Below are 41,014 nucleotides of genomic sequence, written 5' to 3'. Positions count from 1 at the left end.
GGTCTTCTCCTATCAGGCGAAAGTGCCTGCAAAGGGAGAATGCCAATGTCTAGCGTCGATGCGGGAAAGCCACGCGGGACAGGGGTTCTCAGTGAGCACCGGACATAGTTCCGCGCGGGAGATAGTCAAGCTTCGTATGACCAGGCAAAAGCTGTAAGGCTCAGAGATTCTTCGTACGGCGATAGATCAGCGAGACCTTCGTCCGACGCATCGTGTGCGTGCCATAGGCGGAGTCGTCGAGCCCGATCGATTTTATCCAGCGATGGACGATCCGTGCGTACTGACGGGTCGAAAGATGGGGCGACGCGTGTATTCGCCCAAGGAACAGGAAATCTGAAGGACACAGAGCTGCTGCCTTGATCCGGCTTCCCACGCTATCCCGCGTTTGCTCGGTGATCTCGAATTGCACCGGCCGCTGCGTTTTGCGCCAACCTCGATGGGCGATACCCGACCCGCAAGGGTCGTTCAATTTTCTCCATAACGGCCGTTCGTTCAGGAACGCAGTCGTGGCATTAGCGTTCACTAATCGAATGCTTTTTTATTGTTCCATGTAGAATTTCTTGCGGTTTTTGACTTGCTCCAGTCTTCACTGCTTCACATCGAAAAGCCATACCGTTCAAGACAGGGTGAGTGCCTCCAAAGAGGCTTCCTGAGTATCCTTTGGCAAATGAGCGCGACGGATTTTGCTCTGTATTCAGCGATCGGGCAAGAGCATGAAAGCAACCTCTCTCTCGACAATTGACCTTCGAATCAAAGGACGGTAGATGCTAAGCGATCTGGGCGATTTCGACGATTACATAAAAGCACAGGTGCATGAATGGAATGCGCCCGGCATAGGCGTCAGTATTGTAAAAGACGAAAAAGTCATCTTCACGAGAGGCTACGGTTATCGTGACTATGCAAACAGACTGCCGTTTTTATCGTCAACTTTGTTTCCTATCGCGTCGAACACCAAGTTATTTACGGCCATTGCCGCCGGCATTTTGGTCGAAAAGGGCGCGCTGACCTTCGATCAGCCGATCCGCGATGTTGTCCCGAGTTTGCGCTTTTACGACAAGTCGCTCGATGCCGCGGTGACACTACGCGATATGCTCGGCCATCGTACCGGCGTGCCCCGGTACGACATGATCCTGCATAGAGCCGAGTTCTCAAAGAAGGAACTATTCGACCGGATCCGATTCATGAAGCCTATCGCTCCATTTCGATCGAAGCTTATCTACAACAATATGATGTACGAGGCTGTGGGCCACATCATCGAGTTGCTAAGCGGCAAGTCGTGGGATCAATTCGTCCGCGACGAGGTTCTGAGTCCTGTGGGTATGCCCCAGACTGCTTTCACCATTGCCGACATGCTGGCTCATCCGAATCACGCGGTACCGTTCACGGAGAGGCGCGATAGTGAGGCGCTCTGGCAGACACCGTATCCGGAGTTGAACTGGTCGAGTCCAGCGGGGAGCATCGTCTCTAGCCTCGATGATATGAGTCGCTGGCTGGCCGTGTTGATGAACAATGGGGTGATGGCTGGAAAGAAGGTGATTCCGGAGCAGATACTGCAGGCTACTTTGGCGCCTGGGCTCGCATTTCCGGACCCGCTGGGCGACGTCCTTGGTTTTGAGCCGGAGATTAATTCAATCTATGGGATGGGCCGGCAAACCTCTTCGTATCGGGGACATCTGCTTGCGAGTCATGGCGGCGATCTCCGCGCCTTCCATTCGCAGGTCTCGTATTTGCCGCGCGAGAAATTGGGCGTAGTCGTGTTCGTGATCGGGGACCACTGCTCGATGCTGCGAAACGCCGTCGGCTACAACGTCTACGACCGCCTGCTGGGACTGGGTGAGTCGGGTTCGATGGACGCATTGCGCGAGTTCCATTTGAAAGCAAAGCAGAACATGCGCGAGTCGCGCGAACGGGTAAGGCCAAGCGCAATTCCAGACACGCGGCCCTCACACGATTTCGCAGACTACGTCGGTCGCTACGAGCATCCTGCCTACGGACAACTACATATCTCACTCAACGATTTCCAGCTTCAGTTTCGTTTCCGTCAAACGAAGCTGCCATTGCATCATTACCACTACGACCGGTTCGATACCGACGATGACGAGGCCGAAGGCGCGTGGTCCATGTCGTTTCTGACCAGTCCACTCGGCGATATCGACCGCGTCAGTTTGTGGCTCGACGCGACGGATGCCGTGTTCGTCCGGATTCCGGACGCGCCTGCGCCAGGTGTGCTCAAGCAGCTTACCGGCACGTACCAGGCTGCTTTCGGCGCCAAGTGCGCGATCAAGCTGCGGCGCGACAACCAGCTCATGCTGCACTTTCCAGAGGCTCCTGCGGAAGTTTTAACTCCGCTCAAGGGTCTTCAGTTTCGCAACCCGAAATGGCCACAAAGGACATTCGAGTTCGTGATGGAAAACGGGCGCGTGGCCGCATTGAGGCACTGGAACTCGGTCGCCGAGTTCGTTTTGACTCGGGTCGAGAATGCTGATTCCGCCGATACGATGGAGCATGAAGAGCCGATCGCCGATTAAACCGGGCGGCCCATCATCATTGACAGGAGCTGTATTGGGGAACGCACTGGCGGGTGAGATCGGGAGGGCGCGCTCGAGCTGACTTCCGCTTAAGGCATCCGGCTCGTGTCGACCCACAAGGGAAGGTCGCGTTGACTGGACCCAGACACCCAACCAAATGCATCACGCAGAACCCTGCCGCCTGTCCGACCAGTCATAAATGCCTGGTCAACGATTCGTAACGTTCGCCGCCAGAGTGATGGAGCCCACACGATGACAATAGCTGCAAGTCCGATTGATCCGATCGCCGCTATTCTTGACGCTTTCAAATCCCACAATGTCGTCGCGCTTTGCGACGGCGGCCACGGCTGTGAGCAAGCATATGCTTTTCGGGTTTCGCTGATCCGGGACCCCCGATTTGCTTACATCGTGAACGACATCGTAGTTGAAAGTGGCAATTCTCTTTATCAGGAGATGATGGACCGGTTCGTTGCGGGGGATGACGTACCCGAAAATCAACTCCGGCAAGCTTGGCAAAACACTACGCAGCCCCACGATGTGTGGGATCGTCCTGTCTTTGAAGGGCTTTTTCGTGAAGTCCGCGATGTGAATGCTTCGCTCCCTAAAGACCGTCAGATTCGCATCTTGTTAGGCGATCCGCCGATAGATTGGTCGAAAATCAATAGCGCCGACGATCTCGATAAGGCTTGGAAAGCCATGGGCGACCGCAACACCTGTGCGGTTGAAATTATTCAACGTGAAGTGCTGGCCAGGCAGCGCCGCGCCTTGGTCGTCTATGGCGGCATGCACCTTTTGCGCAAGAACCTGTACTGGCAATTGAAATTCCGAGAGAAGGCAGAGCAACGATTCGACCCGTTGCCGAATACAATCGTTTCGTTGCTGGAAAGCCAAGGCGTCAAAGTCTATTCTGTTTGGACCCCGGTGTTTGGTGATCCGGCGACTTTACAGTCCGACGTCAGCTCCTGGCTGACGCCAAGTCTTGCGCTCATTCTCGGCACTCCGCTCGGAGAGGCGAGCTTTCGATCGTATTATCCGCACGCCATGTTCACTAGGCACGACGACGTCATGGTGGAGATATATGTCGATCCTGTCCGCTCTCCTGTGATGCAGGAGCAGTTCGACGCCATCCTTTATCTTGGGCCGCCTTCCGAGTTAACCTGGAGTGAACTCTCCCCCGCGCTGTCCTCTGATCCGGCATACATCAAAATGCGGTCAGACAGGCTCGCATGGGCCCGCATTGGCGACGGTCGCTAACGCGCCGATGGCTGTTTAATTAGATTCGGGACGAATCATGGACGGATTTGCGGTGGCGCGGCAACCGAACGCGACGCTCGGTCCAGCGACGGAAACTGGCCGAACTCGACTATTCTGACGGTGCGCAACCGGTTCCCGGTGCAACATTCGTCGAAGACCTTGTTTCGGGGCACCTTTCGGGGTACATCGAGCACGGGTTATCAGTTCGCGCTCAGTTCCTGCTGTCGCCGCACTCGCGCGTCTTCGTCAAGACGTGTCTCTTCGAGTTCCTGCAGCACGCTATCGAGGTCGACTGGTCGCGTGTCGAGCTCGATGCGGCCGGTCAATTTGACATCGACTTTCAGCTCGCCTGCTTCGAACAGCGCCCAGATCTCCGTTCCGTAATCCGCGCCGAGAATTTGCGGTGCAAACCGTCCGAAGTACGCAGCGAGGTTGTCGACGTCACGCTTGAGCATCGAGGCGGCTTCGTTGTTGGCGGCGGCGTCGATGGCCTGAGGCAGATCGATGATCACTGGTCCATCAGCCGCCAGCAGGATGTTGTATTCGGACAGGTCGCCGTGAATCACACCCGCGCAGAGCATGCGGACAACCTGGTTGAGCAGCAGGGCGTGCAGTTCAAGGGCGCGCGCTTCAGTCAGATGGACGTCGTTGAGGCGTGGCGCGACGTCACCCGTTGCGTCGACCACCAGTTCCATCAGTAACACCCCATCGGTACAGATATAGGGTTGCGGCACTCGCACGCCCCCGTCGGCAAGTCGGAACAGTGCGTCGACTTCGGCGTTTTGCCACAACTCCTCCTGCATCTGGCGCCCATAGCGAGTACCTTTTTCCATCGCACGCGCCTGCCGGCTGTTCTTGACCTTGCGGCCGTCCCGATACGATGCGGCTTGCCGGAAACTGCGCTGCTTCGCGTCCTTGTAGACCTTTGCACACCGCATCGAGTCACCGCTGCGCACGACGTAGACGGTTGCTTCCTTGCCGCTCATCAACTGGCCGATCACTTCGTCGATGAGTCCTTCGTCCAGAAGCGGTGCAAGCCGTTTGGGTATTTTCATACGACCGACCAGTGCGGCTCGTGGCGCGTGCGTTCGAAATGCGTGGAAGGCGAATGGGTCGCTGAGGTGTGCGGAATCGGCGAACCGATGAATCGCGTGGGCGGTTCCGCTCGTCGGGTTGCTGCATGGGGAGTGGAGGAAGTCATGCCGGATTATAAAGGGATCGAGGGGGAGGCGACTCAAATCAAATCTCCTGGCGACTGCGCAGATGCATTGTCGCCGCTCCTGGCCGCTGGCTACTTGCCACGACGGGCAGCGCCCGACCCACAACAAGCATTCGACTTTCTCCAAAGCGGCAACGGTTGCGCAGGTGTCGATTTTTGGTCTCTTCGAGGATGCGCTCGCGGACGTACGCGCCGTATTGGCGCGAACAGCGGCTTCGGGCGAATGATCTGCTGCGCGAGTGCCGCCAACGGCTGGAAAGGTCATAGACCAGCGGTACGGTCGCTGCCCGCGAGCGTCCGCGCTACGGGCGCGAAAAACCGCAATGTTCCTGCTGGCGCTTTTTTCCGTTTCATCGAGAGCCGTGGAGATTTTGGGCTGTCGCCCATGTACGGACTGCCTGTCGCACGGTAATTATCTGACTGCTGTCAACCCCGGCAGCGACTTCAGATAGACCATCGACACACCTATGTCCCTGTCCGTATTTGAAATGCACTCCGTGGAGCTGTTCTGCCAGCGGCCACCGGGTGCCTGTTATGTCATCTGCGACGAATCGCACTATAAAGCGTGTCTCGGCAAGGCCGCAGACCTTCAGAGGGCCAGTGCGGAGACCCGGGAATTTCTTGACATTGCCCAACTGAATCACAGGAAGTGGGAGGAGGACCGGAAACTGGTCAGGAATCTCATTGGCGGTCACTGGCTGTTTTTTCATGATGTACGGGACCGGAACCCTGACACCGATGGCTGGTGGGTCATCCTTGCGCTTCTCGAAGAGGTGCGCCGCGGTGCCCTGCTTGCCATTAAAGGCCCTCGCGATAGCCTGTTTCCGTCACCCTACAGCAGCACGCCGTTGAGGGATATCGCAGCGAGGGCCGGTAATCGCCCGGACGGCGAACCTGCGCTGTCTGTCCAGTATGATCCGGCCACCTTGCCAACCCGGCTGAACGCTGCGCGCGCAGCCAGGGCTGGCGATAGAGGCGCATCAACGCTGCTCGGCGACGCCCAGCCATTTGAGTATGTGCCTGATGCGTTGAGCGGCGATGTCGTTGAACTCGCCGCGAGCACGAACAATCCAAACTACGCGGCGAAGATGCTGGGGTATGGCCGCGACACGTTTGGCGACATGGTCCATGCGATGAAATATGACCTCAAGCTGCGAGGCGATGACAATGTCATTTGGCACGATAGTGGGGACGTTGAATTTAGAAAAAACATCATCGGCAATATGCACGACTATGCAAACTGATCTTCATACGATGAACGCACATCAACTCGCACATGCATCATTTTCAATAGCCGGGGATGATTTAGATCCCGAGGTTTGGACCAGATATTTCGGCGTTCCGCCCGACACGGCGATAGTCAAGGGGAAGCGGTTTATGACTCCGTCGGGGCGATTGAGCAGCATGCCGGGGCGTACCGGCGTGTGGGGGGTGAGAAGCAAAGCCGCTGTTCATAGCGACTCGCTGGAACCGCATCTCCGCTATCTTATTGATCGCCTGAATTTGCCGCGAGACGACTTGCGCCAGCTACTCGCAGACAAGGGCGCACAGATGCGCTTCTTCTGTTATTGGGACAACGAGAGCGGCGACCGCGTGCCTGATGTGCCCGACGATATTCGCACCATGATGGAAGCCATGGGCGGCACGGTTGAGATTGATGAATATCGATAGAGCCTCGCTCGAATGCTCTTCGAGGATGCGCTCGCGGACGTACGCGCCGTATTGGCGCGAACAGCGGCTTCGGGCGAATAGATCTGCCGCGCGAGTGCCGCCAGCGGCTGGAAAGGTCATAGACCAGCGGTACGGTCGCTGCCCGCGAGCGTCCGCGCTACGGGCGCGAAAAACCGCAATGTTCCTGCTGGCGCTTTTTTCCGTTTCATCGAGAGCCGTGGAGATTTTGGGCTGTCGCCCATGTACGGACTGCCTGTCGCACGGTAATTATCTGACTGCTGTCAACCCCGGCAGCGACTTCAGATAGACCATCGACACACCTATGTCCCTGTCCGTATTTGAAATGCACTCCGTGGAGCTGTTCTGCCAGCGGCCACCGGGTGCCTGTTATGTCATCTGCGACGAATGGCACTATAAAGCGTGCCTCGGCAAGGCCGCAGACCTTCAGAGGGCCAGTGCGGAGACGCGGGAATTTCTTGCTATCGCCGCACTGAATCGCAGGAAGTGGGAGGAGGACCGGAAGCTGGTCAGGAATCTCATTGGCCGCAGCTGGCTGTTTTTTCATAGGGTCCGGGACCGCGATCCTGACGCCGATGGCTGGTGGGTCATCGTTGCGCTTCTCGAAGAGGTTCGCCGGGGCAAACTGCTTGCCGTTAAAGGTCCGCGTCACGGCCTGTTTCCGTCACCGTACAGCAGCACGCCGTTAATGAATCCCGTAGCGAGAACCGGCAGTCACCCGAACGGCGAACCCTTTCTGTCTGTGCAGTACGATCCGGCCACCTGGCAAACCCAACTGAACGCTGCCCGCGCAGCCAGAGCTAGCGATAGAGGCGCATCAACGCTGCTCGGCGACGCGCAGCCGTTTGAGTATGTGCCTGATGCGTTGAGCGGCGATGTCGTTGAACTCGCCGCGAGCACGAACAACCCAAACTACGCAGCGAAGATGCTGGGGTATGACCGCAAGACGTTTGGGGCTATCTTGCACAGGTTCAAGCCAGGCAATGGCTTGGGGCCAGCCGATAACGTCATCTGGCATGACAACGGCGACGTGTACTTTAATGGTAACCACATCGGAAATTTTCATGACTGGGCAAACTGAGGCCGCTCCAATGGCAGATCACCAACTTGCGCACGCGACCTTTTACATATCCGGCGACTCATTGGAGCCAGCCTTTTGGACGGCGTATTTCGACATCAAGCCGGATACAGCGATTACCAAGGGACAGCCGTTCACCACACCGTCTGGGCGACCGAGCAGCGCGCCGGGCCGCGTTGGCCTTTGGGGCGTGCGCAGTGAGGGCGCAGTTCGTAGCGATTCACTTGAGCCGCATTTGCGTTACCTGATTGGGCGCCTGAATCTGCCGAGAGCGGAACTTGGCCAACTGCTCGCAGACAAGGGACTTCGGATGCGCTTCTTCTGTTACTGGTACAACGAGAGCGGCGACCGCGTGCCTGATGTGCCCGACGATATTCGCACCATGATGGAAGCCATGGGCGGCACGGTTGAGATTGATGAATATCGATAGAGCCTCGCTCGAATGCACAAGCCGATCCTCGCGAGTCGGCTTTTTTGTGCGAGCTTTTAAGGCACAGCGCGAGTGTTATGGGCCGCACTTCTGAATTAATCCTCTATGCCGCAAACATACACGGCCCACGCTTCCATCATCGGGCGGCGCTGTTCCAAATGGTTGTCCCGCTGAGGTAGTAAGGCGACCGTCCCGCCTTTGATCGGAATGACTTCGGCCCCGGCCTTGATCCGGTCAAGGTAATCGGCCCAGCGATATCGACCCGCTTTCAACGGACTGGCCGCGCTCTTCCATCCAGGCGAGCGCAACGGCTTCGAATGAATTGGCAGCAGCAAGGCGGGCGGCGCGTTTCCCGGCCTTTTTGGCTTCCCCCAGATCAATGTTTGCTGCCAGTTTTTCGCGGGCGTCGTCCCGACGCTTGCGGGCATCGGCAAGCGGCACGTCTGGATAGACGCCAAGTGCGAGGCTCTTTTCCTTTCCGGCAAAACGGTACTTGAAAATCCATCGCTTGCTGCCCGTTGGCGTGACCAGCAGCAGGCCGCCACCGTCGTACAGCTCTGCTGTTTTTCACCCGGCTTCGTGTTACGGATCGTGGCATCGGTCAGCGCGATGTTTGCGTCTCCGGTTGTCGCGCCGCTGCTGGGGGCGTTTTCCATCCGACGGGCGCTTGAATCGTGGCAACCCCCGAAATGACCCCGTGGTGGGGGTTGTAATCGCTGGTGAACCCCTGGAGACGATAGCAAACAAAAGCCCCGCTCAGCGCTAGCTGTCGGGGCTTCGTGGTGAACCGTTGAAACCGGTTGAAGAGTGTTTGGTGCCCAGGGCCGGAATCGAACCGGCACGCCTTGCGGCGGGGGATTTTGAGTCCCCTGCGTCTACCAATTTCACCACCTGGGCAGATACTGCAGCGCGCGCATCGGGAGTTCAGCGCGCAAGGAAGACGTAGATTATGGCCGAAAATCGGTAGACGGGCAAGTCGATTGCCTTCACCCGCCACAGCGCGTTCGCGGCGAGCGGTGCTCAGACCGTCCGCGAGAATCGTGTGAGCGTCTGCTCGCCCAGATAGCGGTCAAATACCATCGCGAGATTGCGCACGAGCATGCGGCCGGCCATTCGCACTTCGAGCTTGCATGCGCCGAGCGAGATCAGCCCGTCGTCCTCGAATGAACGCAGACGCGCGAGTTCCGGCGCGAACGTGTCGGCGAAGTGGATGCCGTACGCCGCTTCGAATTCGTCGAAGCGCAGTTCGAGGTTGCACATCAGCTGCGTGATCACGTCGCGCCGCAGACGGTCGTCGGCGGACAGGCGGATGCCGCGCGCGATCGCGAGCCGGCCCGCATCGATCGAGTCGGTGTAAGCGGGCAGCTCTCGCGCGTTCTGCGCGTACACGTCGCCGACCTTGCCGATCGACGAGGCGCCAAAACCGATCAGATCGCACTCGGCCCGCGTGCTATAGCCCTGGAAATTGCGATGCAGCGTGCGCTGCGCCTGCGCCCGAGCGAGCTCGTCGGTGGGCAGCGCGAAGTGATCCATGCCGATGTACACATAACCCGCCTCAGTCAGCCGTTCGACGACCCGTTGCAGCAGAGCCAGCCGCTCCTCGCTCGACGGCAGCGTCGCGGGATCCATCTGGCGCTGCATCTTGAAGAGCTGCGGCATGTGCGCATACGCGAACACCGACAGCCGGTCCGGCGCCAGTTCGAGCATCGTGTCGAGCGTGCGGCTGAAGCTCACGACGGTTTGATGCGGCAGCCCGTAAATCAGATCGACGCCGATCGAATGAAATCCGTACGCGCGCGCCGCCTGCATCACCGATGCGGTCATCTCGAACGGCTGGATGCGATTGATCGCCTGCTGCACGCGCGGATCGAAGTCCTGCACGCCGAGGCTCAGCCGGTTGAAGCCGAGGCGGCGCAGAAGCGCGACCGTGTCGGGCGACGCCTCGCGCGGATCGACCTCGATCGAATATTCGGCTCGATCGTCGGGCAGAAGTTTGAAGTGTTCGCGCGTCGCGGCCATCAGCTCGGCCATCTCGTCATGCGACAAAAACGTCGGCGTGCCGCCGCCCCAATGCAATTGCGACACGGGCCGCTGTGTATCGAAACACGCCGCCTGCAAGCCGATTTCGCGTTTGAGCCGCTCAAGGTACGGCCGCGCATGCGCGCGATTTCTCGTCACGACCTTGTTGCAGCCGCAGTAGAAGCACACGGTGTCGCAAAACGGAATGTGGAAGTACAGAGACAGATCGGTCGACACGGCACCCGGGTCGGCGGCGGCGCGGTGATAGTCGGCGGTGTCGAACGATTCGCGGAACTGCGGCGCGGTCGGATAGGACGTATACCGGGGACCGTTCGCGCTGTAGCGCGCGAGCAGGTCGGGGCGGAACAGGGTGTCGGTTTGGGACATGAGCGGTGTCGGACGGTGGGCGGCTCTCGCAGCGTGCCGCGTGTCATGGTCAGTCAGCAGCTTCGAGTTTACGTGCGTGCCCACGGGACCCGATTGTGTAAAGAGGTCGCACGGACAGGCAGTGGCACAATGCGGGTCTGGCAACACGTTGCCAAGGTTTGAGTTCAGGAAAGATGACGTGGATCAAAGGTTGAACAGTGCACGGGTGGACGCTCACGCGTGCCGTCCCGATTGCGGCGCGTGCTGTATCGCGCCATCGATTTCGAGCCCGATTCCAGGCATGCCGAACGGCAAGCCGGCGGGCGTGCGCTGCGTGCAACTCGGCGACGATCTGCGCTGCGCGATCTTCGGCCGGCCGGAGCGGCCCGCATGCTGCTCGGGTCTGCAGCCGCAACTCGAGATGTGCGGCGCGAATCGCGGCGAAGCGCTCGCGTGGCTCACGCAACTCGAGGCGCAAACACAACCGGCATCCCATCCATGACGCGCGGCATGCGGTAAACGCCGTCGCTGACCACACCCGTCAACGCAAGCCGATGTCCGCAAGGGCTTCCACAGGAGATTTCGCATGACTCGACCCGCAGCGCCGGCCCGGCGCCGCTTTCTGCGCGCTGCGCTGACCGGCTGCAGCGTGCTTGGCATCACTGTGTCGCTCGCGGCTTGCGCGAGCCCGACGTTTCCGTTCATGCCGTCGCACTACACGTTCTCGGAGAAGCAGGTGCAGGAGGCCGTGCAGCGCAAGTTCCCGTATCAGCGCACGGTGTCGCAGGTGTTCGATGTCGCGCTGAGCAATCCGGTGGTGGGCATGCTGCCCGATGCGAACCGCGTGCAGGTGAAGCTCGACGCGCGTTTCGCGAGTCCGTTCCTGCAGCAGCCGGTCGATGGCGTGTTCACGCTGTCGAGTGAACTTGCATACGACGCGGCGAGCCGTTCGGTGATCCTCAAGTCGCCGAGTGTCGACAACGTCAGCGTGAGCGGTGAGGCGCAGATGTACACGCAGCAGATCAACGCGGCCGCGGCGCTGCTCGCGACCCAATTGCTGACCAACTATCCGATCTACACGTTCAAGCCCGAGCAACTGCAATTTGCCGGCGTCAACTACGAACCCGGTACAATCACGATCCTTACAAACGGCATACGCGTGCAGATCGTCGAAAGATGACTGGCATGCGCGGCCACGTGGGCCGCGCATGCCAGTCATGACCGTGCGGGCCCATTTCGTTGCGACAACCTACCGCGATAAGGGGCACGGATGGACTGGTTACTGGCTTGCAAGGCGCTGATTCTCGGCGTGGTCGAGGGTTTGACGGAGTTCTTGCCGGTGTCGAGCACCGGGCATCTGATCGTCGTCGGCAGTCTGCTGGATTTCTCCGACGAGCACGCGAAGACCTTCGATGTCGTGATCCAGCTCGGCGCGATTCTCGCCGTGTGCTGGGAGTTTCGCCGCCGCATCGGCAACGTGATCGTGGGGCTGCCGAGCCGGCCCGAGGCGCGCCGCTTCGCGCTGAACGTGATCATTGCGACGATTCCGGCAGTCGTGCTCGGCCTGCTGTTCGAGAAGTCGATCAAGGAGGCGCTGTTTTCACCGGTGCCGGTCGCGTTTGCGCTGGTCGCGGGCGGCGTCGTGATCCTGTGGGCGGAGGCGCGTCAGCGCGCGCGCGGCGACGCGGCGGTGCGGGTGCGCAGCATCGACGATCTGAGCCCGCTCGATGCGTTGAAAGTCGGCCTCGCACAGTGCTTCGCGCTGATTCCGGGGACCTCGCGCTCGGGCTCGACGATCATCGGCGGCATGCTGTTCGGCATCGAGCGCCGCGCCGCGACCGAGTTTTCATTCTTTCTCGCGATTCCGATCATCTTCGGCGCGACGGCCTATGAGCTGTACAAGGACTGGCACCTGGTCACCACCGACGCGCTCGGCAGCTTCGCGCTCGGCTTCGCGGCCGCGTTCGTCAGTGCGTTCGTCTGCATCCGCTGGCTGCTGCGCTATGTCGCGTCGCACGACTTCACGGTGTTCGCGTGGTATCGGATCGGCTTTGGCCTGCTGATCCTGCTGATCGGTTATAGCGGCGGGTTGAGCTGGGCCGATTGAGATTTGCCGTGCGATGAAAAAAGGTCCGCGTATGTGCGGACCTTTTTTCGTTGGCTTGCCGTCCCGTCGCGTTACGCGGCGCCGCGCTTGCGGAACACGAGGTCCCACACGCCGTGGCCGAGCCGCAGGCCACGCCGTTCGAACTTCGTCACCGGACGATAGTCGGGCCGCGGCGCGTAGGTGTCGGCGGTGTTTTCGAGCAGCGGATCGGCGCCGAGCACTTCGAGCATCTGTTCGGCGTAGTTCTGCCAGTCGGTCGCGCAATGCAGATACGCATCCGGCTTCAGACGCGACACGAGCAGTGCGACGAACTTCGGCTGGATCAGCCGGCGCTTGTGATGGCGCGCCTTGTGCCACGGGTCGGGGAAAAAGATGTGCACGCCGTCGAGGCTGTCGGGCGCGATCATGTGCTCGAGCACTTCGACCGCGTCGTGCTGGATGATGCGGATGTTCGTCAGCGACTGCTCGCCGATCAGCTTCAGCAACGCGCCGACGCCGGGCTCGTGGACTTCGACGCCCAGGAAGTCGTCGTCGGGACGCTGCGCGGCGATCTCCGCGGTGGTGGCGCCCATGCCGAAGCCGATCTCCAGCACGCGCGGCGCTTCGCGGCCGAACACGCCGGTCCAGTCGGGTTGTTGTGGTGCATAGGGCACGACGAAGCGCGGGCCGAACTCATCGAACGCGCGGCGCTGGCCGGTCGACACGCGACCCGCGCGCGTGACGAAGCTGCGAATGCGGCGGTGATGAAGCGTGTCTGCCGGCGTTGCACCCGGCGTGCCGTCGACGTCGTTCGTCTCGTTGCCGGCGGGCTGGTCGGTTGCGCTCGTGGGGGGCGGGGCGTCGTCCGGGAGACCGGAGTCGTTTGGATCGTGGATCATCGTCGATGCTGCTGCAAGGGTGAGGGCTGCGCGGCTTGCGCGCTGTGCCGGGCCGTTGCCACTACAAAAAAGCCGCCTTCAGGGAGGCGGCTCTTGCTGGATTCCGCTGAACACTCAGCGGGAAAGTGGAGCGGGCGATGGGAATCGAACCCACGGCTCTAGCTTGGGAAGCTAGGGTATTACCATTATACGACGCCCGCAGAACTCGCGATTTTACAGGCTTTTGGGCCGTTTGGGCAGGGGTATGGCTCGTGCGCACGCGCAGCCGACCCGTCTTTTCGCTTCTGCGGTTCGAACGGCGCGAGCCTTCAGACTTTGTCTGCGCCTGCCGTTAATCCGGATACTGCCCAACACCGTGCGCTTGCGCACCCCGCAAGCCGGCACGAACCCGGCGCTTCCCATCCCGATCAAGAGATTTTCCCAAGATGCAGTGGCTTTCCAATCTGAAACTGAGCCAGAAGCTTGTCGGCTCGTTGATGCTGTGCGCGTTCGTAACGGCCATCGTCGGCACGGTCGGTGTGCTGAAGGTGCGCGAAGTCGCGACGATGCAAACCGAAATGTACGACCGCGAATTCGTGCCTGTGCGCGACGACGGCACCGCCGCGTGGCAGGCGGCTTCGCACTTCCGGCGCCTCTATTCGTACATCCTGAATCCGGAGCCGGCAGGCCGCGCCGATACGGTGCGCCTGAATCACGGCGGTGAAGCGGCGATCCTGTCCGCATTCGACTACGAGCGCAAGCATGCGACCACCGACGCGCAGAAGCAATTGCTGAGCGACTTCGACGCCGCCTATCCGGCCTATATGAGTTCGGTCGCGAAGGTGATGGCGCTGGCCGATCAGGGCGATCAGACCGGCGCGCTCGCCGAGCTCAAATCGACCACCGACCCGCTGCACGTCAAGCTGCGCACGCTGATGATCAAGCTGTCCGACGTGCGGGATGAGTTGGCCAGGCAGCGTGTCGCGAACGGCGTCGAGATGGTTCGCTCGGTGACGTGGTGGATCGCGAGCTGCGCGGTCGTCGGCGTCGCGGTTGCGATCGGCCTGGGGCTGCTGGTGACGCGCGCGGTCGTGCGGCAGATCGGCGGCGAACCGGCCGAAGTCGCGAAGGTCGTCGAGCAGATCGCGGGCGGCGACTTGAGCCAGCGACTGCACACCGACGCCGCCGACGACGGCAGCATCTTGCGCGCGGTCGCGCACATGCAGGAGCGTCTCGCGGCGACGATCGGTTCGATTCGCGAAAGCGCCGAGTCGGTCAGCATCGCTTCGCAGCAGATCGCGAGCGGCAACATCGATCTGTCCGCTCGCACCGAAGAGCAGGCCGCTTCGCTCGAACAGACCGCGGCGAGCATGTCGGAATTGACGCAGACCGTCACCCGCAACAGCGACAACGCGCGCAACGCGAGCGCGCTCGCGACTGAGGCTGCACAGGTCGCCAACACCGGCAACACTGCCGTCGAGGGCATGGTGCGCACCATCGGTGATATCAGCGGCAGTTCGACGAAAATCTCGGAGATCACCGGCGTGATCGAGGGCATCGCGTTCCAAACCAATATTCTCGCGTTGAACGCGGCGGTCGAGGCCGCGCGCGCGGGCGAGCAGGGGCGCGGTTTCGCGGTGGTCGCGAGCGAGGTGCGCAACCTCGCGCAGCGCTCGGCGAGCGCGGCCAAGGAGATCAAGGAGATGATCACGACGTCGGTCGCGATCATCGAAGGCGGCACGCAGCAGGCGGCCGAAGTCAGCACGACGATGGCGGATATCAAGGCCGCGATTCATCGCGTGTCGGATATCGTCAGCGAGATCGCCACGGCCTCCGAAGAGCAGAACCGCAGCATTCACCAGGTCGGTCAGGCCGTCACGCAGATGGACGAGACCACGCAGCGGAACGCGGCGCTCGTCGAACAGGCCGCGGCGGCCGCGCAATCGCTCGAGACGCAGGCGCGCAAGATGAAGCAGACGGTGTCGGTGTTCCGGACGGGGGAGAGCCGCGGTTTCGCGGCAGCCGTGTAGAAGCCGCGCCGACTCAAGCGGCCGCCGCGCGTCAGCCCAACTTTCCCGCGCAATCAGCTCAGATCACAAAATAAGTCAGCTGAACCGCCGCGCGCGTGACGACCATCTGCAGCACCTGCACGATCACGAACAGCAGGATCGGCGACAGATCGATACCGCCGAATTTTGGCAGCACGCGACGCAACGGATTCAGAAACGGCGCGGTCAGCTGATACAGAATCGGCATCGCGGGCGAACGCGGATTGAGCCACGACAGCAGCGCCATCAGGATCGTCATCCAGATGATCAGATTGAGCGCCCACTTGATCGCGGTGAGCACCGCGACGATCAGCATCGTCGGCACGAGCGTCAGCGGATCCGCGCCCGTCAGCACGATCATCAGGACGACGTAGATGATCGCGGCGATCAGCGTTGCGGCCACGCTCGCCCAGTCGATGTTGCGCGTGCTCGGCAGGATGCGCCGCAGCGGCAGCACGATCCAGTTGGTCGCCTGCAGCACGGCGTTCGAGACCGGGTTGTACGGCGGCAGGCGCACAACCTGCAGCCACGCGCGCAACAGCAGCGCGGCGCCAAACAGCGTGAAAACGGTATTGAGCAGAAAACGGGCGATATCGCCAAACATCTCGTGTCCTTATGCTTCTGATGACGGCCGCCGACCGGCCGCGGGCTGCCGGCGTCGCCCGATCGGTGCGTGCCGGCGGTTTTCTGGATTTACCCGGTTAGCCAACCGGAGGTTCGACGTCATTGCGCGCCGCCTCCCGATGGCTGTCTGTCCGGCATCACACGGAAATCCGGACCTCGCTGATCAGGATTGTGCCGTTGCCGCCGTCGGTGTAGTTCGGGATATCCGCTAATAGTTGCTCGGACGCGGGCTTGAACACTTTATAGAAGTCGTCCGCGCTATCGAACAGGAAGTGTCCCGCGGCCACGTAAGGCGGTGGCGTGCCGGGCGGCCCGGCGTTCAGGCCCGCGTCGACCGACCAGCCTTTCAGCGCCGGCCCGAACAGCTTCGCCGCGAGCGGCATATGGGTCGCGCAGTAGTAGTCCATGTCGAAACGGCCGTTTTCCCGGTACGGGTAGAGGATGCTGACCTTGATCATTGTGCGTTCTCGTCTGTTGGTCCTAAGCGCGGCGCGGGTCGTCGCGTGGTTCGCCCGGCGTGCCGGACGTCACATTATCACGGCTTACTTGACGCTTGCACCTGCCGCGGCCTGATTCAGCGAGCGGCCCAGCGATTCTTCCACAGCTTCGGAGATCGCTTCAATCGTCGCGGCCGGCGTTGCGCGACGTCGGGCGAGGTTGACCGCGCGGCGCGTCAGCAGACCATACAGCGCGGCATGGTCGCCGCCGAAGCCTTCGAGCAGCGCGAGCTGCTTCTCGACGACGCCCGTGTCGCCGCGCGATACCGGCCCCGCGAGCGCGTTCGGCAGGCCTTTGTCGCGCGCGGTTTCGATCGTGCCGGCGAGCATCGGCAGCAGCGCGCGCAGCGCGTCGTCTTCGGCGAAGCCGAGCGTGCGCCACAACGCCACGCATTCGGCTAGGCTGCAGAGCGCGAAGCTCGCCGCGTAGTGCGCGGCGGCGTGATACAGCATGCGGCCGCCCGGCGGAATCGACAGCGGATGGCAGCGCAGCGCGAGCGCGAGCGCGGTCAGCGTCTCCTTCAGTTCGCCGTCGGCTTCGATCGTCACCGAGCAGCCGACGATACGCTCGAGATCGGCGAGCTCGCCGCTAAATAGATACAACGGATGAAAGCCGCCGATCGCCGCGCCCTGATCGCGCGCTGGCGCGAGCAGTTCGACCGGCGAGGCGCCGCTGCAGTGCACGAGCGCTTTGCCGGGGTGGCTTGCCGCATCGCCTCCTAAGCGGAGTGTGTGCGCTGTCGTACCGATGCTGTCGTCAGGAACGGCTAAAAAAACGATATCGGCGGCGTCGACGGCCTGTTGCGGGTCGTCAGTGGCCGCGCAGTGTGCGATCTGGTCGGCGAGCCGGCGCGCGGAATCGGCCGAGCGGCTCGCCACCGCGGTGACCGGATAGCCGGCGCGCGCAAACGCGAGCGCGAGACAACGCGCGAGCCGCCCCGCGCCGATGAAGCCGACGCGCGGCAAGGAAGACTGGGACATGGTCACCTGCTCCAGACGGATCGTGTGAACGGGAAAGCAGCAGTATCTCGCATCCGGCGAAGCGCGGCCGCGATCCGGCCCCTTGTGCACGGTTCGACAGCGGTCGTCGGATGAGTTTGCGGGCGATATGGCGCCAACGGTCGGTCATCGGGTGGCGTGACGCCCACGGTTGTGAAAACTGCTCACAATCGTACGTGACAGGAACAGTGGTCGATGAGCCGGTTTGGCAGTCGTATTTTACGTACTTCGTTCGCAGTCGGAAATTCGGGAGGGTCGAGATGAGTATTTTTTCTTACCGAAAGCACTTGCGGTTCCTGACGCGCGCCCAGCGCCGTCGCTGGTGGGATCAGAAGAAGCGCCTTACGCCGCGCGTGCGGATCAGCGGCGCATACGTGCCGCCCAACGTGTCCCGCGAATTCGTGTACGTGAAGGTCGGCTAGTCGCGCGGTCTTCGCAGGTGACAAAATGCCCGGCCTCGAGCAATTGAGCCGGGCATTTTTTGTGGGGAATTTTCTTCCGGCTGTCAGGATTGAAGCGAATTTGTAATTAAAGATTACCGATGCGCGAACTCAAACCTCCGCGCTCGATCAGACCTGTGACGCGCGGCTCGTCGCCCGCGTGCAACCCCTTGATTCCCGGCTGATTTCGCTCAGGTCGCGGCGGCGCGTAGGCGCGCTCGCGCCGCGCTCGGCAAAACGCTTCGGCTCGCCCTTGCAATTTGCAACAAATGCGAACATTTCGGCTGGGGCTTTTTAGATACATTGATTTCACAGCATGCAAGGCATGCGCAGTCGGCGACCTTGGCAGGCCGCGCTAGGAGAATAGAAGTGAAAAAGATCGTTCCGTTTGTCGTTGCAGCCGCACTCGGCTTGGGACTTGCCGGGGCCGCTGAGGCAGGTGTTTCCGTCGGTATCGGCCTTGGGGTGCCGATCGCGCCGGCCTATCCGGTCTATGCGGCGCCGCCGCCTGTTTATTACGCCCCACCGCCTCCGCCGGTGTACGCGCCGCCGGTTGTGTTCGCACCGGCTCCGGTGGTGGTCGGAGGCTATTACGGCTATGGCCGCCCTTACTATCGTGGCTACTACCACGGCTACCATGGCTACTATCGAGGCTACGGGCACTCGTACCATCGTCATTAAGAAGCGCGGGCGCGCTTGACGCGCGTGGGAACGTCGACGGCGTAACGCCGGCTTGTGCCGGGTTACGTCGTTTCTTTTTGTGTCGCTGGTTTTTGCTGTCCGCAGCGTTCCTGGCTGGTGTCGCGCGCTCGCGCGAGCGCCGTTCCAAAGCATCGAGGAAGCTGGGAGAATGGCTGCTTCGCCACCGCTCCAGGAGAGTTTCGCCGATGCAAGCGCTTCCCGCTCCCACCTTCGATGATGTCCTCGACGCCGCCGCGCGTCTCGAAGGCGTCGCGCACCGCACCCCCGTTCTGACATCGAGCACGTTCGACGAGCGCACTGGCGCGTCGGTGTTCTTCAAGTGCGAAAACTTCCAGCGCATGGGCGCGTTCAAGTTCCGCGGCGCATACAACGCGATTTCGCATTTCGACGCGGAGCAGCGCAAGGCGGGCGTGCTGACCTATTCGTCGGGCAATCACGCGCAGGCGATCGCGCTGTCGGCGCGCCTCGCCGGCATTCACGCGACGATCGTGATGCCGCACGACGCACCGGAGGCCAAAGTCGCCGCGACCAAAGGCTACGGCGGCGAAGTGATCACCTACGACCGCTACAAGGAAAATCGCGAGGAAATCGGCCGCCGGCTCGCCGAAGAGCGCGGCATGACGCTGATCCCGCCGTACGATCATCCGCACGTGATCGCCGGCCAGGGCACCGCGGTCAAAGAACTGATCGACGAAACCGGCCCGCTCGACATGTTGTTCGTGTGCCTTGGCGGCGGCGGGTTGATCAGCGGCAGCGCATTGTCGGCGGCCGCGCTGAGCCCTGCCTGCACAGTGATCGGCATCGAGCCCGAGGCGGGCAACGACGGCCAGCAGTCGCTCGCACGCGGCGAGATCGTTCATATCGACGCGCCGCGCACGATTGCCGATGGCGCCGCCTCGACGCATCTGGGCCACTACACGTTCGCGGTCATCCGCCAGCTGGTCGCGCGAATCGAAACGGTCAGCGATGCGCAACTGATCGAGACGATGCGCTTTTTCGCGCAGCGCATGAAGATCGTCGTCGAACCGACTGGTTGTCTAGCGGCGGCGGCGGTGCTGAACGGCGTCGTGCCGGTGAAGGGCAAGCGCGTCGGCGTGGTGGTGAGCGGTGGCAATGTCGATCTGCCGAAGCTCGCGCAGTACCTCGCATGAGCGGCTCACGTCGAGTCGCATGAAGAAAAACGGCTCGCCGATGCGAGCCGTTTTTTTGTTCGCGAGCCGCTTCAGCTTGCCACTTGCGCGGTGCTCTGCACGATCAGATCGCGATACCCGTTGACGATCACGCTGTATGAGAAATAGGCGAACAGCAGCGCCGACAGAACGTGACACGCGCGCAGCAGACCGGCGCCCGCGCGCTTGCGTCCCTGGCTGCCGAGCCCGCAGATGAAAAGCGTCCAGCACAGGCCGCCCAGAAAGAATCCGCCGAGGAAGATCAGCGCGGTTGTCGGGCTCGTTGCGCCGGCCTTCGCGATCAGCGCGCCGCCGACCGCCGCGAACCACAGGATCGCCGACGGCGACGACACCGCGAGCAGCACGCCGCGCAGAAACCCGCGCCATGCCGACTGATGCGGCGCAGCCGCGTCGCCTTCGCCGGCAACAGCTTGCGCCGTGGCCGGGAACATCGCTTCACGCGCCATCTTCCAGGTGAGAAACAGGAGTGTCGCCGCGCCGCCGATCCATACGACCCAGCGCACCGATTCGAACTGCAGCAGCGCGGCCATGCCCGCGAGCGCGAGCGTCGCGTAAATGAGATCGCCGACGCACGAGCCGAGGCCGAGCCAGAAGCCCGGCCGGAAGCCGTGTGACAGCGTCAGCGAAATGATCGCGACGTTGACGAGACCGATATCGAGGCACAGCGACAAGGACAGAAAAAAGCCGTCCGACATCATTGAAAAAACGTGCATCCGCGCGAGCGCTCCATCCGTTATTGATTGTGTTGTCCCGCGCGCGTTACAGGCCGAGGCCCAACTCGTTCCACAAGCTATCGATACGCTGTTTGACTGCGTCGTCCATCACGATCGGGCGGCCCCATTCGCGGTCGGTTTCGCCCGGCCACTTGTTGGTTGCGTCGAGCCCCATCTTCGAGCCGAGCCCGGCTATCGGCGACGCGAAATCGAGATAGTCGATCGGCGTGCGGTCGACGAGCACCGTGTCGCGCGTCGGGTCCACTCGCGTGGTAATCGCCCAGATCACTTCCTTCCAGTCCCGGATATTGACGTCCTCATCGACGACGACGATGAACTTCGTATACATGAACTGCCGCAGGAAGCTCCACACGCCGAACATCACGCGTTTCGCGTGGCCGGGGTAGCTCTTCTTCATTTGCACGATCGCCATGCGGTAACTGCAGCCTTCGGGCGGCAGATAGAAGTCCGTGATCTCGGTGAACTGCTTCTGCAGCAGCGGTACGAACACTTCGTTCAGCGCGACGCCGAGCACCGCCGGCTCGTCGGGCGGTCTGCCGGTGTAGGTGGAGTGATAGATCGCGTCGCGGCGCATCGTGATGCGCTCGACCGTGAAGACCGGGAACCACTCCTGTTCGTTGTAGTAGCCGGTGTGATCGCCATACGGGCCTTCGAGCGCGTGTTCGTACGTGGCCGACGCACCCTTCGACGGACGCGGCGGTGCGCCGGCCGGGGCGGGCGAGGGTGCGCCTTCCTGCGGATAGATGAAGCCCTCGAGCACGATCTCGGCGCGCGCGGGGACCTGCAGACCGTCGACGCCCGGTGTGACGCATTTCGCGAGCTCGGTGCGCCCGCCGCGCAGAAGGCCGGCGAACTGGTATTCGGACAGCGTGTCGGGTACCGGCGTGACCGCGCCGAGAATCGTCGCCGGGTCCGCACCGAGCACGACGGCCACCGGATACGGCTTGCCGGGATTTTTAAGCGCGAACTCACGAAAATCGAGCGCGCCGCCGCGATGCGCCAGCCAGCGCATGATCAGCTTGTTACGCCCGATCAGTTGCTGGCGATAGATACCCAGGTTTTGTCGACTCTTGTTCGGCCCTTTCGTGACGGTCAGTCCCCAGGTGATCAACGGCCCGGCATCGCCGGGCCAGCAGGTCTGAATGGGCAATCTGGCAAGGTCGACGTCATTGCCTTCCCAGACGATTTCCTGGCAGGGCGGTGCGTTGACCGTCTTCGGCGCCATGTCCCACACGGCCTTCGCTAGCGACAGCAGCTTGCCGGCGTCCTTGAGCCCTTTCGGCGGCTCGGGTTCCTTCAACGCGGAGAGTAGCCGACCGACATCGCGCAGCGATTCGAGCGCCGCCTGGTCGCCCGCGCCCGCTTCGGCATCGATGCCCATGCCAAGCGCGACGCGGCGCGGCGTGCCGAACAGATTGCCGAGCACCGGGAACGCGTGCCGCTCGGTGTTCTCGAACAACAGAGCCGGGCCGCCCGCGCGGAGCACACGGTCGCAAAGTTCGGTCATTTCGAGATTCGGCGACACTTTTTGCGAAATTCGGCGCAATTCACCGATCGCCTCGAGGCGGCCGATGAAATCGCGTAAGTCTTTGTATTTCATCTGTGACGGTTCAGGGCCGCATGCACGGCGCATAGGACGGGGAGGCAGGACGAACGGCGTTGGTACCTATCTGACGCAAAAAACGATTGTCGATTTTACCTGCGTTAGCCACCGCACGTAGATCAACCAAATGGTCTAGTCCAAACAGCCAGGGTCGGATCGCCCGAAACGCGCATTGAGCGCGGTTCTCGGGTGACTGAACACTGTTCATAATTACAAATAGTTATAATTCTTAGATTCTATAGTGTTGACGATCTATAAAACCGTGCATAGAATCCGTCCACATTGGTTGCAGGGCGTTAACCTTTTTACCGTCGCCCCCGGTCCTCAGACGCAACGCGTCACCGTTTTGCTTCCCTGCAGGGTAGAACGGCATTATTGAAGTCCCTCACCAGCGTCCACCAACGCTGGTTTTTCGCGTGGGAGCCAAGCCCGATACACATCGAGTATGTGTGGGCTGTTTTTGAGATGGCTCCCAAAACGGTATATGTTGCCGTTTTCCCGACGTCGCTGCTGCCCAACCAGAGAGCACGCGATGTCTTGACTCTGCGAGCGCGCCGTACCGCCTGATTTGTCCCGGCGGAGTTCGCGGATCATGCAAGATGGGAGATCTGAATGAACGCCTGGTTATCGTGGCGTCCCGATGAGCGTATTGCGCAGGTTGTGCGCGGTGCGCTGCGCAGCGGGACGCGACTGAGTCATCACCTGTTCAGCATTGTCGGCGGGATCGCCGTGGTGCTGGCTCTCGCACTGTGGCTGATGCCGACCTGGCGCGGCGCGCTCGCCGCGCGTCTGATGCCGGTCATTTCCGCCGCCGTGCAAGCGGGCCCCGCCCGCCTGCTGCAAGGCAATCCGCTGCCCGCCATCGGACCGACCAGAAACGCCGACGCATCCTCCGACGAATCGCTGTCGGCCAATTCGCCGAACACGCTGACCACGCCGAGTCCCACCGATGGCTCGAACGACGGCAGCATGACCCTCACCGCGGCCACCACCGGCTTCGACGGCGCGTTCGACGGCGCCGGCACGTCGGGCACGAGCGCCACCGCGCTCAACGGCCTCGATCCGCGCACGATGCAGAGCGTCAGCGCGCTCGCACGTCTGATTCCGCAGCAGCGCGTGTCCGCCGATGCACGCGATGACCGCGTGCTCGTGTCGAGCCACGAGCAGGACCTGGTCGCGTCGTACCTCGCGCGGCGTTATCGCGTCGCTCAGGAGCCCGTCGGCGAGCTCGTCAAAGCCGCGTTCGACACCGGCCGCGAAGTCGGCCTCGATCCGCTGCTGCTGCTGTCAGTGATGGCGATCGAATCGGGCTTCAATCCGTACGCCGAGAGCGGCGTCGGCGCGCAGGGCCTGATGCAGGTGATGTCCAAGGTGCATTCGGACAAATTCCAGTATTTCGGCGGCCAACGCGCGGCGCTCGAACCGCTCGCGAACATCAAGGTCGGCGCGCTCGTGCTGAAGGATTGCATCGCGCGTGGCGGCTCGCTGCCGGGCGGCCTGCGTCTGTACGTCGGCTCGACCACGCCGGATGACGGCGGGTACGGCGCGAAGGTGATGGCCGAGCGCGGTCGTCTGCGCGACGTCGCGCGCGGCCGTAAGGTGCCGATCAATGCGCCGCAAGCTCCGGTGCTGACCGCGTCGGCCACGCCGGCGCCAGCCGCGGCGACGAGTGGTGGCAACGGCAAGCGCGTTCAGGTGACGCTGCAAGGCGGTCACGCGCTGAGCCCGGCGACGTCGGCGGTGCACACGCAGCCGGCCGATCAGGACGACGCGAACGTCAATTCGACGACGCGCCACGTGGCGTCGGCGTCGGAGCTGGGGGCTTGAGTTAGACGTTGCCGTGCCGCATGAAAACAAGGACACCCTCGGGTGTCCTTTTTTGCGTCTGGCAGGCCGGTTGCTGCCGAATCAATCCCGATGCGTCAATGCCGCCCGAACAGCTTTGCCAGCCGCTCGACCGCCTCTTCGAGCTTTGGATACGCGGTCGCATACGACAGCCGGATGTAGTCCTTCGGCGCGTGCGTGCCGAAGTCCATGCCCGGCACCAGCACGACCCCGGCATCGTGCAGCATCGCCTTCGTGAGCGCCGCGCTGTCGCCGGCCGCCGGATGCGCGACGCCACGGCAGTCCGCGTACACGTAGAACGCGCCGTCCGGCATCACCGGCACGGAGAAGCCGAGCGATTCGAGCGCCGGCGCGATGAAGTCGCGGCGTCGCTTGAATTCGAGGCGCCGCGCTTCGTAGATCGCGATCGTCTCCGGCTCGAAACAGGCGAGCGCCGCGTGCTGCGCGAGCGCCGACGCGCAGATGAACAGGTTCTGCGCGAGCTTTTCGAACGCGCTGACCATCGCGGGCGGCACGACGAGCCAGCCGAGGCGCCAGCCGGTCATGTTGAAGTACTTCGAGAAGCTGTTGACGGTGACCACGTCGTCGCCGAACGACAGCGCCGACACCGGCTTGGCGTCGTAGCTGAGGCCCTGGTAGATTTCGTCGACGATCGTGAAGCCGCCGCGCGCGCGCACGGCCTTGACGATGCGCTCGAGTTCGGCCGGCTCGATCGACGTGCCGGTCGGATTCGACGGCGACGCGAGCAGCACGCCGCGGGTGCGCTCGCCCCACAGGCGTTCGACGTCGGCGGCGGTCAGCTGGAAGCGCTCGGCCGGCCCGCTCGGCACCATCACCGGCTTGCCTTCGGCGGCGATCACGAAATGGCGGTTGCACGGATAGCACGGGTCGGGCATCAATACTTCGTCGTCGCGATCGACGAGCGCCGCGCACGCCAGCAAGAGCGCGGCCGATGCGCCCGCGGTCACCACGATCCGCGCCGGATCGACGTCGATGCCGTAGAACTCGGCGTAATGCGCGGAAATCGCATCGCGCAGCGCGTGCACGCCGAGCGCGCTGGTGTACTGCGTGACGCCGCGGCGCAGCGCGCTCGCGGCCGCCTCGATGACCGGCTCGGGCGCCGTGAAATCCGGCTCGCCGATGCCCATGTGAATGATGTCGCGCCCCGCGCGTTCGAGCAGCACGGCCTCCTTGGCCAGTTCCATCACGTAGAAGGGCTGGATGGCATCGACGCGCGCGGCAAGCCGCACGAGAGGTTCGGTCACGGAGTTCATACGGTCAGTCCAGTTCAGAAGCAGGACGGCGCCTACCCATCAAATGATGCGTTCATCGATGCGCGCAGCGCCGTCCTTGCGGGCGATCGAGGTGCTTCGCCCTGTGCAGTGCGACGTGGCAGGGAGCCGATGCGCGGCATGGCCCCACCGGCGCCGCGCTCAGCTCTTGCGAGCCGCCTGCGTCTCGGTGGCGCGCAGTTGCGCCGAGAGCTTGTCGAGCACGCCGTTCACGTACTTGTAGCCGTCCGAGCCGCCGAACGTCTTGGTCAGCTCGACCGCTTCGTTGATGACCACGCGATACGGAATGTCGACGTGATTCTTCAGTTCGAACGCGGCGACCAGCAGCACCGCGCGTTCGACCGGCGACAGTTGATCGATCGGACGGTCGAGGCACGGCGCGATCGCGGCGGAAAGTGCTTCGGAATCGCGCATCACGCCATTCAGGATCGCGTCCAGGTGCTCGTGATCGGCCTTGTCGTAACCTTGCGCGCCGCGTAGTTGCGCGTCGATCTCATCGCCGGGCGAGCCCGACAGCAGCCACTGGTAAAGCCCCTGCGTGGCCAGTTCGCGGGAGCGTCGGCGTGCGCTCTTCATGCCTCTTCCTCGTCGTCTTCGTCTTCATCTTCGTCGTCATCGCCGCCGAGCTGCTCGAGCGCGACCGCGAGGTTCGCCATTTCGACAGCCACGCGCGCGGCGTCGCGACCCTTCTCGGTCATGCGCGCGACGGCTTGCTCGTCGTTCTCGGTGGTCAGCACCGCGTTCGCGACCGGAATGCCGAAGTCGAGGCCGATGCGCGTGATGCCCGCGCCGCTTTCGTTCGAAACCAGCTCGAAGTGGTAGGTCTCGCCGCGGATCACCGCGCCGAGCGCGATCAGCGCGTCGAATTGCGCGCTTTCCGCGAGCTTTTGCAGCGCGAGCGGGATTTCCAGCGCGCCCGGCACCGTGACGAGCAGCACGTCTTCGCCGGTCACGCCGAGGCGTTCGAGTTCTTCGATGCAGGAGTCGGCGAGGCCGTTGCAGACGGGTTCGTTAAAGCGCGCCTGGACGATGCCGATGCGCAGTCCGTCGCCGTCGAGATTCGGTTGGTATTGTCCGATTTCCATATGAATTCCGTAGTGTTTGAGTGGGCGCGAGGCGCGTGAGTGGCCGAATCAGAGTTGCGGGGCTTGCGTTTTGCTGCCGGGCATCGGAATGAAGCCCGTGACTTCGAGACCATAACCCGACATGCTGCCGAGCTTGCGTGGGTTCGACAGCACCTGCATCTTGCCGACGCCGAGTTCGCGCAGAATCTGCGCGCCGATGCCGTAGGTCTTGAAGTCGACCGGCCGGCGCTTCAGCGCGTCCGCTTTTTCCTTCGAGTCGAACGCCTTGAAGACGTCGATCAGATGGTCTTTCGAGTCGCCGCAGTTCAGCAGTACGACCACGCCGAGATCGCGTTCTGCGATTTCCTGGATGGCCGCGTCCAGCGTCCACGAATGGGTGGATTCGCCGACTTCGAGCAGATCCAGCACCGACAGCGGCTCGTGCACGCGCACCGGCGTGTCGCGATCGGGCATCGGCGTGCCGCGCACCAGCGCGATGTGCGGCTGGCCGCTCGGCTGATCGAGATACATGACCGCGCGGAACGCGCCGTGCGCGGTTTGCATCGTACGTTCGCAAACACGCTCGACGATCGACTCGGTGCGGCTGCGATAGTGAATCAGATCGGCGATCGTGCCGGTCTTCAGGCCGTGCTCCTTGCCGAACTCGAGCAGGTCCGGCAGACGCGCCATCGTGCCGTCGTCCTTGATCACTTCGCAGATCACCGCGGCAGGCGTGAGGCCCGCGAGCCTCGTGAAGTCGCAGCCGGCCTCGGTATGGCCGGCGCGCACCAGCACGCCGCCCGGCTGCGCCATGATCGGGAAGATATGGCCCGGCTGCACGATGTGCTCGGCCTTGGCGTCCGGCGCAACCGCGGCCGCGATCGTGCGGGCCCGGTCGGCCGCCGAGATGCCGGTCGTCACGCCTTCGGCCGCTTCGATGCTGACCGTGAACGCGGTGCCGTACTGCGTGCCGTTGCGGTAGGTCATCAGCGGCAGGTTCAGTTGCTGGCAGCGATCCTGGGTCAGCGTCAGGCAGATCAGGCCGCGGCCGTAGCGAGCCATGAAATTGATCGCTTCCGGAGTGACAAACTCGGCGGCGATCACGAGGTCGCCCTCGTTCTCGCGGTCTTCTTCGTCGACGAGGATCACCATCCGGCCGGCTTTCAGTTCGGCAATGATCTCTTGGGTGGAGGCGAGCGTCATGTTGGCGAGTTTTTCGGGAAAGCGCGTATTTTACGCCACGCGCGAGCCCAAGTCGCCTCCGCCAGACGACATAGGCCGTTTGGCCGACTGTGACGAGCCGGGCGGGTTTGCCATGCTCGTCGAAACGGTGGGCGCGCGCGCGAATGGCGTTGGCGGCAACGCGAAGTGTGCTCCAGCGCGGCCCGCTTTACGGATTGCAATAGTGCGGAACGGTACTTGCGACGCAGCAGGCAGCTTCGTCTCACTACCACCTGGGGACCGGAATGTCGGGGACCGTTGGCTGTTGCATCAATGAAGGGCGTCACGCGTGCGCGCAAGGAGCGCGTCGATGAAGCGCGGCGCCACGAGCGGGGGCTCGTCGCAAGCGCCCGTGAGCGCGCTGCGCGCGAGCGCGTACCGCATTCCGACCGACGCGCCGGAGGCCGACGGCACGTTCGCGTGGGACGCGACCACGCTGGTCGTCGTCGAGGTCGACGCGGGCGGCGACACCGGCATCGGCTACACGTACAGCGATGCCTGCATCGTCGCGCTGATCCAGGGCGCGCTCGCCGCCTGCGTGCTGAATCACGACGGATTGGACGTCGGCGCGCATTGGCAACGGTTGCAACGCCAGGTGCGCAATCTCGGCCGCGCGGGACTGGCCGCGACAGCCATTTCGGCAATCGACTGTGCGCTGTGGGACCTGAAGGCGAAGCTGCTCGGCGTGCCGCTCGTCGGGCTGCTCGGCGCGTTGCGCCCGGCCGTGCCGGCTTACGGCAGCGGCGGCTTCACCACGTATACGAACCAGCGCTTGCAGCAGCAGTTCGCCGGCTGGGTCGCGCAGGACGGCTGCCGGTGGGTAAAGATGAAAATCGGCAGCGAGCCGGACAAGGACCCGGCGCGCGTCGCGGCGGCGCGCGCGGCGATCGGCGGCGCGGGCCTGTTCGTCGACGCGAACGGCGCGTTCACGCCGCAACGGGCGCTGTACTACGCGCAACGTTTCGCCGAGCACCAGGTGAGCTGGTTCGAGGAGCCCGTGTCTTCGGACGACGAAGCGGGCCTGCGCGGCGTACGCGAGCGCGTGCCGGCCGGCATCGAGATCGCCGCCGGCGAATACGGCTACACGCTCGACGACTTCCGCCACCTGCTCGCGGCGGGGGCCGTCGACGTGCTGCAGGCCGACGCGAGCCGTTGCGGCGGCATCACCGGCTTCCTGCAGGCCGCCGCGCTGTGCGACGCGTATCACGTGCCGCTGTCCGCGCATTGCGCACCAGCGTTGCATCTGCACGTCGCGTGCGCGGCGCCGCGCTTGCGCCATCAGGAGTGGTTCCATGACCACGCCCGGATCGAAGCCATGCTGTTCGACGGTGCGCCGCGGTTGCGCGACGGCCAGATGGAGCCGGACCTGTCGCGGCCCGGTTGCGGGCTCGAGTTCAAGCATGGTGACGCCGAGCGCTACCTCATCAAATAAAGCAGGCCACGACAAGGAAGCGATATCGATGGGCTCTTCACGCGTACCCGGATTGCTGTACACGGCGGCGGCGGTGACGGCCGTCGCGGCGTTGGCCGCGCGCGGCGCTGGAAGACCTGAGTCGCATCGCGAACGGCGTGAGAGCGGCCCGCAACACCACGAGCGTCGGGCATCCGTGACGTTCCCGACGTGTGCCGCCCGCAGCCATCAGCGCGCGCCGGCGCGCGTGCACGCGAGCGAACCCACCGCCGAGGTGGAGGCACACGTCGAAGCGGCCCGCACCTTCAACCACAGCTCCGCGCTGCTCGCGCTGTCGGTGCTCGCCGACAGCGCGATGGAGCACTACCGCGGCTCGTTCGACAACCCCGCGATGTTCACGCCACTCGTCAGCGCGAGTCTGTCGCTCGCCGCGGGCCTGCATGGTGGCGCGGATCGTCGCGGCCAGACGCATCGCGCGCGCCATGCGATCTATCTGAGCGCGGCGGCGACGGGCATCGCCGGCACGGGCTTCCATTTCTACAACGTGATGAAGCGGCCGGGCGGCTGGAGCTGGAACAACCTGTTTCACGCGGCACCGCTCGGCGCGCCGAGCGCGTTGCTGCTGTCAGGCGCGCTCGGTGCCGTCGCCGAACGCTTGCGCGACGAGCCCGCAGACGACCCGCAACTGCTCGGCATGCCGGCCGGTCAGGCGCTCGGTCTGCTGGTCGCGGCGGGTCTCGTCGGCACGGTGGGGGAGGCCGCGCTGCTGCATTTTCGTGGCGCGTTTCAGCATCGCGCGATGTACGCGCCGGTCAGCATTCCGCCCATCACCGCCGCGCTGCTCGCGCATGCCGCGCTGTCCGCTCCGCGCGAGCGCTGGTACACGCGGCTCTGGTTACGCATCACGACCGTGCTCGGCTTTGTCGGCGCGGGTTTTCACGCGCGCGGGATCGCGCGTCGTCAGGGCGGCTGGCGCAACTGGAGCCAGAATCTGCTCGACGGGCCGCCGCTGCCCGCGCCGCCGAGCTTTTCCGCGCTGGCGCTCGCCGGGCTCGCCGCACTGCGTCTGCGGGAGACAGAAAAATGACCAACCGACCACGCTCGACCCGAGCCACCCGCTATCCCGGCTACGACGTGCTCGACAAACGCACGACGCCGTCGTGGGACGCGCACACCCGCGCGGTGATCGCCGAACGCCTCGCGACACCGCTCGAGCCGCGCTTTTTCAACGCGGTCGAATGGCTCGCGGTCACGTCGCTGTGCGCCCGCATCGTGCCGCAAGCGAATGCGCAACCGGTGGTGCCGCTCGCCGCCCTGCTCGACGCGCGGCTCGCCGGCAATGGCAACGACGGCTACCGCGACGCCCGTTTGCCGCCGATGCGCGACGCTTGGCGCATCGGCCTCGCCGCGCTCGATGCCGAGTGCCGCGAGCGCGGCGGCCTGCCGTTCGCGAGCCTCGCGGAGGACACGCAGATCGCGCTGCTCGGCGAGATGCAGCGCGGCGAACTGACGAACCCCGCGTGGCGCGGCATGCCGTCGAAGCTGTTCTTCGGCGAGCGCGTGCTGCACGACATCTGCGGGCTCTACTACTCGCACCCGCACGCGTGGAGCGAGATCGGCTTCGGCGGCCCGGCGAATCCGCGCGGCTATGTGCGCATGTACCTGAACCGGCGCGATCCGTGGGAGGCGGTCGAAGCGACGCCCGACACCCATGAGCAGGCCGCGAAGGAGAACCGCCGTGTCCGATGACGCGCAGCAACGGCCACGCGGCAAGGACGGCCGCGCACCCGACGTGTTCCAGCGCGGCGGCTGGGTGCCGATGCGCACGTACCCCGACGGCGAGGAAGTCGATTTCGCGATCGTCGGCACCGGCGCCGGCGGTGGCACGCTCGCGTGCCGGCTCGCGGAGAAAGGCTTCAAGGTCGTCGCGTTCGATGCCGGCGCGTGGTGGCGTCCGCTCGAAGAGTTCGCGTCGGACGAAGCGCATCAGGAAAAACTGTTCTGGACCGACGAGCGCATCTGCGACGGCGACAATCCGCTGAAGCTCGGCAACAACAACAGCGGCAAGGCGGTGGGCGGCAGCACGGTCCACTTCGCGATGGTGTCGCTGCGTTTTCGGCCCGAGTGGTTCAAGTCGCGCAGCGTGCTCGGTTATGGCGCCGACTGGCCGCTCGACTGGCGCGAGATGTGGCACTACTACGGCGAGGTCGAGGACGCGCTGAAAATCTCCGGACCGGTGAACTATCCGTGGGGGCCGAAGCGGCCGCGCTATCCGTATCGCGCGCATGAGCTGAACGCGGCGGCGCTGGTGCTCGCGCGCGGCGCCGAGGCGCTCGGCATCGGCTGGAGCCCGACGCCGCTCGCGACCCTCTCCGCGCCGCGCGGCCGCGCGCATCCGTGCGTGTACCGCGGCTTTTGCGTATCCGGCTGCGCGACCAACGCGAAGCAAAGCGCGCTCGTCACGTGGATCCCGCGTGCGCTGCGAGCCGGCGCCGAGGTGCGCGATCTGGCGATGGTCGGCCGCGTTGTTACCAACGACGCGGGGCTCGCCACCGGCGTCGAATATCTGCGCGAAGGACGCTGGCGATTCCAGCGCGCGAAGCACGTGGTGGTGGCCGGCTACGCGATCGAAACGCCGCGCCTGTTGCTGATGTCGGCCAATAGCCGCTTTCCCGACGGACTCGCGAACAGTTCGGGACTCGTAGGCAAAAACCTGATGGCGCAGTCGAATCAGGCCGTCTACGGCACCTTCGATGAAGACATCCGCTGGTACAAGGGGCCGCCGTCGCTCGCGCTCACCGAGCACTGGAACTACGAAGACAAGGGCAAAGATTTTTTCGGCGGCTACTGCTACATGAGCCAGGGGCCGCTGCCGAACGGATGGGTCGCGGTGCAGAATGGCCGCGGCTTGTGGGGCGACGCGCTCGGCGCGGAGATGCTCAAGTACAACCACCAGGCGGGGCTGAAGATCGTCGGCGAGATGCTGCCGCAGCAGCGCAACCGCGTGACGCTTGCCGACGAGAAAGACCAGTACGGGCTGCCGATCGCGCGCGTCACCTATTCATGGTGCGACAACGACAAGCGGCTCATCGCGCATTCGCTCGACTTCATGGAGCAGGCGCTCGCGGCCGCCGGCGGCAAGGAGATCTGGCGCGAGACCGACGACACCTGCCACCTGAACGGCACCGCGCGCATGGGTGACGATCCGTCGACGAGCGTCGTCGACGCGGACTGCCGCAGTTGGGACATCCGCAACCTGTGGGTGTGCGACGGCTCGGTGTTTCCGACCGTGGGCGGCGTGAATCCCTCGCTGACGATTCAGGCGATCGCGTGTCGCACCGCCGAGCGCATCGCCGTGCTAGCCGCGCGCGGCGAGTTGTAGGGGCAGTGTTGCCCACGCGCATGAACCGCAGTCCGAAACGATGGAGTACTCACTGCGCGACCCGGATGGTTACACAACATGCTCTCCATGCATCGAACATTGACCCAAGTCATGTTTCAGGCGCAAAAACGGCCTCCTTTTCGATGCCCCACCTGCATGGTGCAATGCAAAATCCATAGAAAGGCCGGGCTTGCTGGCCTCACCATACCCTGCAGGTATGAAAAAGGACAGGAAAAGTATTGGACGGGCCAAACGGGCGAAGGGTATAAAAACATCCAATGAACTCACTTCCCGCCGCAGCCGCCATGACCCAAGCGACCATCGAACGTATCGAAACCCGCCTCGTCGATCTGCCGACGATCCGTCCTCACAAGCTGTCGGTCGCCACGATGTACGGGCAGACGCTGATGCTGGTCAAGGTCTACTGCAGCGACGGCATCGTCGGGATTGGCGAAGGCACCACGATCGCCGGCATGGCCTACGGCCCGGAAAGCCCCGAAACAATGAAGCTAGCGATCGACGCCTACTTCGCCCCGGCGATGATCGGCAAGGACGCGACGCAGATCCAGGCGCTGATGGCGCACCTCGGCAAGCTGGTCAAGGTCAATCATTTCTCGAAGAGCGCGCTCGAAACCGCGCTGCTCGACGCGCAAGGCAAACGTCTCGGCGTGCCGGTGAGCGAACTGCTCGGCGGCCGTCGCCGTGAGCGCCTGCCGGTTGCGTGGACGCTCGCGTCGGGCGATACCGCGAAGGACGTCGCCGAAGCCGAGCACATGCTCGACGTGCGCCGCCACAAGGTCTTCAAGCTGAAGATCGGCGCGAAGGAACTGAAGACCGACATCAAGCACGTCGCCGAGATCAAGAAAGCGGTCGGCGAGCGCGCCGCGGTGCGCGTCGACGTGAACATGGCGTGGAGCGAGACCCAGGCCGCCTGGGCGATTCCGGCGCTGGCCGACGCGGGCTGCGATCTGGTCGAGCAGCCGGTCGCGTCCGCCGCGGCGCTCGCGCGACTGATGCGCCGCTTCCCGGTCGCGCTGATGGCCGACGAAGTCCTGCAAGGCCCGGACAGCGCGTTCGAGATCGCGAAGAACGGCGGCGCCGATGTGTTCGCGATCAAGATCGAACAGAGCGGGGGCCTGTTCGCCGCGCAGCGCGTGGCCGCGATCGCAGATGCCGCCGGCATCGAGCTATACGGCGGCACGATGCTCGAAGGTGCGTTCAGCACGGTGGCGTCGGCGCATCTGTTCGCGAGCTTCGCGAATCTGCAATGGGGCACCGAGCTGTTCGGGCCGTTGCTGATCACCGAAGACATTCTGACCGCGCCGCTCGACTACAGCGACTTCGAACTGACCGTGCCGAACGGCCCGGGTCTCGGCATCGAACTCGACGAGGCGAAGGTCGAACGATTCACGCGAGACGGGCTGATGAAGGTCACCCGCTAAACGGATTCAGATCAAGAGGATTCAACGATGCTTTTCCATGTACGAATGGACGTGCACCTGCCGGTCGACATGCCGGCCGAAGTGGCGAACGAAATCAAGACCCGCGAGAAGGCTTACTCGCAGGAGCTCCAGCGTAGCGGCAAGTGGCGTCATATCTGGCGCCTCGTTGGCGAGTACGCGAATTACAGCATCTTCGATGTAGAGAGCAATGCCGAACTTCACGACATTCTGTCCGGCTTGCCTCTGTTCCCGTACATGAAGATTTCGGTGACGCCTCTGTGTCGTCACCCGTCGTCGATTCGGGACGGCGACATCTGAGCCCAGGGGCCAGGCGCTTTTGACGGCGAGCGCATCCAAAGCCATCTTTTCCCCCTATACCAACTGGAGACAGTCATCGTGAGCGTCAAAGTATTTGAAACCAAAGAAGTGCAGGATCTGCTGAAAGCCGCTTCCAACGTCGATGCCGGGAATGGCAACGCGCGTTTCCAGCAGATCGTTTTCCGTCTGCTGGGCGACCTGTTCAAGGCAATCGATGACCTCGACATCACGCCCGACGAAGTCTGGGCCGGCGTCAACTATCTGAACAAGCTCGGTCAGGACGGCGAAGCGGCGCTGCTCGCGGCCGGCCTCGGTCTCGAGAAGTATCTCGACATCCGCATGGACGCCGAGGACAAGAAGATCGGTCTCGAAGGCGGCACGCCGCGCACGATCGAAGGCCCGCTGTACGTCGCCGGCGCGACGGTGCGCGAGGGCGTCTCGAAGATCGACATCAACCCGGACGAAGACGCGGGCCCGCTCGTGATTCGCGGCACGGTCAAGGATCTGGACGGCAAGCCGGTCGCCGGCGCGGTCGTCGAGTGCTGGCACGCGAACTCGAAGGGCTTCTACTCGCACTTCGATCCGACCGGCGCGCAGAGTGACTTCAACCTGCGCGGCGCGGTGAAGACCGGCGCCGACGGCAAGTACGAGGTCCGCACGCTGATGCCGGTAGGCTACGGCTGCCCGCCGCACGGCTCGACGCAGCAGCTGCTGAACGTGCTGGGCCGTCACGGCAACCGTCCGGCGCACGTGCACTTCTTCGTCAGCAGCGACGGCCATCGCAAGCTGACCACGCAGTTCAACATCGAAGGCGATCCGCTGATCTGGGACGACTTCGCGTATGCAACGCGCGAAGAGCTGATTCCGCCGCTCGTCGAGAAATCCGGTGGCGCGGCGCTGGGCCTGAAGGCCGATACGTACAAGGAGATCGAGTTCAACTTCACGATCACGCCGCTGGTCCAGGGTAAGGACAACCAGCTCGTCCATCGTCTGCGCGCTTCGGCCGAAGCGTAATCGCACGAGGCGGCGCCGTGGCGACACGGCCGCCGCCTTTCGTTGCCAACGGCCGGCGGTCTTGCCGGCCGAATCCCTGAAGCGTCGAGGAGTTGTGACGCCGGACAACGCCGCGTTGACGCGGCGCTTCACCGGGCACGCCGCGATGCCTGAAGGGCGAGGTTGTCGAACGCCGGATTGCCGGACGAGACTTCGACGACCGCGTCGCTGCTCTGTCCACGTTCGTCGACCCATGCACGCACGATCGCATTGGGACGCGGCGCCTGCGCGACCGCAGCGCCGGCGGATATCAGATCGTCGTTGGACAAACCGTAGATGCAGGCCAGGCTCCGCGCGGACACGAAGTGCGGTGTCGACGTGATCGTGGCACTGGCTGCGCCCGTACCGACGATGCAGGCAAGGATCAGCGACGCTTTCGTCAGGTGCACACGCAGCGGATTCCAGCGACGGAGCACGTGCGGCTCTTTCATTGTGTTTGTCAGCTTCGGATCGTGCACGCGCGCTGGGTCACGGCCCCGGATTCGCCTCGCCCAAACCGGCTTGCCGCGCAGATCGATCGCTTTCCCGATACGCACCGAGCATGCGCTCCAGGTATCGCGTAACGGTCTCGAGGCAAGTGGCCAGGTTACGTCGAGGATGGATCGCCATCGCGCGGCGCATTGAGCATCCGTTCGACATAGCGCGCAATCAGATCGATCTCCAGATTCACTTTTACCCCGTCGTGCAGATGCTTGAGCGCCGTCACCTGCACGGTATGCGGAATCAGATTGATCGAAAACTCGCAGCCGTCGTCGCGATCAACGACGGAGTTCACGGTCAGGCTCACGCCATTGACCGTAATCGATCCCTTGTACGCGAGATAACGACCGATGTCGCGCGGCGCGAGAATGCGCAGCTCGTGCGATTCGCCGACCGGGGCGAAACGCGTGACGACACCGAGCCCGTCGACGTGTCCGGACACGATATGTCCACCGAGCCGGTCATGCGCGCGCAGCGCTTTCTCGAGATTGACCTCGCCGGTTTCGCCGAGACCGGCCGTGCGGTTCAGGCTCTCGCGCGACACGTCGACCTCGAACGAATGAGCGCTCTTCGCGACCACCGTCATGCAGGCGCCCTGGATCGTGATGCTGTCGCCGAGCTGCACATCGGCGAGATCGAGCCCGCCCGCCTCGACGTTCAGGCGCACGCCCGCGTCGCCGCCCGTGCCGAGCGGCTTGACTGATTCGATGCGGCCCACTGCCGCGACGATTCCTGTAAACATCGTGCTAGTCCTTGATCATTTCGAAACGGTGGGAGACACGGTGTCGGTCCCGGGTAAGGCTGTCGGCGCGAAACGCGCGAGGATCCGCAGATCGTCGCCGATCCGCTCGACCGTGTGGAAATTCAGCTTCACGCGGTCTTCGAGCTGGTCGGGCGCGTCCAGATTGAACATGCTCATCGAGTCCACGCCGAGCAGGCTCGGCGCGAGATAGACCAGCAGTTCATCGACGCAGCCTTCGCGCAGCAGCGAACCGTTCAGCTTGTAGCCGGCTTCGACGTGCAGCTCGTTGACGTGACGCTCGCCGAGCACGCTCAGCATGCGCGGGAGATCCACCTTGCCGAACGCGTTCGGCAGCGGCACGATCTCGGCGCCGCGCTCGCGCAGCGCGCTCGCGCGTTCTTCGAGACGCGCGTCGAGCTCGCCGCAGAAGATCAGCGTCGGCGCGCCGGCCAGGATCTGCGCGTCGAGCGGCACGTCGAGCTGGCTGTCGATCAGCACGCGGTGCGGTTGGCGCGGTGTATCGACCGCGCGCACGGTCATGCGCGGATTGTCCTCGCGCACAGTGCCGATGCCGGTCAGGATCGCCGACGCGCGCGCGCGCCACGCATGACCGTCGGCCCGCGCGGCCGCGCTCGTGATCCACTGGCTCTCACCCGACGGCAAGCCGGTGCGGCCATCGAGCGACGCCGCCACTTTCATGCGCACCCACGGACGGCCGCGCGTCATGCGCGACACGAAGCCGATGTTCAGCTCCCGCGCTTCGTTCGCGAGCAGCCCGCAGCGCACTTCGATACCGGCTTCGCGCAGCATCGCGAGACCGCGGCCGGAGACCTGCGGGTTGGGATCTTCCATCGCCGCGATCACGCGGCCGATCTGCGCTTCGATCAGCGCGTTCGCGCACGGCGGCGTGCGGCCGAAATGGCTGCACGGTTCGAGCGTCACGTAGGCGGTCGCGCCGCGCAGGTCGTGGCCGCGCGAGCGCGCGTCCTTCAGCGCGCGAATTTCGGCGTGATCCTGGCCGGCCGGCTGCGTGAAGCCTTCGCCGATCACCTCGCCGTTTCTGACGAGCACGCAACCGACCCGCGGATTCGGGTCGGCCGTGTACATGCCGCGCTTCGCGAGCGCGAGCGCGCGTTCCATGTGGACGAAATCGGTTTGCGAGAACATCGGTGTCCGTTGTGGTGCGGTGTCTGGGTCGTGCGCGTTGCGGCCTTTGCTTCGGGCCCGGCTTCAGCCTTTCAACGCTGCGAACGCGCCGCGCGCGGCGTCGATCGTCGCGTCGATCACCGCGTCGTCGTGCGCGCTCGACACGAAGCCGGCCTCATACGCGGACGGCGCGAAGTACACGCCCGCGTCGAGCATCTTGTGGAAGAACGCGTTGAAGCGCGGCACATCGCTCTTCGTGACGTCGGCGAAGCTCGCCGGGATCGATTCGCGAAAGTAGATGCCGAACATGCCGCCGAGCGCATCGGCCGCGAACCGCACGTCCGCTTCGCGTGCCGCCCGCGCGAGCCCTTGCGCGAGACGCGTGGTGCGCGCGGCGAGCGTGTCGTAGAAGCCGGGCGCCTGGATCAGCTGCAGCGTCTTCAGGCCGGCCGCGACCGCGATCGGATTGCCCGACAGCGTGCCCGCCTGATAGACGCCGCCGAGCGGCGCGAGGTGAGCCATGATGTCGCGCCGGCCGCCGAACGCCGCCGCCGGCATGCCGCCACCGATTATCTTGCCGAGGCAGGTGAGGTCCGGCGTGATGCCGTAGAGTTGCTGCGCGCCGCCGAGCGCGACGCGGAAGCCGCACATCACTTCGTCGAAAATCAGCACCGCGCCGTACTCGGTGCACAGGCGCCGCAGCGCCTGCAGGAATTCAGGGGTCGCGCGCACGAGGTTCATGTTGCCCGCGACCGGCTCGACGATCACCGAGGCGATCTCGTTGCCGAACGCCTTGAACGCTTCTTCGAGCTCGGCGACGTTGTTGTATCCGAGCACGGTGGTGTGCTTCGCGATATCGACCGGCACGCCCGCCGAGGTCGGATTGCCGAAGGTCAGGAGGCCCGAGCCGGCCTTCACGAGCAGGCTGTCCGCGTGGCCGTGATAGCAGCCTTCGAACTTGACGATGCGGCTGCGGTTCGTGAAGCCGCGCGCGAGACGCAGCGCGCTCATCGTCGCCTCGGTGCCGCTCGACACCATGCGCACCTGTTCGATCGACGGCACCAGCTTGCAGATTTCCTCGGCGATCTCGACTTCCGACTCGGTCGGCGCGCCGAACGAAAAGCCATTCACGAGCGCGCGCTGCACGGCTTCCAGCACTTCGGGATGAACGTGGCCGAGGATCATGGGGCCCCACGAGCCGATGTAGTCGGTATAGCGCTGGCCGTCCGCGTCCCAGAAGTACGGGCCTTGCGCGCGCTCGATGAAACGCGGTGTGCCGCCGACGGAACGGAAAGCGCGCACCGGCGAATTCACGCCGCCGGGGATCGTGCGTTGCGCGCGTTCGAAGAGGGTTTCGTTTCTGGACATGGCGATGGCTGGAATAGGGAGCAGGGGTTGCGCAGCGGCGCAAAGGGCCTTGGACGATTCCCGCGGACACTTCGCGCGATGCTGGGATGGATCGAGAAATTGTACCGGAGTCGGCGCCGGCGGGCTGTGCGGGCGGGCGGTCGCGGCGGCGCGGGTTTCGCCTAGCTGCCCGGTGCGGGTATCGTCGGCGGCTTGCGCCTGCCGGTCAATTCGGCCCAGCGCTTCTCCAGCGCGCCTTCGGCGATCGGCTTGATGATCGTGCCCGAGCTTTGCGCATCCCACGTCTGCACCGAGAACGGATGCACACGCAGCTGATCGCGCGTGATGACCGGCGCGTGATGCGCATCGACGAGCCAGTCGTAGACGAAATCGATGCACAGCCGGTAGCCGCGTTTGGTCGACGCGTCGGGGACTTCGTAGGGCGCGCGCGTCACGTAGCCCGAACCGAAGATGCCCTTCGGCTCCTGCGCGACGCGATGCAGGAACACGCGATCGCCGGGCAGGATGCCGCGCGCAAAGCCGCAGCCCCACACGTCGGCCACCGCGTCGCCGGCCGCCACGCGTTTCGCGATGTCGGGCAACTCGGGCCACGGCCATTTTTTGGGGCTCCAGATCAGCAGGAAGGCGGTCATCGCGGGTTCGAACGGGATCAGGGGAAGGGCGTTGCGCGACGTCGAGCTTTTATGTCGGGCCGTCAAGCTGCGCATACGGAAGCGCGTTGGGCATGCTGGCGGCAGCTTAACCGATCGAGGCTGATTGCGCCGCGCCGCGCGGCGCTGTCGCGCAACGTCCACGCAGCGGGCCACGAGCGCCGTCAGCGGATTAACCGTCGCGTACAATCGAGCCGGTCAACTGATGGCCGTTCCCGCTTCACCCGTTCCGCTGCCGATGCCGGCGCGGCGTTCCATCCGGATTTCCCATGTCTCACGTCGTCAGACGCCGGCCCGATGGCCGGCTGATCCTGTTGCTCGGCGCGCTGGCCGCGTGCGGGCCGATTTCCATCGACATGTATCTGCCGAGCCTGCCGACCATCGCGCAGGCCTTCGCGGTCGGCACGGGCGCCGCGCAATCGACGCTCACGAGCTTCATGTTCGGCTTTTCGATCGGCATGCTGCTGTACGGTCCGCTGTCCGATACCTATGGCCGTCGGCCGATCCTGCTTGGCGGCATCATCATGTATGCGCTCGCGAGCATCGCCTGCTCGCTGTCGGTCTCGATCGGCTCGCTGGTCGGTTTCCGCTTCGTGCAGGCGTTGGGCGCGGGCGCGGCGTCGGTGCTGGCTCGCGCGATCGCGCGCGACGCGCACGAGCCGGGCGACGCGGCGCGCGTCCTGTCGATGATCGCGATCGTCACGGCGATCGGTCCACTGCTCGCGCCGCTGATCGGCGGACAGTTGCTGCTGCTGGGCGGCTGGCGCGCCGTGTTCGTCGCGCTGACGCTGTTCGGTTCCGTGTGCGCGGTGACCGCATTCCTGAAGGTGCCGGAGACGTGGCCGCGCGAAATGCGCGCGCAGTCGGCGCTGCTGAAGTCGTTCGGCGCGTATGGCACGCTGCTGCGCGATCCGGTCGCGTGGGGACACATGTTGTGCGGCGGCATGGCGTTCGCGTCGATGTTCGCGTACATCACGGCGACGCCGTTCGTATACATCGAGTATTTCCACGTGTCCGCGCAGCACTACGGCTTCCTGTTCGCGCTGAACATCGTCGGCATCATGGTCGGCAATTACCTGAACACGCGGCTCGTCGGCCGGCTCGGGCCGGTGCCGATCATCTCGTTCGCGGCGACCGTGAGCTTCGTCGCGTCGCTGTTCGTGTCCGTCGTGTCGCTGACGGGGTGGGGCGGCTTATGGTCGATCGTGTTCGGGCT

Annotated in this window: 39 protein-coding genes, 2 tRNA genes and 2 pseudogenes (1 of these 43 running past the window's edge); 22 read left to right on the top strand and 21 right to left on the bottom strand. The window is 63.9% G+C overall.

All coding sequences use genetic code 11. The features are described from left to right. Positions 1-163: 163 nt before the first annotated feature. Positions 164-454, bottom strand: a pseudogene (locus F6X39_RS15245) (integrase); the annotation flags it as partial. Between the two features lie 310 nt (positions 455-764). Between F6X39_RS15245 and F6X39_RS15240 the strand changes: the two are divergent. Both F6X39_RS15240 and F6X39_RS15235 read left to right on the top strand, forming a co-directional pair. Then, positions 765-2,528: a serine hydrolase gene (locus tag F6X39_RS15240; RefSeq protein ID WP_187617202.1), complete on the top strand. Its 1,764-nt coding sequence runs from the start codon at positions 765-767 to the stop codon at positions 2,526-2,528. Positions 2,529-2,780: 252 nt separating this feature from the next. Continuing rightward, positions 2,781-3,782 carry a hypothetical protein gene (locus F6X39_RS15235; protein WP_187617201.1) on the top strand — a complete coding sequence of 334 codons (1,002 nt, stop codon included), beginning with the start codon at positions 2,781-2,783 and terminating at the stop codon, positions 3,780-3,782. Positions 3,783-3,982: 200 nt separating this feature from the next. Here the strand turns inward: F6X39_RS15235 and F6X39_RS15230 are convergent, their stop codons facing one another. After that, a complete protein-coding gene (locus F6X39_RS15230; RefSeq protein ID WP_184051664.1) occupies positions 3,983-4,837 on the bottom strand; it encodes a PA4780 family RIO1-like protein kinase in 855 nt (284 codons plus the stop codon). 631 nt (positions 4,838-5,468) lie between these two features. Between F6X39_RS15230 and F6X39_RS15225 the strand changes: the two genes are divergently transcribed. The 4 genes from F6X39_RS15225 (at position 5,469) to F6X39_RS15210 (ending at position 8,198) form a co-directional block, all read left to right on the top strand. Further along, positions 5,469-6,245 carry a hypothetical protein gene (locus tag F6X39_RS15225; RefSeq protein ID WP_187617200.1) on the top strand — a complete coding sequence of 259 codons (777 nt, stop codon included), beginning with the start codon at positions 5,469-5,471 and terminating at the stop codon, positions 6,243-6,245. Between the two features lie 10 nt (positions 6,246-6,255). Continuing rightward, a complete protein-coding gene (locus F6X39_RS15220) occupies positions 6,256-6,672 on the top strand; it encodes a DUF4279 domain-containing protein (protein WP_184023210.1) in 417 nt (138 codons plus the stop codon). 322 nt (positions 6,673-6,994) lie between these two features. Continuing rightward, positions 6,995-7,771, top strand: a complete 777-nt coding sequence (locus F6X39_RS15215) for a hypothetical protein (RefSeq protein ID WP_187617199.1) — start codon at positions 6,995-6,997, stop codon at positions 7,769-7,771. A 10-nt stretch (positions 7,772-7,781) separates the two neighbouring features. Further along, complete coding sequence (locus tag F6X39_RS15210; protein WP_090801512.1) at positions 7,782-8,198, top strand: DUF4279 domain-containing protein; 417 nt, start codon at positions 7,782-7,784, stop codon at positions 8,196-8,198. Positions 8,199-8,477: 279 nt separating this feature from the next. On the opposite strand, the pseudogene F6X39_RS15205 reads toward F6X39_RS15210, so the two are convergent. From F6X39_RS15205 to hemN, 3 genes and pseudogenes are all read right to left on the bottom strand, one after another. Beyond that, a pseudogene (locus F6X39_RS15205) lies at positions 8,478-8,809 on the bottom strand (Arm DNA-binding domain-containing protein); the annotation flags it as partial. A gap of 201 nt (positions 8,810-9,010) precedes the next feature. Next, positions 9,011-9,095: transfer RNA gene (locus tag F6X39_RS15200), tRNA-Leu, on the bottom strand. A 123-nt stretch (positions 9,096-9,218) separates the two neighbouring features. Then, positions 9,219-10,604, bottom strand: coding sequence for an oxygen-independent coproporphyrinogen III oxidase (hemN, locus tag F6X39_RS15195; protein WP_187617198.1), 1,386 nt, complete (start codon positions 10,602-10,604; stop codon positions 9,219-9,221). 178 nt (positions 10,605-10,782) lie between these two features. On the opposite strand from hemN, the gene F6X39_RS15190 reads away from it, so the two are divergent. The 3 genes from F6X39_RS15190 to F6X39_RS15180 all read left to right on the top strand — a co-directional run bounded on the left by F6X39_RS15190 (position 10,783) and on the right by F6X39_RS15180 (position 12,690). Beyond that, positions 10,783-11,085, top strand: coding sequence for a YkgJ family cysteine cluster protein (locus F6X39_RS15190; protein ID WP_184023217.1), 303 nt, complete (start codon positions 10,783-10,785; stop codon positions 11,083-11,085). Between the two features lie 84 nt (positions 11,086-11,169). Then, positions 11,170-11,763, top strand: coding sequence for a DUF1439 domain-containing protein (locus F6X39_RS15185; protein ID WP_187617197.1), 594 nt, complete (start codon positions 11,170-11,172; stop codon positions 11,761-11,763). Between the two features lie 90 nt (positions 11,764-11,853). After that, positions 11,854-12,690 (top strand): undecaprenyl-diphosphate phosphatase, encoded by an 837-nt coding sequence (locus F6X39_RS15180; protein WP_187617196.1) that lies wholly within the window; start codon positions 11,854-11,856, stop codon positions 12,688-12,690. Positions 12,691-12,761: 71 nt separating this feature from the next. Here the strand turns inward: F6X39_RS15180 and trmB are convergent, their stop codons facing one another. Further along, positions 12,762-13,568 carry a tRNA (guanosine(46)-N7)-methyltransferase TrmB gene (gene trmB / locus F6X39_RS15175; RefSeq protein WP_187617195.1) on the bottom strand — a complete coding sequence of 269 codons (807 nt, stop codon included), beginning with the start codon at positions 13,566-13,568 and terminating at the stop codon, positions 12,762-12,764. A 126-nt stretch (positions 13,569-13,694) separates the two neighbouring features. Continuing rightward, positions 13,695-13,768, bottom strand: a tRNA-Gly gene (locus F6X39_RS15170). Between the two features lie 225 nt (positions 13,769-13,993). On the opposite strand from F6X39_RS15170, the gene F6X39_RS15165 reads away from it, so the two are divergent. Next, on the top strand, positions 13,994-15,577 hold the full coding sequence (locus tag F6X39_RS15165; RefSeq protein WP_187617194.1) for a methyl-accepting chemotaxis protein: 1,584 nt from the start codon (positions 13,994-13,996) through the stop codon (positions 15,575-15,577). 58 nt (positions 15,578-15,635) lie between these two features. On the opposite strand, the gene F6X39_RS15160 is transcribed toward F6X39_RS15165, so the two are convergent. The 3 genes from F6X39_RS15160 to F6X39_RS15150 form a co-directional block, all read right to left on the bottom strand. Continuing rightward, entirely contained in the window at positions 15,636-16,199 is a 564-nt protein-coding gene (locus F6X39_RS15160) for a YggT family protein (protein WP_187617193.1), read from the bottom strand. 157 nt (positions 16,200-16,356) lie between these two features. Next, the gene (locus F6X39_RS15155; RefSeq protein ID WP_090801500.1) at positions 16,357-16,677 is read right to left on the bottom strand and encodes an EthD family reductase; all 321 of its coding nucleotides are present in this window, start codon (positions 16,675-16,677) and stop codon (positions 16,357-16,359) included. An 84-nt stretch (positions 16,678-16,761) separates the two neighbouring features. Further along, on the bottom strand, positions 16,762-17,697 hold the full coding sequence (locus F6X39_RS15150; RefSeq protein ID WP_187617192.1) for a Rossmann-like and DUF2520 domain-containing protein: 936 nt from the start codon (positions 17,695-17,697) through the stop codon (positions 16,762-16,764). Positions 17,698-17,975: 278 nt separating this feature from the next. On the opposite strand from F6X39_RS15150, the gene F6X39_RS15145 reads away from it, so the two are divergent. The 3 genes from F6X39_RS15145 (at position 17,976) to F6X39_RS15135 (ending at position 20,008) form a co-directional block, all read left to right on the top strand. Further along, a complete protein-coding gene (locus F6X39_RS15145) occupies positions 17,976-18,137 on the top strand; it encodes a hypothetical protein (RefSeq protein WP_167368604.1) in 162 nt (53 codons plus the stop codon). 387 nt (positions 18,138-18,524) lie between these two features. Then, positions 18,525-18,836 carry a hypothetical protein gene (locus F6X39_RS15140; protein WP_187617191.1) on the top strand — a complete coding sequence of 104 codons (312 nt, stop codon included), beginning with the start codon at positions 18,525-18,527 and terminating at the stop codon, positions 18,834-18,836. Between the two features lie 206 nt (positions 18,837-19,042). Then, on the top strand, positions 19,043-20,008 hold the full coding sequence (locus F6X39_RS15135) for a threo-3-hydroxy-L-aspartate ammonia-lyase (RefSeq protein ID WP_187617190.1): 966 nt from the start codon (positions 19,043-19,045) through the stop codon (positions 20,006-20,008). Positions 20,009-20,079: 71 nt separating this feature from the next. On the opposite strand, the gene F6X39_RS15130 is transcribed toward F6X39_RS15135, so the two are convergent. Further along, positions 20,080-20,760: a LysE family translocator gene (locus tag F6X39_RS15130; RefSeq protein ID WP_187617189.1), complete on the bottom strand. Its 681-nt coding sequence runs from the start codon at positions 20,758-20,760 to the stop codon at positions 20,080-20,082. Between the two features lie 46 nt (positions 20,761-20,806). Further along, positions 20,807-22,381 carry a UbiD family decarboxylase gene (locus tag F6X39_RS15125; protein ID WP_187617188.1) on the bottom strand — a complete coding sequence of 525 codons (1,575 nt, stop codon included), beginning with the start codon at positions 22,379-22,381 and terminating at the stop codon, positions 20,807-20,809. A gap of 615 nt (positions 22,382-22,996) precedes the next feature. Between F6X39_RS15125 and F6X39_RS15120 the strand changes: the two genes are divergently transcribed. Next, on the top strand, positions 22,997-24,211 hold the full coding sequence (locus F6X39_RS15120; RefSeq protein WP_187617187.1) for a transglycosylase SLT domain-containing protein: 1,215 nt from the start codon (positions 22,997-22,999) through the stop codon (positions 24,209-24,211). A 95-nt stretch (positions 24,212-24,306) separates the two neighbouring features. Here F6X39_RS15120 and F6X39_RS15115 read toward each other — a convergent pair whose 3' ends face one another. From F6X39_RS15115 to ribBA, 4 genes are all read right to left on the bottom strand, one after another. Beyond that, a complete protein-coding gene (locus F6X39_RS15115) occupies positions 24,307-25,503 on the bottom strand; it encodes a pyridoxal phosphate-dependent aminotransferase (protein ID WP_184058097.1) in 1,197 nt (398 codons plus the stop codon). Positions 25,504-25,662: 159 nt separating this feature from the next. Then, the gene (gene nusB / locus F6X39_RS15110) at positions 25,663-26,097 is read right to left on the bottom strand and encodes a transcription antitermination factor NusB (protein ID WP_187617186.1); all 435 of its coding nucleotides are present in this window, start codon (positions 26,095-26,097) and stop codon (positions 25,663-25,665) included. Next, a complete protein-coding gene (gene ribH, locus F6X39_RS15105; protein ID WP_013090228.1) occupies positions 26,094-26,606 on the bottom strand; it encodes a 6,7-dimethyl-8-ribityllumazine synthase in 513 nt (170 codons plus the stop codon). Before ribH ends, nusB begins: the two co-directional genes overlap by 4 nt. A gap of 48 nt (positions 26,607-26,654) precedes the next feature. After that, on the bottom strand, positions 26,655-27,788 hold the full coding sequence (gene ribBA / locus F6X39_RS15100; protein WP_184023248.1) for a bifunctional 3,4-dihydroxy-2-butanone-4-phosphate synthase/GTP cyclohydrolase II: 1,134 nt from the start codon (positions 27,786-27,788) through the stop codon (positions 26,655-26,657). Positions 27,789-28,116: 328 nt separating this feature from the next. Here ribBA and F6X39_RS15095 point away from each other — a divergent pair, with 328 nt between their 5' ends. The 7 genes from F6X39_RS15095 (at position 28,117) to catA (ending at position 35,373) form a co-directional block, all read left to right on the top strand. Further along, positions 28,117-29,238, top strand: a complete 1,122-nt coding sequence (locus tag F6X39_RS15095) for an enolase C-terminal domain-like protein (protein WP_187617185.1) — start codon at positions 28,117-28,119, stop codon at positions 29,236-29,238. Positions 29,239-29,266: 28 nt separating this feature from the next. Then, positions 29,267-30,304 carry a hypothetical protein gene (locus F6X39_RS15090; RefSeq protein ID WP_187617184.1) on the top strand — a complete coding sequence of 346 codons (1,038 nt, stop codon included), beginning with the start codon at positions 29,267-29,269 and terminating at the stop codon, positions 30,302-30,304. After that, complete coding sequence (locus tag F6X39_RS15085; protein WP_184053248.1) at positions 30,301-30,966, top strand: gluconate 2-dehydrogenase subunit 3 family protein; 666 nt, start codon at positions 30,301-30,303, stop codon at positions 30,964-30,966. The genes F6X39_RS15090 and F6X39_RS15085 overlap by 4 nt, the downstream gene beginning before the upstream one ends. Next, positions 30,956-32,599 carry a GMC family oxidoreductase gene (locus F6X39_RS15080; RefSeq protein WP_187617183.1) on the top strand — a complete coding sequence of 548 codons (1,644 nt, stop codon included), beginning with the start codon at positions 30,956-30,958 and terminating at the stop codon, positions 32,597-32,599. Before F6X39_RS15085 ends, F6X39_RS15080 begins: the two co-directional genes overlap by 11 nt. A gap of 305 nt (positions 32,600-32,904) precedes the next feature. Beyond that, a complete protein-coding gene (locus F6X39_RS15075; RefSeq protein ID WP_187617182.1) occupies positions 32,905-34,041 on the top strand; it encodes a muconate/chloromuconate family cycloisomerase in 1,137 nt (378 codons plus the stop codon). A gap of 27 nt (positions 34,042-34,068) precedes the next feature. Beyond that, entirely contained in the window at positions 34,069-34,359 is a 291-nt protein-coding gene (gene catC / locus F6X39_RS15070; RefSeq protein WP_090801477.1) for a muconolactone Delta-isomerase, read from the top strand. A 78-nt stretch (positions 34,360-34,437) separates the two neighbouring features. Continuing rightward, positions 34,438-35,373: a catechol 1,2-dioxygenase gene (gene catA / locus F6X39_RS15065; RefSeq protein ID WP_187617181.1), complete on the top strand. Its 936-nt coding sequence runs from the start codon at positions 34,438-34,440 to the stop codon at positions 35,371-35,373. 128 nt (positions 35,374-35,501) lie between these two features. Here the strand turns inward: catA and F6X39_RS15060 are convergent, their stop codons facing one another. The 5 genes from F6X39_RS15060 to F6X39_RS15040 all read right to left on the bottom strand — a co-directional run bounded on the left by F6X39_RS15060 (position 35,502) and on the right by F6X39_RS15040 (position 39,780). Next, on the bottom strand, positions 35,502-35,843 hold the full coding sequence (locus F6X39_RS15060) for an energy transducer TonB (RefSeq protein WP_262414713.1): 342 nt from the start codon (positions 35,841-35,843) through the stop codon (positions 35,502-35,504). Between the two features lie 155 nt (positions 35,844-35,998). Next, a complete protein-coding gene (locus tag F6X39_RS15055; protein ID WP_187617180.1) occupies positions 35,999-36,634 on the bottom strand; it encodes a riboflavin synthase in 636 nt (211 codons plus the stop codon). Positions 36,635-36,649: 15 nt separating this feature from the next. Next, positions 36,650-37,801, bottom strand: a complete 1,152-nt coding sequence (gene ribD, locus F6X39_RS15050) for a bifunctional diaminohydroxyphosphoribosylaminopyrimidine deaminase/5-amino-6-(5-phosphoribosylamino)uracil reductase RibD (RefSeq protein WP_187617179.1) — start codon at positions 37,799-37,801, stop codon at positions 36,650-36,652. Between the two features lie 63 nt (positions 37,802-37,864). Then, the gene (gene hemL / locus F6X39_RS15045) at positions 37,865-39,148 is read right to left on the bottom strand and encodes a glutamate-1-semialdehyde 2,1-aminomutase (protein WP_187617178.1); all 1,284 of its coding nucleotides are present in this window, start codon (positions 39,146-39,148) and stop codon (positions 37,865-37,867) included. A gap of 161 nt (positions 39,149-39,309) precedes the next feature. After that, complete coding sequence (locus tag F6X39_RS15040; RefSeq protein WP_090801467.1) at positions 39,310-39,780, bottom strand: hypothetical protein; 471 nt, start codon at positions 39,778-39,780, stop codon at positions 39,310-39,312. A 287-nt stretch (positions 39,781-40,067) separates the two neighbouring features. Between F6X39_RS15040 and F6X39_RS15035 the strand changes: the two genes are divergently transcribed. Then, positions 40,068-41,014 carry the 5' portion of a Bcr/CflA family multidrug efflux MFS transporter gene (locus F6X39_RS15035; protein ID WP_187617177.1) on the top strand. It continues 274 nt past the right edge of the window, so 947 of the gene's 1,221 nt are visible here — the first part of the coding sequence; its start codon is at positions 40,068-40,070; its stop codon lies off the right edge, out of view.

Source organism: Paraburkholderia sp. UCT2 (genome assembly GCF_014397665.1).
GTDB lineage: Bacteria > Pseudomonadota > Gammaproteobacteria > Burkholderiales > Burkholderiaceae > Paraburkholderia > Paraburkholderia tuberum.
Note: the sequence above shows the minus strand (reverse complement) of the source record. Positions and strands in the feature narration are given on the sequence as shown.

Excerpts from the sequence above, each read along its gene's own strand:
- F6X39_RS15240 (WP_187617202.1), top strand. The coding sequence starts at position 765 with ATGCTAAGCGATCTGGGCGATTTCGACGATTACATAAAAGCACAGGTG.
- F6X39_RS15235 (WP_187617201.1), top strand. The coding sequence starts at position 2,781 with ATGACAATAGCTGCAAGTCCGATTGATCCGATCGCCGCTATTCTTGAC.
- F6X39_RS15230 (WP_184051664.1), bottom strand. The coding sequence starts at position 4,837 with ATGAAAATACCCAAACGGCTTGCACCGCTTCTGGACGAAGGACTCATC.
- F6X39_RS15225 (WP_187617200.1), top strand. The coding sequence starts at position 5,469 with ATGTCCCTGTCCGTATTTGAAATGCACTCCGTGGAGCTGTTCTGCCAG.
- F6X39_RS15220 (WP_184023210.1), top strand. The coding sequence starts at position 6,256 with ATGAACGCACATCAACTCGCACATGCATCATTTTCAATAGCCGGGGAT.
- F6X39_RS15215 (WP_187617199.1), top strand. The coding sequence starts at position 6,995 with ATGTCCCTGTCCGTATTTGAAATGCACTCCGTGGAGCTGTTCTGCCAG.
- F6X39_RS15210 (WP_090801512.1), top strand. The coding sequence starts at position 7,782 with ATGGCAGATCACCAACTTGCGCACGCGACCTTTTACATATCCGGCGAC.
- hemN (WP_187617198.1), bottom strand. The coding sequence starts at position 10,604 with ATGTCCCAAACCGACACCCTGTTCCGCCCCGACCTGCTCGCGCGCTAC.
- F6X39_RS15185 (WP_187617197.1), top strand. The coding sequence starts at position 11,170 with ATGACTCGACCCGCAGCGCCGGCCCGGCGCCGCTTTCTGCGCGCTGCG.
- F6X39_RS15180 (WP_187617196.1), top strand. The coding sequence starts at position 11,854 with ATGGACTGGTTACTGGCTTGCAAGGCGCTGATTCTCGGCGTGGTCGAG.
- trmB (WP_187617195.1), bottom strand. The coding sequence starts at position 13,568 with ATGATCCACGATCCAAACGACTCCGGTCTCCCGGACGACGCCCCGCCC.
- F6X39_RS15165 (WP_187617194.1), top strand. The coding sequence starts at position 13,994 with ATGCAGTGGCTTTCCAATCTGAAACTGAGCCAGAAGCTTGTCGGCTCG.
- F6X39_RS15160 (WP_187617193.1), bottom strand. The coding sequence starts at position 16,199 with ATGTTTGGCGATATCGCCCGTTTTCTGCTCAATACCGTTTTCACGCTG.
- F6X39_RS15155 (WP_090801500.1), bottom strand. The coding sequence starts at position 16,677 with ATGATCAAGGTCAGCATCCTCTACCCGTACCGGGAAAACGGCCGTTTC.
- F6X39_RS15150 (WP_187617192.1), bottom strand. The coding sequence starts at position 17,697 with ATGTCCCAGTCTTCCTTGCCGCGCGTCGGCTTCATCGGCGCGGGGCGG.
- F6X39_RS15145 (WP_167368604.1), top strand. The coding sequence starts at position 17,976 with ATGAGTATTTTTTCTTACCGAAAGCACTTGCGGTTCCTGACGCGCGCC.
- F6X39_RS15135 (WP_187617190.1), top strand. The coding sequence starts at position 19,043 with ATGCAAGCGCTTCCCGCTCCCACCTTCGATGATGTCCTCGACGCCGCC.
- F6X39_RS15130 (WP_187617189.1), bottom strand. The coding sequence starts at position 20,760 with ATGCACGTTTTTTCAATGATGTCGGACGGCTTTTTTCTGTCCTTGTCG.
- F6X39_RS15125 (WP_187617188.1), bottom strand. The coding sequence starts at position 22,381 with ATGAAATACAAAGACTTACGCGATTTCATCGGCCGCCTCGAGGCGATC.
- F6X39_RS15120 (WP_187617187.1), top strand. The coding sequence starts at position 22,997 with ATGAACGCCTGGTTATCGTGGCGTCCCGATGAGCGTATTGCGCAGGTT.
- F6X39_RS15115 (WP_184058097.1), bottom strand. The coding sequence starts at position 25,503 with ATGAACTCCGTGACCGAACCTCTCGTGCGGCTTGCCGCGCGCGTCGAT.
- nusB (WP_187617186.1), bottom strand. The coding sequence starts at position 26,097 with ATGAAGAGCGCACGCCGACGCTCCCGCGAACTGGCCACGCAGGGGCTT.
- ribH (WP_013090228.1), bottom strand. The coding sequence starts at position 26,606 with ATGGAAATCGGACAATACCAACCGAATCTCGACGGCGACGGACTGCGC.
- ribBA (WP_184023248.1), bottom strand. The coding sequence starts at position 27,788 with ATGACGCTCGCCTCCACCCAAGAGATCATTGCCGAACTGAAAGCCGGC.
- F6X39_RS15095 (WP_187617185.1), top strand. The coding sequence starts at position 28,117 with ATGAAGCGCGGCGCCACGAGCGGGGGCTCGTCGCAAGCGCCCGTGAGC.
- F6X39_RS15090 (WP_187617184.1), top strand. The coding sequence starts at position 29,267 with ATGGGCTCTTCACGCGTACCCGGATTGCTGTACACGGCGGCGGCGGTG.
- F6X39_RS15085 (WP_184053248.1), top strand. The coding sequence starts at position 30,301 with ATGACCAACCGACCACGCTCGACCCGAGCCACCCGCTATCCCGGCTAC.
- F6X39_RS15075 (WP_187617182.1), top strand. The coding sequence starts at position 32,905 with ATGACCCAAGCGACCATCGAACGTATCGAAACCCGCCTCGTCGATCTG.
- catC (WP_090801477.1), top strand. The coding sequence starts at position 34,069 with ATGCTTTTCCATGTACGAATGGACGTGCACCTGCCGGTCGACATGCCG.
- F6X39_RS15060 (WP_262414713.1), bottom strand. The coding sequence starts at position 35,843 with ATGAAAGAGCCGCACGTGCTCCGTCGCTGGAATCCGCTGCGTGTGCAC.
- F6X39_RS15055 (WP_187617180.1), bottom strand. The coding sequence starts at position 36,634 with ATGTTTACAGGAATCGTCGCGGCAGTGGGCCGCATCGAATCAGTCAAG.
- ribD (WP_187617179.1), bottom strand. The coding sequence starts at position 37,801 with ATGTTCTCGCAAACCGATTTCGTCCACATGGAACGCGCGCTCGCGCTC.
- hemL (WP_187617178.1), bottom strand. The coding sequence starts at position 39,148 with ATGTCCAGAAACGAAACCCTCTTCGAACGCGCGCAACGCACGATCCCC.
- F6X39_RS15040 (WP_090801467.1), bottom strand. The coding sequence starts at position 39,780 with ATGACCGCCTTCCTGCTGATCTGGAGCCCCAAAAAATGGCCGTGGCCC.